This window comes from Streptomyces sp. NPDC079167 (genome assembly GCF_040686735.1).
Lineage (GTDB): Bacteria > Actinomycetota > Actinomycetes > Streptomycetales > Streptomycetaceae > Streptomyces.
On sequence record NZ_JBFBLO010000021.1, the window covers coordinates 1 to 57,671 of the forward strand.

At 72.2% G+C, this 57,671-nt stretch carries 42 protein-coding genes (1 of these 42 running past the window's edge); 20 read left to right on the forward strand and 22 right to left on the reverse strand.

The window, feature by feature from the left end; all coding sequences use genetic code 11:
- Positions 1–149: 149 nt before the first annotated feature.
- Together AB0P41_RS31075 and AB0P41_RS31080 are read right to left on the reverse strand one after the other, a co-directional pair.
- Positions 150–959, reverse strand: a complete 810-nt coding sequence (locus AB0P41_RS31075) for an ABC transporter ATP-binding protein (RefSeq protein ID WP_356708766.1) — start codon at positions 957–959, stop codon at positions 150–152.
- Positions 952–1,896 carry an ABC transporter permease gene (locus tag AB0P41_RS31080; protein WP_356708764.1) on the reverse strand — a complete coding sequence of 315 codons (945 nt, stop codon included), beginning with the start codon at positions 1,894–1,896 and terminating at the stop codon, positions 952–954. The genes AB0P41_RS31075 and AB0P41_RS31080 overlap by 8 nt, the downstream gene beginning before the upstream one ends.
- Positions 1,897–2,037: 141 nt before the next feature.
- Between AB0P41_RS31080 and AB0P41_RS31085 the strand changes: the two genes are divergently transcribed.
- Positions 2,038–2,643, forward strand: a complete 606-nt coding sequence (locus tag AB0P41_RS31085) for a TetR/AcrR family transcriptional regulator (protein WP_356708762.1) — start codon at positions 2,038–2,040, stop codon at positions 2,641–2,643.
- Here AB0P41_RS31085 and AB0P41_RS31090 read toward each other — a convergent pair.
- Positions 2,633–6,073, reverse strand: coding sequence for a CDP-glycerol glycerophosphotransferase family protein (locus tag AB0P41_RS31090; RefSeq protein WP_365935474.1), 3,441 nt, complete (start codon positions 6,071–6,073; stop codon positions 2,633–2,635). The two genes, AB0P41_RS31085 and AB0P41_RS31090, sit on opposite strands and share 11 nt — an antisense overlap.
- 100 nt (positions 6,074–6,173) lie before the next feature.
- Between AB0P41_RS31090 and AB0P41_RS31095 the strand changes: the two genes are divergently transcribed.
- The 6 genes from AB0P41_RS31095 to AB0P41_RS31120 all read left to right on the forward strand — a co-directional run bounded on the left by AB0P41_RS31095 (position 6,174) and on the right by AB0P41_RS31120 (position 17,442).
- Positions 6,174–8,183, forward strand: a complete 2,010-nt coding sequence (locus AB0P41_RS31095; protein WP_365935475.1) for a CDP-glycerol glycerophosphotransferase family protein — start codon at positions 6,174–6,176, stop codon at positions 8,181–8,183.
- Positions 8,184–8,274: 91 nt separating this feature from the next.
- On the forward strand, positions 8,275–9,009 hold the full coding sequence (locus AB0P41_RS31100; protein ID WP_356708757.1) for a methyltransferase domain-containing protein: 735 nt from the start codon (positions 8,275–8,277) through the stop codon (positions 9,007–9,009).
- 11 nt (positions 9,010–9,020) lie between these two features.
- Entirely contained in the window at positions 9,021–9,893 is an 873-nt protein-coding gene (locus AB0P41_RS31105) for a TylF/MycF/NovP-related O-methyltransferase (RefSeq protein WP_365935477.1), read from the forward strand.
- 99 nt (positions 9,894–9,992) lie between these two features.
- Entirely contained in the window at positions 9,993–13,445 is a 3,453-nt protein-coding gene (locus tag AB0P41_RS31110; protein ID WP_365935479.1) for a CDP-glycerol glycerophosphotransferase family protein, read from the forward strand.
- Entirely contained in the window at positions 13,442–16,297 is a 2,856-nt protein-coding gene (locus AB0P41_RS31115; protein WP_365935481.1) for a CDP-glycerol glycerophosphotransferase family protein, read from the forward strand. Before AB0P41_RS31110 ends, AB0P41_RS31115 begins: the two co-directional genes overlap by 4 nt.
- Positions 16,294–17,442, forward strand: coding sequence for a glycosyltransferase (locus tag AB0P41_RS31120; RefSeq protein ID WP_365935483.1), 1,149 nt, complete (start codon positions 16,294–16,296; stop codon positions 17,440–17,442). The genes AB0P41_RS31115 and AB0P41_RS31120 overlap by 4 nt, the downstream gene beginning before the upstream one ends.
- Positions 17,443–17,483: 41 nt before the next feature.
- On the opposite strand, the gene AB0P41_RS31125 is transcribed toward AB0P41_RS31120, so the two are convergent.
- The 5 genes from AB0P41_RS31125 to AB0P41_RS31145 all read right to left on the reverse strand — a co-directional run bounded on the left by AB0P41_RS31125 (position 17,484) and on the right by AB0P41_RS31145 (position 24,512).
- The gene (locus tag AB0P41_RS31125; RefSeq protein ID WP_365935485.1) at positions 17,484–19,718 is read right to left on the reverse strand and encodes a bifunctional glycosyltransferase family 2 protein/CDP-glycerol:glycerophosphate glycerophosphotransferase; all 2,235 of its coding nucleotides are present in this window, start codon (positions 19,716–19,718) and stop codon (positions 17,484–17,486) included.
- Positions 19,719–19,898: 180 nt separating this feature from the next.
- Entirely contained in the window at positions 19,899–20,813 is a 915-nt protein-coding gene (locus AB0P41_RS31130) for a carbohydrate ABC transporter permease (RefSeq protein WP_365935486.1), read from the reverse strand.
- Positions 20,814–20,913: 100 nt separating this feature from the next.
- Positions 20,914–22,287 (reverse strand): sugar ABC transporter permease, encoded by a 1,374-nt coding sequence (locus AB0P41_RS31135; protein ID WP_365935488.1) that lies wholly within the window; start codon positions 22,285–22,287, stop codon positions 20,914–20,916.
- Positions 22,288–22,291: 4 nt separating this feature from the next.
- Positions 22,292–23,668, reverse strand: coding sequence for an extracellular solute-binding protein (locus tag AB0P41_RS31140; RefSeq protein WP_365935490.1), 1,377 nt, complete (start codon positions 23,666–23,668; stop codon positions 22,292–22,294).
- Between the two features lie 184 nt (positions 23,669–23,852).
- A complete protein-coding gene (locus tag AB0P41_RS31145) occupies positions 23,853–24,512 on the reverse strand; it encodes a TetR family transcriptional regulator C-terminal domain-containing protein (protein WP_365935492.1) in 660 nt (219 codons plus the stop codon).
- 109 nt (positions 24,513–24,621) lie between these two features.
- Between AB0P41_RS31145 and AB0P41_RS31150 the strand changes: the two genes are divergently transcribed.
- Positions 24,622–24,882, forward strand: coding sequence for a hypothetical protein (locus AB0P41_RS31150; protein ID WP_356708738.1), 261 nt, complete (start codon positions 24,622–24,624; stop codon positions 24,880–24,882).
- A 56-nt stretch (positions 24,883–24,938) separates the two neighbouring features.
- Here the strand turns inward: AB0P41_RS31150 and AB0P41_RS31155 are convergent, their stop codons facing one another.
- Positions 24,939–28,256 carry an FHA domain-containing protein gene (locus AB0P41_RS31155; protein ID WP_365935494.1) on the reverse strand — a complete coding sequence of 1,106 codons (3,318 nt, stop codon included), beginning with the start codon at positions 28,254–28,256 and terminating at the stop codon, positions 24,939–24,941.
- Positions 28,257–28,674: 418 nt separating this feature from the next.
- Between AB0P41_RS31155 and AB0P41_RS31160 the strand changes: the two genes are divergently transcribed.
- The 4 genes from AB0P41_RS31160 (at position 28,675) to AB0P41_RS31175 (ending at position 34,127) form a co-directional block, all read left to right on the forward strand.
- Positions 28,675–30,312 (forward strand): serine/threonine-protein kinase, encoded by a 1,638-nt coding sequence (locus AB0P41_RS31160; RefSeq protein ID WP_356708734.1) that lies wholly within the window; start codon positions 28,675–28,677, stop codon positions 30,310–30,312.
- Between the two features lie 145 nt (positions 30,313–30,457).
- A complete protein-coding gene (locus tag AB0P41_RS31165; RefSeq protein ID WP_356708732.1) occupies positions 30,458–31,696 on the forward strand; it encodes a serine/threonine-protein kinase in 1,239 nt (412 codons plus the stop codon).
- 69 nt (positions 31,697–31,765) lie between these two features.
- Positions 31,766–32,872 carry a peptide chain release factor 2 gene (gene prfB / locus AB0P41_RS31170; RefSeq protein WP_356708730.1) on the forward strand — a complete coding sequence of 369 codons (1,107 nt, stop codon included), beginning with the start codon at positions 31,766–31,768 and terminating at the stop codon, positions 32,870–32,872.
- Positions 32,873–33,230: 358 nt separating this feature from the next.
- Positions 33,231–34,127 (forward strand): LPXTG cell wall anchor domain-containing protein, encoded by an 897-nt coding sequence (locus AB0P41_RS31175; protein ID WP_365935497.1) that lies wholly within the window; start codon positions 33,231–33,233, stop codon positions 34,125–34,127.
- A gap of 96 nt (positions 34,128–34,223) precedes the next feature.
- Here AB0P41_RS31175 and AB0P41_RS31180 read toward each other — a convergent pair whose 3' ends face one another.
- From AB0P41_RS31180 to AB0P41_RS31230, 11 genes are read right to left on the reverse strand one after another with little or no spacing between them, the layout of a single operon-like run.
- Positions 34,224–35,516, reverse strand: a complete 1,293-nt coding sequence (locus tag AB0P41_RS31180; RefSeq protein WP_365935498.1) for an MFS transporter — start codon at positions 35,514–35,516, stop codon at positions 34,224–34,226.
- Positions 35,513–36,823 carry a hydrolase gene (locus AB0P41_RS31185; RefSeq protein ID WP_356708725.1) on the reverse strand — a complete coding sequence of 437 codons (1,311 nt, stop codon included), beginning with the start codon at positions 36,821–36,823 and terminating at the stop codon, positions 35,513–35,515. The genes AB0P41_RS31180 and AB0P41_RS31185 overlap by 4 nt, the downstream gene beginning before the upstream one ends.
- Complete coding sequence (locus AB0P41_RS31190; RefSeq protein WP_356708723.1) at positions 36,823–38,076, reverse strand: ATP-grasp domain-containing protein; 1,254 nt, start codon at positions 38,074–38,076, stop codon at positions 36,823–36,825. The genes AB0P41_RS31185 and AB0P41_RS31190 overlap by 1 nt, the downstream gene beginning before the upstream one ends.
- A 53-nt stretch (positions 38,077–38,129) precedes the next feature.
- Positions 38,130–39,077, reverse strand: coding sequence for a transketolase (locus AB0P41_RS31195; RefSeq protein ID WP_365935501.1), 948 nt, complete (start codon positions 39,075–39,077; stop codon positions 38,130–38,132).
- Positions 39,074–39,904, reverse strand: a complete 831-nt coding sequence (locus AB0P41_RS31200) for a thiamine pyrophosphate-dependent enzyme (protein ID WP_356708719.1) — start codon at positions 39,902–39,904, stop codon at positions 39,074–39,076. Before AB0P41_RS31200 ends, AB0P41_RS31195 begins: the two co-directional genes overlap by 4 nt.
- Positions 39,904–41,757 carry a M20/M25/M40 family metallo-hydrolase gene (locus AB0P41_RS31205; RefSeq protein WP_356708717.1) on the reverse strand — a complete coding sequence of 618 codons (1,854 nt, stop codon included), beginning with the start codon at positions 41,755–41,757 and terminating at the stop codon, positions 39,904–39,906. Before AB0P41_RS31205 ends, AB0P41_RS31200 begins: the two co-directional genes overlap by 1 nt.
- Complete coding sequence (gene argC / locus AB0P41_RS31210) at positions 41,754–42,827, reverse strand: N-acetyl-gamma-glutamyl-phosphate reductase (RefSeq protein WP_356708716.1); 1,074 nt, start codon at positions 42,825–42,827, stop codon at positions 41,754–41,756. Before argC ends, AB0P41_RS31205 begins: the two co-directional genes overlap by 4 nt.
- The gene (locus tag AB0P41_RS31215) at positions 42,820–44,139 is read right to left on the reverse strand and encodes an aminotransferase class I/II-fold pyridoxal phosphate-dependent enzyme (protein WP_365935504.1); all 1,320 of its coding nucleotides are present in this window, start codon (positions 44,137–44,139) and stop codon (positions 42,820–42,822) included. The genes argC and AB0P41_RS31215 overlap by 8 nt, the downstream gene beginning before the upstream one ends.
- On the reverse strand, positions 44,136–44,765 hold the full coding sequence (locus AB0P41_RS31220; RefSeq protein WP_356708714.1) for a DegT/DnrJ/EryC1/StrS family aminotransferase: 630 nt from the start codon (positions 44,763–44,765) through the stop codon (positions 44,136–44,138). The genes AB0P41_RS31215 and AB0P41_RS31220 overlap by 4 nt, the downstream gene beginning before the upstream one ends.
- Before the next feature lie 20 nt (positions 44,766–44,785).
- Complete coding sequence (locus tag AB0P41_RS31225) at positions 44,786–45,667, reverse strand: RimK family alpha-L-glutamate ligase (protein ID WP_356708713.1); 882 nt, start codon at positions 45,665–45,667, stop codon at positions 44,786–44,788.
- Complete coding sequence (locus AB0P41_RS31230) at positions 45,664–45,852, reverse strand: lysine biosynthesis protein LysW (protein WP_356708712.1); 189 nt, start codon at positions 45,850–45,852, stop codon at positions 45,664–45,666. The genes AB0P41_RS31225 and AB0P41_RS31230 overlap by 4 nt, the downstream gene beginning before the upstream one ends.
- 230 nt (positions 45,853–46,082) lie before the next feature.
- Between AB0P41_RS31230 and AB0P41_RS31235 the strand changes: the two genes are divergently transcribed.
- Positions 46,083–46,997, forward strand: a complete 915-nt coding sequence (locus tag AB0P41_RS31235) for a hypothetical protein (RefSeq protein WP_356708710.1) — start codon at positions 46,083–46,085, stop codon at positions 46,995–46,997.
- A gap of 126 nt (positions 46,998–47,123) precedes the next feature.
- Entirely contained in the window at positions 47,124–49,073 is a 1,950-nt protein-coding gene (locus tag AB0P41_RS31240) for a helix-turn-helix domain-containing protein (RefSeq protein WP_356708708.1), read from the forward strand.
- On the opposite strand, the gene AB0P41_RS31245 is transcribed toward AB0P41_RS31240, so the two are convergent.
- Entirely contained in the window at positions 49,049–50,419 is a 1,371-nt protein-coding gene (locus AB0P41_RS31245) for a transposase (protein WP_356708706.1), read from the reverse strand. The two genes, AB0P41_RS31240 and AB0P41_RS31245, sit on opposite strands and share 25 nt — an antisense overlap.
- A 308-nt stretch (positions 50,420–50,727) precedes the next feature.
- On the opposite strand from AB0P41_RS31245, the gene AB0P41_RS31250 reads away from it, so the two are divergent.
- Both AB0P41_RS31250 and AB0P41_RS31255 read left to right on the forward strand, forming a co-directional pair.
- Complete coding sequence (locus AB0P41_RS31250) at positions 50,728–52,263, forward strand: arginine decarboxylase (protein WP_356708704.1); 1,536 nt, start codon at positions 50,728–50,730, stop codon at positions 52,261–52,263.
- Positions 52,264–52,267: 4 nt separating this feature from the next.
- Complete coding sequence (locus AB0P41_RS31255; RefSeq protein ID WP_365935508.1) at positions 52,268–53,827, forward strand: class I adenylate-forming enzyme family protein; 1,560 nt, start codon at positions 52,268–52,270, stop codon at positions 53,825–53,827.
- A 32-nt stretch (positions 53,828–53,859) separates the two neighbouring features.
- Here AB0P41_RS31255 and AB0P41_RS31260 read toward each other — a convergent pair whose 3' ends face one another.
- Complete coding sequence (locus tag AB0P41_RS31260; protein WP_356708701.1) at positions 53,860–54,051, reverse strand: hypothetical protein; 192 nt, start codon at positions 54,049–54,051, stop codon at positions 53,860–53,862.
- A gap of 269 nt (positions 54,052–54,320) precedes the next feature.
- Between AB0P41_RS31260 and ftsE the strand changes: the two genes are divergently transcribed.
- The 4 genes from ftsE to smpB all read left to right on the forward strand — a co-directional run.
- On the forward strand, positions 54,321–55,010 hold the full coding sequence (ftsE, locus tag AB0P41_RS31265; protein WP_031100680.1) for a cell division ATP-binding protein FtsE: 690 nt from the start codon (positions 54,321–54,323) through the stop codon (positions 55,008–55,010).
- Between the two features lie 23 nt (positions 55,011–55,033).
- Positions 55,034–55,954, forward strand: coding sequence for a permease-like cell division protein FtsX (gene ftsX / locus AB0P41_RS31270; RefSeq protein ID WP_356708698.1), 921 nt, complete (start codon positions 55,034–55,036; stop codon positions 55,952–55,954).
- Between the two features lie 68 nt (positions 55,955–56,022).
- On the forward strand, positions 56,023–57,210 hold the full coding sequence (locus AB0P41_RS31275; protein ID WP_356708696.1) for a S41 family peptidase: 1,188 nt from the start codon (positions 56,023–56,025) through the stop codon (positions 57,208–57,210).
- 18 nt (positions 57,211–57,228) lie between these two features.
- Positions 57,229–57,671: the 5' portion of an SsrA-binding protein SmpB gene (gene smpB, locus AB0P41_RS31280; RefSeq protein ID WP_365935511.1), read on the forward strand. It continues 46 nt past the right edge of the window; only the first 443 of its 489 coding nucleotides appear in the window; the start codon lies at positions 57,229–57,231; its stop codon lies off the right edge, out of view.

A 57,671-nucleotide genomic window follows, 5' to 3' on the forward strand; every position in this document is an offset into this window, starting at 1 on the left:
TTCTCCGACGACGTCGCGGGAGAGTGGGGCGGCGTCGACCGGGCGTCCCGGCACGGCATCGAGGTGGTGCCCGCCGACTACTACATGAACGCCACAGGCCTCATCGGCCCGTCCGGCGGACGGCTTCACGGCTTCACGGCTTCACAACGTCATTTCCCGGGCTGCGCGGGCCGCTTGGACTTCGCGGGCCCCGTGAACTCCTCGTACGCGGCCACGACCTCCTTGGCCGGCCCGTCCATCCGCAGGGTGCCCGCCTCCAGCCAGATCGCCCGGTCGCAGGTATCGGTGATCGACCTGTTGCTGTGGCTCACGAGGAAGACCGTGCCGGCCTCCTCGCGGAGCTCCATGATCCGGTCCTTGCTGCGCCGCTGGAACTTCGCGTCTCCGGTGGACAGCGCCTCGTCGATCAGCAGCACGTCGTGGCTCTTGGCGGCCGCGATGGAGAAGCGGAGCCTGGCGCCCATGCCGGAGGAGTAGGTCCGCATGGGCAGGGTGATGAAGTCGCCCTTCTCGTTGATGCCGGAGAAGTCGACGATGTCCTGGTAGCGCTCGCGGATCTGTTCGCGCGTCATGCCCATGGCCAGGCCGCCGAGCACGACGTTGCGCTCCCCGGTCAGGTCGCTCATCAGGGCGGCGTTCACGCCGAGCAGTGAGGGCTGGCCCTGGGTGTGGACCCGCCCCTTGGACGCGGGCAGCAGCCCCGCGATCGCCTTGAGGAGCGTCGACTTCCCGGATCCGTTGGAGCCGATCAGGCCGATGGCCTCGCCCTTGTACGCGGCGAAGCTGACGCCCTTCACCGCGTGCACCTGGCGGGCGCCCCGAGGCTGCCGGCGCGACACGATCCTGTTGAGTGCGGAGGTGGCGCTGCCCTTTCCGGTACGGGCGCCGTTCACCGTGTAGGTGATGTGGACGTCGTCGACGACGACGGTGGGCACACGGGTGCCGGGGATGTCAGCCACGTCCGTACCTCTCCTCGGCCTTCCAGAAGTACACGAAACCGCCGATGCCGCAGACGAGCGCCCAGGCCGTCGCCAGGGCCCACACGTGCGGGGGCAGCTGGGCGCCGGTGAAGCTGTCGATCAGGGCGTAGCGCATCAGGTCGATGTAGATGGCCGCCGGGTTGCACTCCAGCGCCAGCAGGACGAGCCGCGGCACCCGGTCGGCGGTGAGCAGGGTGTCGAGGCTCCACATGACGCCCGAGGCGTACATCCAGGTGCGGAGGATGAAGGGGGTCAGCTGGGCGATGTCGGGGGTCTTGGCGGCCAGCCGGGCCATGACCATCGAGATGCCGGTGTTGAAGAGGGCCTGCAGGGTGAGCGCGGGGATCGCGAGCAGCCAGGACGGCCGCGGGTACTGGCCGAACACGAGAAGGATCAGGAAGAGCGCGCCGAGCGAGAAGAGCAACTGCTGGAGCTGCTGGATGGCCAGCGCGATCGGCAGCGAGGCACGCGGGAAGTGCAGGGCCCGGACGAGTCCGGTGTTGCCGCTGATGGCCCGGGTGCCGGCTGTGATGGAGCTGGCCGTGAAGGTCCAGATGAAGACGCCCGTGACGAGGAACGGCACGTAGTCGGGGACTCCGTGCTTGGTGTTCATCAGGACGCCGAAGATGAAGTAGTAGACCGTCGCGTTGAGCAGCGGGGTCATGATCTGCCAGATCTGACCGAGCTTCGCCTGGCTGTACTGGGCGGTCAGCTTGGCCGTGGCGAAGGCCGTGATGAAGTGCCTCCGCCCCCAGAGCTGCCGGACGTACGCGCCGAGCGTGGGCCGCGCCCCGCTGACGTTCAGCCCGTGCCGGGCCGCGAGAGCGGCCAGCTCGCCGGGTTCGTACACGGGGAGGAGGGGGGCTGGGGATGCGGTGTCCACCGGGGCCGGCGGGGCTGCTGTCTGGCTCACCACGGTCGCTTTCGACGGGGGGCGGGGGAACAGGGCGGACGGATGCGGCTCGATGGGACGGCACCGTATCGTCGCAACGCTGAGAGTAGGACGTTTGTACGTCGCAACGCAACCGTTTCGTCGTTACGGTCTATCATTCGGGCCATGACCACCCAACGGCGAACCGGGCGCCGCACCCCGGCAGGTGCCGCGGTGCTGCGGGAGGACGTGACGGACGCGATCCGCGGCGCCGTCTTCGAGGAACTGGCCGCCGTGGGCTTCGCACGGATGTCGATCGAGGGCATCGCCCGGCGCGCGGGGGTGGGCAAGACCGCCGTCTACCGCCGCTGGAAGTCCAAGCTGCATCTCGTCCTGGACCTGGTCGCGGCCGTCGCCGCGCAGGGCATGCCGGCGCCCGCGACGGGTTCGCTGTACGGGGATGTGCGCGCCGTGCTGGAACTGGCCGCGTACGCGCTGCGCCACCCCGTCGCCTCGCAGGTCATCCCCGACCTGCTGGTCGAGGCGGCCCGCAACCCGGAGATCTCCGACGCCATCAAGGCGGCCCTGCTGGACCAGCAGCAAGGGGTGGCCGCCGTGGTCGTACGGGCGGCGGTGGCACGCGGCGAACTGCCCGAGGGCAGCGACCCCGACCGGGCGCTGGACCTCATCGTCGGCCCGCTCTACTGGCGCCTCGTCGTGGTCCGGGGCGACCTGCCCAAGGGGTACCTCGACGACCTCGCGGCCTCGGCGGTCCGGGCGCTCAGGGCCTGACGGGGCGCGCCCCGGCCTCCCGGGGCCTGACGAGGCGCGGTGAGCCGGAGGAGTCCTCGTCGAGCAGACGGTCCGCGACGCGGCGGGCGGCGTCGCCGTCCGCGGGCCCGCAGTAGTCGCGCCGGAAGCTTTCGTACGCCTCCGCGTGGACGTCCGCCGAAGTGGCTGTGGCCCCCAGCGCCTGAGCCACCTCCCGGGTGGTGACGAGCAGCGGCCCGGGGGCCCGGGTCTCGAAGTCCAGGCAGAAGCCGCGCACGGTGTCCCGGTAGTGCTCCAGGTCGTAGGTGTGGAAGAGCATCGGACGGCCGGTGTGCGCGAAGCCGAAGGCCAGGCCCGAGTAGTCGGTGACCAGCACGTCGGCGATCAGCAGGAGCTCGGTGGAGTCGGGGTGCGTGGACACGTCACGCAGGGCGGGGTGCGCCGGGACGCTGCCCGTCACCCGGGGGTGTCTGCGCACCAGCACGGTGGTGCGGCCGTCCAGCGACCGCGCCAGAGCGGCCAGGTCGAGCGCCGGATCCCAGCGGTACAGGGGGGAGGAGGCGGCGGGGACAGCGGCCGGGGCGTGGGCGAGGTGGTCGCGGTACGTCGGCGCGTACAGCACCACGCGGTGGCCGTCCGGGATGCCCAGCCGCCGGCGTACCCGCTCGGCCGTCCTGTCCCGGCCGGGCGCGAACAGCAGGTCGTCGGCCGGGGAGCCGGCCTCCAGCACCTCGCCGCCGTAGGCCAGGGCGCGGCGGAGGTGCGGGGTGGCGAAGGCGCTGGGGGAGACCAGGACCGACCACTGGGCGGAGCGGTGCTCCAGCGTGGCGAGGTGATGGTGGTCGGCGTACAGGGTGCCGGTGAGATCCAGGCCGAACCGGCCGAGCGGGGCGTCGGGCCAGATCTGTACGACCGTCTGGCCGGGGCGGCGTTCGAACCACGCGGGCAGCTGACCTGCCGCCACGATCCTGCGGGACCGCGCCAGCGCCTCGTACCAGGCGGTGCTGTGCGCCACGACGGGGGCGGCGGTGGACGGGACGCGAGGCGCGGCGCCCGGGGAGCCGTCGGTGACCCACAGGTGCTCGGCACCGGTGCTCCGGCGTACGAGCTCGGCGTGCACGGCGCGCGCGGAGGCCTCTCCGGTGTAGAGCACGACGTCCCGGAGCGGCAGCCGGCGCTGCGCCGGGTGGTGCGCCGTCCGCAGAAGCCTCTGGCCGTACGCGCTCCGTTCCGCGTCCGCGAGCGCCGGCGCGCAGTGCACGGTCAGCCGGTCACCGTGGCGGCGGTCGAGGCGGAAGCGGGCGCCCGGGGTGCTCACCGCGCTCACCGCGCTCACCGGCAGGAGTGCGGCGAGCGCCGGCCCCACGCGCACGGGCCGGCCGCCCAGGAACACCTCCCAGTCACCTTCGCGGGGAGGGGCCGCGAGCACGGCGGCGAAGCGGTCATCGTCCCCTCGGACGGGGACGGCCACCGTCTCCCCGAGGGCGCCGTGCCGCAGTTCGAGGGCGCCGGTCCCGGTCCCCTCGATGCGCAGCCCACCGTCCGGGGCGGGCCCGGCGCGGTCCACACGCGGCTCCCCGGACAGCTCCACCACCAGGTGACCGGCCGGATCCGCGAGGGCGGGCGGCGGCAGGTCCGGGGCCGCGGCGAGCGGCACGCGGACGCCGTCGGTCAGGAGCGCCGCCCGCCACCGGGCCCCGCCCCCCGGGGCGGGCTCATGGGGCCCGCCGGGGGACGGGGGCGTCTCCGCCGCGAGGGCCGCGAGCGGGATCAGGGCGCTGAAGTCTCCCCCGTCGCCGCACCGCACCGCGCAGACGTGCTCCGCGCCCCCCTCGCGGGTCAGGACGAGGGCCGTCGGCCGGGCGTCCCCGTACAGCCTGCCGGTCAGCTCCAGGGTGTCCGGCCCGCCGTCGTGGCCGGTGGCCACCGCGGGCAGCCGGGACACGGCCAGCTCCAGCCGGCCGTCCCGGTAGCCGAGCACCGCGCGCCGCCCGCCGCCCAGGTCGTGGACCAGCGGCTGCGCGGCCGCCGCCTCCACGGCCCGCACCGCTGCCCGCCGCACGACGCCGTGACCGGCCACCACCACGCCCACCAGCCAGTTGCCCGGCCCCAGCCGCCCCGGGTCGAGGACCATGTCGAAGCCCGCGTGGTCGTAACTGTGCAGCTCCTGGCCCGAGTCGGCGGTCGCGCGGTCCGTCCGGACCGAGCGCACCGGGACGGCACGCGGCCGTCCGCCCCCCGCATCCCGCACCAGGCCCGCCTTCAGCGAGTGCCGGGCAGCCCGGGCCGGGAGGTTGCGGATGTACGCGTACCCGTGCAGCCGCAGCCTGCCGTCCTGGTCCCACGACGACTCCACCAGCCGGGCCACGGCGGGCAGGTCACCCCGGCCGAGGCGCGCCGAGGCCCTGCCGCCGGCCCCCGGGTGCACGGCGCGCCGCCTTCCCGGCGGGCCCGCGACGGTGAACGTGCCCGTTCCGTTGGCCCGTTCGGACTCCAGGACCGCCAGGAGTTCGCCGACGCGGCGCTCCCGCACCAGCTGCCAGCGGATACGCGCCTCGGCGGGCAGCCCGGCCAGGGCCGCGTCTCCCGCCCGGTCGAGGAAGGCGCCCGCGTCCGCCATGAACGCGGAGCGGTAGGCGGGCCCGCCCATCGGCAGTCCCTCCAGGAAGTACACGAAGTCGTCGCGCAGGCAGGAGGCGTCGTAGCGCAGCCGCTGTACGGGGTCGCGGTCCGCGAGGAAGGCGCTGACCTGTTCGCAGGCGGCGATCCGGTCCCGTACCCCCCGGACGTCCGTACGCCGCCGGGTGATCGAACCCTCCCGCACCCGCCAGTGGTAGACGTGTTCGCGCAGCACGTCCACCGCCCCGGCGAGGTAGTGCGCCGGGATCATCACCGGGGTGTCCTCGTAGAGCTTGCCCACCGGGAAGGTGAAGGCGTGCCGGTCCCAGAAGGAGCGCCGGAACACCTTGTTCCAGGCGACGCGGTCGGCCAGCAGCCGGGCATCGCGGGTGATGTGGGTGCGGAGGTGGTCGGCGGTCAGCCAGCGGTACTGCCAGGCCTGCCGGCTTCCCCGCTCGGTGAGCCGCCACACATTGCCCGTCGCCATATCCGAGCCGGTCGACTCCAGGGACGCCAGCATCCGTTCGTACGCGTCGGGGACGAGGACGTCGTCGCTGTCGGCGAACGCCAGGTAGGGCACTTCGCCGGTGGTGCGGGCGACCCCCGTGTTACGGGCGGCGCTCAGGCCCGCGTTGGGCTGGTGGACGCAGCGGAAGCGGCTGTCCCGGGCGGCGAAGTCCTTTGCGATACGGCGGCTCCCGTCCGTCGAGCCGTCGTCGACGAGCACCACCTCGATGTCCTTCAGGGTCTGCCCGGCCAGTGAGACGAGGCACTCCTCCAGATAGTCCTCGACGTTGTGCACGGGGACGACGACGCTGAGGAGTGGCTTCATGTACGGCTCAACCCGGGGGAGCGCCCCGGGTCACGCCACTGACCCGAACGGGTGACAGCCCCTGGGGCCGGCCGGACGGTCACCATTACGCTCGGCTGCCATGCTGCTCACCGTCGTCGTGTCCGCCCATCGCGTTCAGGGATACCTGAGGGCGGCCCTGGAGTCCGTGACCGGGCAGCCGCCGGCGGAGGGCGGGCAGGCGGACCTGGAGCTGGTCGTGGTCTGCGCGGCCGGGAGCGGGCTGGACCTCGCCATCGCACGGGAGTTCGCCGGCCGTGACCCCCGGGTGCGCGTGCTCGTCCACGACGGCCCCTGGGACACGGGTGCGGCCCGCGACACCGGTGCGGAGGCGGCGCGCGGTGCCCATCTGCTCTTCCTCGACGGTGACGACCTGCTCCTCCCCGGAGCGTTCGCGGAGATCTCCGCACGACTGACGGAGGACCGGCCCGACGTGCTGGCCCTGGGCCACGACCGGGTCGACTGGTGGGGCACGGCGGCGCCGGGAGACACCCTCCCGGCCGCCCGGAAGCAGCTCTTCCGCCGCGCCTTCTGGAACGACCACGGGCTCCGCTTCGCCGAAGGCCCGTACGGGGACGTCGTGCCCGTCCACCGGGCGCGCCTCCTCGCCTCCGACGCGGGCACCCTCGCCTCGCTCGACCGTGTCTGCGTGCGCCACCGGGTGCGCCGGACCGGCACGTTCGCCACGACGCCGGGCCGCGCGCACTTCGCGGTCATCGACGCCTACGAGCGGCTGGCCGCCGAGACCGGGGACGACCCGCGGATCCCGGCCGCGCGCACCGCGCACCTGACCGCCGTGCTCGACGACCCCGGCCGGATCGCGCCGGGCGACCGCGCCGCCTTCTTCCGGGCGGCCGGGCTCCCCGGCCGGTACGCCGCCCACCGGAGCAGGGCGGCGGTCCGCGCCGTGCGCGCCCGGGCGGGGGCCGCCGCGCGCGCGGGCAGGAAGTCGCTGCGCGCCCGCGTGATGAGGGCGCTCTACCGCGCCGATCTGCACCGGCCGCTGGACCCCTGCCTCGCCGTCTACGGTGCCTACTGGAACAGGGGCGTCGCCTGCAATCCGGCCGCCGTCTACGCCAAGGCCCGCGAGCTGGTCCCGCACATCCGCGGCGTCTGGGTCGTCTCCTCCCGCCACCGCGACCGGATGCCGACCGGAGTGCCGTACGTCATCGAGGGGTCCCGCGCCTACTGGCGGACGATGGCCACCGCGACGTACCTCGTCAACAACTCCAGCTTCCCCGGCGGCTTCACCAAACGGCCCGGCCAGGTCTACCTCCAGACGCACCACGGGACCCCGCTGAAGACGATGGGCCTGGACCAGCTCCCGTACCCCGCGCTCACCAAGGGCGTCAGCTTCGAGCGGATCGTCGCGCACACCGACCAGTGGGACTTCAGCCTCTCCGCCAACCCGCACAGCACCGAGGTCTGGGACCGGGTCTACCCCTCCTCGTACGAACAACTCCCGTACGGGTACCCGCGCAACGACGTCCTGTGCGACGCCACCGCCGAGCAGACCCGCAAGATCCGCGCGGAGCTCGGTATCGCGCCCGGAACGACCGTGCTGCTGTACGCGCCGACCCACCGTGACTACCGGGAGGGTTTCCTGCCGCTGCTCGACCTGGAGCGTCTCGCGCGTGACCTGGGGCCCGGCTGGGTGCTGCTGGTGCGCGCCCACTACTTCTACGGGCGGTCGGCCGGGACAGCGGCGGGCGGCCGGGTCGTCGACGTCACCGGCCATCCCGTCGTGGAAGAACTCTTCCTGGCCGCCGACGCGTTGATCAGTGACTACTCGTCCCTGATGTTCGACTACGCCTGCCTGGACCGCCCGATCATCACCTACGTGCCCGACTGGGAGGTCTACCGGGCCGCGCGCGGCACCTACGTCGACCTGCTGTCCGGCCGCCCGGGCGACACCCCCGGGGCGGTCGCCACCACGCAGGACGAGCTGCGCGAGGTGCTGGTGGGCGGAGCATGGAGGTCCCGGGACGCCGACGCGCTGCGCGCCGCGTTCCGCCGCCGTTTCTGCCCGTACGACGACGGCCACGCGGCGGAGCGCGTGGTGCGCAGGGTCTTCCCGGTCGGTTCGAACTGAACACCGGCGTCACCCGTACGGGGCGCTCCCTCCGTGCCCCACCGTCGTTGTGCTCAACAGCGCGCGCACACGGCAACGTTGGGAGAACCTCATGCACCGGTCCGCCTACGAGCAGATGCAGCTCTGCATCGAGGAGTACCTGCCAAGGACCCGCAGGCACCGCGTCGTGGACCTCGGTTCCCGGATCTCCGGCAAGCAGACCCGGACCCACCGCGGGCTCCTGGCCGGCCACGACATCGACTACTTCGGGGTCGACGTCCTCGACGGCCCCAACGTCGACGCGGTCATGAAGCAGCCCTACCGGATCCCCGCGAAGTCGCGCAGCGCCGATGTGGTGCTGTCGGGCCAGGCGTTCGAGCACATCCCGTTCTTCTGGGTGTCGATGATGGAGATCGCGCGGGTGCTCAGGCCCGGCGGCTACGCCTTCATCACCGCGCCCTCGCGCGGCCACGCCCACGACGCGCAGGACTGCTGGCGCTACTACCCCGACGGCTTCCGTGCGATGGCGGCCCACTCCCGCCTCGAACTCCGCGAGGCGTACACGGACTTCCCGCCCGCCAAGGGCATCTGGCACGACTACGCGTCCATCGACACCACGGCCGCCTACTGGGGCGACTCCGTGGGTGTCTTCCGCCGCCCGCTGCCCCACCGCCGGCCGGTGACCCGGCTGAAGAACAGCCTGGCGGACCTCGCCGTGCGGGAGACGGCCGTGTGGTGGGCCAACCGGGCCGGCGGCGTGGACCGAGTGCCGCTGCCGCGCCCGCTGGACGGACGGGCGCGGTGCGGACGTCCGGACAACCGTACGGTCCCATCAACCACAGGTTGACGAAAGGTGACATGAGCCGCAAAACGCGCGTACTGTCCGGCCCCATGGCTTGGCGCAACGCCGTCAACGGCGTCCTTCAGCAACTCACCGGATACCAGCTCAGGCGCGCGACCCTGCCCGCTCCCCGCCCGGCCCCCGCCGACCCGCCGGCGGCGGCGGCGGCGGCGAAGAAGCCTGCCGCGGTGAAGCCGACGGCGGCGAAGAAGCCGCAGTTCCCCGCGGACTACGACGACGAGGCGAAGGACGTCATCCGCGCGGTCAAGCCGTACACGATGACCTCCCCGGAGCGGCTCAACGCCTTCGTCCTCGCGACGCGGCACGTCGTCAAGCACGGCATCCCGGGGGACATCGTCGAGTGCGGGGTGTGGCGCGGCGGTTCCATGCAGGCCTGCGCCAGGACGCTGCTGTCCCTCGGTGAGACGGAGCGCGACCTCTATCTCTTCGACACGTACGAGGGCATGACGCCGCCCACCGCGGAGGACCTGCGGCGGGACGGCAGGCCGGCCCAGGAGCTGCTGGACGCGCAGGGCAAGGACCGGCCCATCTGGGCCGTGGCCTCCCTGGAGGACGTACGGGCCGGCTTCGAGCAGGTCCCGTACCCGAAGGACCGTGTCCACTACGTACGGGGCAAGGTCGAGGACACCGTCCCGGAGCAGGCGCCGGAGCAGATCTCCATCCTCCGCCTGGACACCGACTGGTACGCGTCGACGAAGCACGAGCTCACCCATCTGTACGGGCGTCTGGTGAGCGGCGGGGTGCTGCTGATCGACGACTACGGCTACTGGCAGGGATCACGCCAGGCAGTGGACGAATTCCTGGAGGAGACCGGGGAGCGGCTTCTGCTGCTGCGCATGGACGAGGGACGCATCGCCGTCAAGCCTTAGGTGGAGCGCCCCGTTGCGAGCCCCGTGCCTCCCCGGCACGGGGCTCGTTCCATACAGAGGAAGTCCGTTCGTCCGTCCGGAAGGATCGTGCGCAGCGTCATGGCACCCCGTCTCACCGTCGTCGTCCCGCTCTTCAACGTCGAGGAGTACCTCGGCGCCTGCCTGGACTCGCTCGCCGGGCAGACCATGGCGGACCTGGAAGTCGTCATGGTCGACGACGGTTCGACGGACGGCAGCGCCGACGTGGCTCTGCGGTTCGCCCGGCAGGACTCCCGTTTCCGGCTGATCCGGCAGAAGAACGCGGGGCTGGGGGCCGCGCGTAACGCGGGCGCGGGACAGGCCCACCCGGACGCGGACTTCCTGACGTTCGTCGACAGCGACGACGTCGTGCCGCCGGGCGCCTACGCCAGGATGCTCGGGGAACTGGACGCCTCCGGCTCGGACTTCGCGACGGGCAACGTGCTCAGGCTCCGGGCGAACGGGGTGCTCGAACAGTCCCCCATGTTCCGCAGGCCGATGGAGAGGGCCCGCCGGGCCACCCATGTCACCCGGGACTGGGTCCTGCTCGGCGACCGCATCGCGTGCAACAAGGTGTTCCGCAGGTCCTTCTGGGACCAGCACGCCTTCGCCTTCCCGACCGGCGTCCTGTACGAGGACATCGCCGTGGTCCTGCCGGCCCACTTCCTGGCCCGGAGCGTCGACGTCGTGGAGGCCCCGGTCTACCACTGGCGGGACCGCGACGGCTCGATCACGACCCGGCGCGCGGTGGCCCGGGGAATCCGCGACCGGGTCACCGCGGTGTCCACGGTCAGCCGGTTCCTGGCCGACCGGGGGATGACGGAGGCGAAGCGGCGCTACGACGAACACGCGCTCTCCGGTGACCTGTGGCTGTTCATCGAGGCCCTCCCGGACGGGGACGAGAGCTTCCACGAGGCCTTCCTCACCCACGCCAACGCCTTCGCCTCGACGGTCGAACCCGCGGTCCTGGACGCGCTGCCCCTGCATCTGCGCGTCAAGTGGCAGCTCATCCGGGAGCGCAGGACGGCGGAACTGCTCGCGCTCCTGGCCCACGAGTCCACCGACCGCGACACCTTCCACGTCCGGGGCCGGCTGAGGCCCAGGGCCCAGTACCCCGGAGTCGACGCCCCTCTCCCGCGCAAGGTCACCGCTCTGTCCGCCGAGGACCTCCCCGTGCACGCGCATCTCACCGAGGCCGTGTGGAGGGACGGGCTGCTGCACCTCAAGGGGTACGCGTACGTCCGCAACGCCCCCGGGGGGTCGGCCGGGGCCGGCTGGCTGAGGTCGGGCCGCCGGCTGATCCCCCTGAGGCTGCGCCGGACGGCGACGGACGAGGCGACGGCCGGTTCGGGCCGCTCGCTGCACCGCTACGAACGGTCCGGCTTCGAGACCGTCGTCGACCCGCGCCGGCTCGTCACCCGGGGCACGGCACGCGGAACCCGCACGGTCTGGAAGCTGGAATCCGTCGTCGTCGGCGCGGGGCGCCCGCGCCGCGGCCCGATGCGGCTGCTCGGCAACCCCGCCGCGCCCGCCGTGCGTTACCTCGACGAGCGCACCCGGGTCGTCCCGCTCCTCTCCGGGAACAAGCTGGAGCTGCGCGCCGAGCGGGTGGACGCCGTGCTCGCCGGACACCGGCCGACGGACGCCGGGGACGGGATCCGGATCGCGGTGCGGCTGCCGGGCCCGGACGCGCCGACGGCTCTGCGGATCCAGGAGTGGCGTACGAAGGAGACCCGTGAGTTCCCCCTGGTGACCGACGAGGACACCGACGGCCGTACGGTCCTCGCCGAGGTGCCGCTGGTGGCGTTCGGGGGCTCCGACGGCGACTGGGGTGTCCAGCTGGTCTGCGGGGCGCGGCGGCTCACCGTCGCGGCCCGTCCGGAGACCGACGCGGGCCGGTACCCGCTGCCCGGCGGCCGCGAGGTCTACGCCGCCACCAACCCCTCCGGGGACCTGGTGCTCAGCGACCGGGACGTGCGGCCCGTCGTCACGGGCGTGTCCTGGACGGACGACGCGGGTCTGGTCCTGGAGGGGTCCTTCCCGGCGGTGCGCTACCGTCCGGTCGAGCTCGTCCTGCGGCACAGCGGCCACCAGGAGGAGAACGCCTTCGCCGTGGAACGCACGGGTTCAGGTTTCCGTACGGAGCTGTCCCCGGGAGCGGTCGACGGGGCAGGCGGCCCGCTGCCGCTCGCCGAGGGCAGGTGGTACCCGTTCCTCCGGTCGCGGGGCGAGAGGGACCCCGAGCGCTATCTGCCGCTGTGCGTGGTGCACCAGCTGCACGCGGAACTGCCGCTCGGGCGCGCGTCGGCAGGACGCCGCTTCACCCTGGAGCGGCGCTTCCACGACCGGCTCTCCCTGCGGTCGGGCAGCGTCCTGCCACCGGAGGACCGGGGGGCGTACGGGCAGCGGCGACTGCGCGAGTGGTACGGCGGCCTGCTCGGACGGGAGCTGCGCGACACCGTGCTGTACTCCAGTTTCGACGGCCGCCAGTACTCCGACTCACCGCGCGCGATCCACGAGGAGCTGGTCCGGCGCGCCACCGGCGTCGAGCACCTCTGGGTGGTGCGGGACCAGCAGGCCGTCGTGCCCGCCGGTGTCCGTGCCGTGGCCCTGCACAGCGCCGAGTGGCACGAGGCCCTGGCCCGCAGCCGGTGGATCGTCACCAACACCCAGCTGCCCGAGTGGTTCGAGCGGGCGGAGGGGCAGTTCGTCGTCCAGACCTGGCACGGCACCCCGCTCAAGCGCATCGGCCGTGACCTGGCGGGCACCGCCTTCGCGGACACCGCGTACATGGAGTCCATGCCCCGCCGGGCCGCCCAGTGGAGCGTCCTCGTCTCGCCGAACCGCTTCTCCACACCGGTCCTGCGCCGTGCGTTCGGGCACACGGGCGAGGTGCTGGAGTGCGGCTACCCGCGCAACGACCTGCTGTACGCCTCCGACCGTGCGAAGGTCGCCGCCGCGGTCCGGCAGTCGCTCGCCGTCCCCGAGGGCAAGCGCGTCGTCCTGTACGCCCCCACCTGGCGCGAGGACCGGCCGAAGCAGAGCGGGCTGTACGGACTCGACCTCCAACTCGACCTCGAACACGCGCGGAAGGCGCTCGGGGACGACCACGTCCTGCTGGTGCGCCGCCACTACCTGGTCGGCGGAAGCATCCCCGAGAACGACTTCGTGCGCGACGTGTCACGCCATCCCGACGTCGCCGAGCTGATGCTGATCAGCGATGTGCTGGTCACGGACTACTCCTCCCTGATGTTCGACTTCGCGCAGACGGGCCGCCCGATGCTGTTCCACACCTACGACCTGGAGCACTACCGCGACACCCTGCGGGGCTTCTGCTTCGACTTCGAGAACCGGGCGCCCGGCCCGCTGATCACCGACTCGGCCGCCGTCGTGGAGGCGCTGCGCGACCCGGAGGCCGCGACGGCGGGCCACCGGGAGGCTTACGCCGGCTTCCGCGAGTCGTTCTGCGATCTCGACGACGGGACGGCGGCCGCCCGGGTCGTGGACCGGATGCTGAAGGGGGCACAGGCATGAGTGCGCCCGACTTCAGCTGTGTGATCACCGCCGCGGAGGGCGGGGAGGACGCGCTGACGGCATCCGTGGAGTCCGTGCTCGGCCAGAGCCTGCGCGCCGTCGAGGCCCTCGTCGTCCTCCCGGCCGGAGCACCCGCCGCCGTGCGGAGTGCGGCCGGTTCGCTCGCCGGGCGCGCCCCGGACCGCGTCCGCGTGCTCGACCCCGGTACGGACTCCGTCGCCTCGCTGCGCAACGCCGGCCTGGACGCGGCGCGCGGCACGTACGTCCTCGTGCTCGACGTCGGCGAGCGCCTCCAGTTCCACGCCTGCCGCAACCTCTGGGAGGCCGGTGCGCGGACCCGTGCCGACCTGGTCGCCGGGCGCTGGGCCCGGCTCACCGGAGAGGGTACGAAGGAACGTGAACCCTCCTGGCAGCACCCGCTGTTCCTCCGCTCCCGTACGGTGGCCCGGTTCTCCGAGGCACCCGAACTGTCCGTCCACGACGCCTTGGTGACCGGCTTCTGCGTGCGGCGCGCGGCGCTGGAGCGGCACGCGCTGCGCTACGACGAGGACCTCACCCACAGCGGGATCCTGTTCGGCCCCCTGGTGGCGTCGGTGGTCGGCCGGATCGCCCTCGTGCGCCGCAGGATCGTCTCCGGGCGGGCCGTGCCCGACGCCGGCCGGGACCTCGCCGGGCTCGTGGAGGCGCACCGGCGTGTCTGTCACGTGCTGGTGGCCCAGGGGCTGGCGGAACTGCGCGAGCAGCGGGACCGCGCCTTCCTGCTGGACCACCTCGTGCCGCTGGTGCGGGCCTTCCCCGAACTGCCGGCCGCGGCACGCGAACGCGTCGCGGCGACGGCGGCCCGGGTGCTGCCCGGCACCGTCCCCGGGCCGGTGCTGCTCACCCTCCCGCCCGTCGAGCGCGTCGGCGTGCGGCTGCTGGAGCGGGGGGACGAGGACGGGGTGCTCACCGCTGCGTACGCGCTGCGCAGGAGGGGCACCGTGGCCGCGCCCCTCTCCATGGCCGACGACGGGCGGGTGTACTGGCCGGGCGGCCCCGACCCCGTGCTGGACGTCACCGAACTCGGCCATCAGTACCGCACGTTCGGCGAGCTGAAGCTGATGAACAGGCTCACCCGCTACGAGGCCGAAGGACGCCGGGTGCTGATCGAGGGCCGGCTCGTGCTGCCCGCGCACACCGGACCCGACCCGGAGGGACCCCTCACGGCCCATCTGGAGTTCCGCGTACGCGACGGCTCCCGCGCCTTCCGTGTCCCGGTCGACGGGCTGCGGCCGGACCCCACCGGGATCAGCTGGTCCGTCCGGGCCGACCTGACGCGCCTGCTGCGCCCCTACGGCCCCCGCGACACGGTGTGGGACGCGCGGATGGTGCTGGAGGACGGCAGGACCCGCTCGGTGAGCGACCTCTTCGCTGCCCACGACCTCGTCGGCCCGTCGGACCGTTCGCCCGCCGCGCCCCGGCTGGGCAGGACGACCGGGGACACCTGGCAGCCGTACATCACGCTCCGGGACCATCTGGCGCTGCGGCTCGAAGCCCGTAACCGGCCCGCCCGCACGGCCCGCCGACTGGTCCACTACGCCACCCACTTCCGCCCCGCCCGCCGGGCCAGGCTCCTGCTGCGGGCTCTGCGCAAGCGCCGGGACAGGCTGCACGCCAGGGGCTTCAAGGTCTCCGTCTACCGCTCCTGGCTGCTCCGGCTGCCCGTGCGCAGGGGCTCCGTGGTCTTCGAGAGCCACATGGGCACCTGCTACGGCGACAGCCCCCGGGCCGTCCACGAGGAGGTGCGCGCCCGGGGGCTCCCGCTGCGCTGCGTCTGGTCGTACGCCGACTCCCCGGCCGGGTTCCCGGCGGACGCCCGGCTGGTCCGGCGCTGGTCCTGGCGCTATCTGTGGGCCCTGGCACGGGCGGAGTACTGGGTCGACAACCAGGGGTTCCCCCAGCACCTCGACAAGCCCTCCGGCACGGTCTACCTCCAGACCTGGCACGGATCGGCGTACAAGCGCATGGGGTTCGACGAGACCCGGGTGCGCATGCAGAACGCCCCGCAGCGCGAGCGGCTCCAGCAGGCCGTGCACCGGTTCGACCACTTCCTCGTACGGTCCGAGCACGACGAGCGGACACTGGCGCGCGCCTACCGGCTGCCCGCGAGCACGCTGCTGCGCACCGGCTACCCGCGCAACGACGCGCTGGTCGCCGCGCGGGCCCGGGACGAGGCCCAGGGAAGGCTGCCGCGCCCGGCGCTGGCGGCGGAACTCGGACTGCCCGACCACCGCAAGGTGGTGCTGTACGCGCCGACCTTCCGGGGCGGGCCGGGCACGCGCAGGCGGCAGCGGCTGCTCCTGGACGCGGCGCGCTTCGCGGAGCGGTTCGGCGACACGTACACGCTGCTGGTGCGGGCGCACTACCTGGAGGCGGCGAGCCTGCCCGCCTGCCCGCCCGGGACGGTCGTGGACGTCTCGCGCCACCACGACGTCAGCGAACTCCTCGCGCTCGCCGACGTCCTGGTCACGGACTACTCGTCGATCATGTTCGACTACGCCCTCCTGGACCGTCCGATCGTCCTCTTCGCCCCCGATCTCGCCACCTACGCCGCCGAGCGGGGGAGCTACTTCGACCTGCGGGAGAAGGCGCCGGGCCCGGTGACGGCGACCGAGGAGGAGCTGTTCGCCGTGCTGGCCCGGCTGAAGACCGCGGACACCGGCTTCCAGGAACAGCGCGCCGCCTTCGCCGAGGAGTTCGGAGCGTACGACCGGGGGGACGCGGCCCGGTCGGTCGTCGACACCGTGTTCGCCCGGCATCTCGTCGCGTCCCGTCCGTCCCGTACCGCTCGCACCGGGGAGGCCCGTCGATGAACCGCAGCCGTGACGTCTTCATCGTCTCCAACAGCACCGACGAGCTCGGGGGTGTGACCGGCTGGATGCACCGGACCGCCCACCTGTTCCAGGAGGCCGGCCACCGGGTGCACACCATCGGCATCCACGCCGCCGAGCGGAAGATGGCCCTGCCCGACCCGCCGGCCTACCCGGTGACCGCCCTGTACCCGGCGCATCCGCCGACGCCCTGGGCGCCCAAGGGGGTACGGGACCGCTTCCGGTTCGCCGCCCGGCGAGCGGAGGCCGGCCGGGCGGCCCGGAAGCGGCTGGCGGTCGACCAGCTCTCGGAGATCTTCCGGGCGGCGCGTCCCGGGGGCGTGGTGATCGTCAGCCAGGTCTGGGCGATGGAGTGGGTCGGCGAGGCGGACACCGGCGGGATGCGGGTCATCGGGATGAGCCACGAGTCCTACGACTACTCGCGGGCGAGCCACCGCTACCGCTGGATCAAGAACCACTACCCGCCGCTCGACCGTTGGCTCGTCCTCACGGAGGAGGACGCGGACAAGTGGGCGGGCGACGGGATGAACAACGTGGGTTTCATGCCCAACGCCCTGGCCGCGCTGCCCGATGTGCCCTCCCCGCGCCGCGAGAAGTCGGTCGCGAGCATCGGACGGCTCACCGACCAGAAGGGCATCGACATGCTCCTGGACACCTGGGCGCTGGTGGCACCGCAGCGCCCGGACTGGCGGCTGGACGTGTACGGGGCGGGCGAGGACGAGGCCGACCTGAGGGCGCGGTGCACCGCCCTGGGGCTCGACGCCTCGGTCGGATGGCGGGGGCGCACCGACGACGTCCCCGGGGCGCTCGCCGCGTCCTCCGTCTTCGTCCAGTCCTCACGCGGCGAGGGCTTCCCGCTGGCGCTCCTGGAGGCCATGGCGAGCGGGGTGCCGTGCGCGGCGTTCGACTGCGCGCCGGGCGTACGGGAGATCGTGCGCGACGGCGAGGACGGGCTGCTCGCGCCCGCGGGGGACATCGGGGCCCTCGCGGACCGGCTGCTCAGGCTCACCGGCAACCCCCGGATGCGGGACGCGATGGGGGACCGGGCGCGGGCCGACGTCCAGCGGTTCTCCGAGGCCGAGATCATGGGGCGCTGGGAAGAGCTGTTCGCGTTGCTGGAGCGCTGAGGTCCCCGGGGCGCCCCTGAGGCGCCCCGGAGGCCCGGGCGTCACCCGTTGCTGTACTCCCGTACGGTCACCTGCCGGGGGACCTCCACGGTCCCGCACCCCGGCTGCGGGGCGGGCAGCGGCAGGCCCGAGGTGTCGTCGAGGAAGACCCGGCGCACCACCCGCTCCGCCGCGTGCCCGTCGTCGTACGGGCAGAACCTGGCCCGGAACGCCGCCCGGCGCTGCGCGGAGCGGGGCCCGCGCCAGTGGTCGGTGGCGAAGATCTCGTGCAGCTCCTCCTGGTCACGGGCGACCGCGCCGGGCGGGAAGGCCGCCGGATCGAAGTACGTGCCGCGGGCCGCCTCGTACGCCTGCGCGTCCTCCAGGTGCAGGACGACCGGCCGGTCCAGGTTGACGTAGTCGAACATCAGCGACGAGTAGTCCGTGATCAGCCCGTCGGAGGCGAGACAGAGCTCCTCGACGGACGGGTGGGCGCTGACGTCGATGATCCGCGGGTGCCGGTGGTGACCGGAGGCGGCCCGGGCCGTCGTGTCCAGGTAGTGGGAGCGGGCCAGGATGACGAAGTGCGGCCCCAGGACGCGGACCAGCTGTTCCAGGTCCAGGGAGTGCCGCTGGGCACGCCGGTAGTCCCGGTGGGTCGGCGCGTACAGCAGGGCGGTTCTGCCCTCCGGGACGCCCAGCCGCTCGCGCAGCCGTGCGGTCTCCTCGGGGCCGGTGCGGCGGAAGACGTCGTTGCGTGGGCTGCCGTACTCCAGCGTGGTGTAGCCCGAGGGGTAGGTGCGCTCCCAGACGAGGGTGGAGTGCTGGTTGGCCGAGAGCGAGTAGTCCCACTTGTCGACGTTGCGCAGGAGCTGGCCGAAGTCCATGGAGCCGGCCGCCGCCGGACGGTGCACGAGGTCGGTGCCCATGGTCTTCAGCGGGGTCCCGTGGTGGGTCTGGAGCAGCACCTGACCGCGTCTCTTCACGAGCCGGCGGTCGAAGTTGACGTTGTTCACGAGGTACTTGGAGCGGGCCAGCGCCGTCCAGTACGCGGCCGTCCCGGGGTGCAGCACGCGGGTGGCCTCCGGCACCGTGTGCGCGTCCTCCGGACGGCAGATCCAGGACGTGCGCAGCCCCGGCACGAGGGCCCTGGCCGTGGCCTCCAGCGCGGCGGGACTGCAGGTGTACCCGCGGTGCCAGTACGCGGCGAACACGGCGTCCCCGCTCCGGACGGGCAGCCGCAGCTGGACGCGGTAGTGCAGCTGGAGCACCGCCGCGCGGACCGCCCGGCGCGTCGCCGAGGCCGCACGCCCGAGCCTGCCGTGCACCCGCTGTGCGGCCCACAGGGCGCGGTACGTGCGGTGGGCGCCCAGCCGGAACAGCGCGTGCCGCAGACGGGTGCGGCGGGACACGGGGGCGCCGGGGGTCCGGTAGCGGCGGCAGTGGGCGCGGGCACGGCGGAAGAACCGGGCCCGGCTGCCGCGCGGCAGCCGGCCCCTGGAGGTGAAGAGCGTCGAGAAGTGGTCGAGCATCCGGCGGAACATCACCGGGCGCCAGACGGCGAGTTCGGGGCGGGCGTCGATGAAGGCGAAGACCCGGTCGTACTGGTCGAAGACGTCGAAGTGGCGGAGGGTGGTGGTGGAGAGGATGTTGCCCCGGCGCCGCTGGCGGTACCGCACGCAGACGCTGTCCAGCACGGCGATCGACCCGGCGGCCATCAGCACCGGGTAGGTCCAGGGGGTGTCCTCGTAGTAGCCGGGCGGGAAGGTGAAGCCCTCGGCCTCGACGAACTCGCGGCGGTACGCCTTGTTCCAGACGACCATCAGGACCTTGAGCAGCTCCGGCCGCTCCGTGAGCCGGAAGGAGGCGGGGCCGGTCTCGGCGAGGTGGTGGGCGAAGGTGTTGCGTACGCTCTCGCCCGACCAGTACGTGCGGGCGTAGTCGTAGACCAGGACGTCGGGGCCGCCGGTGGCGTCCAGGCGGTCGGCGATGGCCTGGAGCGCCTCGGGGGCGAAGGTGTCGTCGCCGTCGAGGAAGAGCAGGTAGTCCCCGGTCGCCCTGGCGACCCCGGCGTTGCGGGCCGGTCCGAGACCGGAGTTGCACGGCAGGTGGACGGCGCTGACCCGGGGGTCGCGTACGGCGTACTCGTCGGCGATCGGGCCGCAGGCGTCCGGCGAACAGTCGTCGACCACGATGATCTCGTAGTCCTTGAAGGACTGGTCCAGCACGGAGTCGAGGCACGCGTGCAGATACGCCTGGACCCGGTACGCGGGCACGATGACACTGAACCGGGGCACAACACATCCAGGGGTCGCTCGCGGGAGGGCAGGTGGCCCGCAAACGGCCGATGGGGTGACGTGGTTACGTGGAATATGGCATTCGGGGGAAGTACGAGGTAGGGCGGCCCGATCACGAGTGAACGGGCCGCCCTGGTGTTGACGAACGTCTGTGCTGAAGCGCCGTTTCGCGGCCTCGCGCTACTTGACGGCGCCCGCCATCACACCGGAGACGAACTGCCGCTGGAAGGCGAAGAACACCGCCAGCGGGATCACCATGGACACGAAGGCGCCGGGCGCCAGCACGTCGATGTTGTTGCCGAACTGCCGGACCTGCTGCTGGAGGGCCACGGTGATCGGCGGGGACTCCGAGTCCGCGAAGATCAGCGCGACCAGCATGTCGTTCCACACCCAGAGGAACTGGAAGATCCCGAGCGAGGCGATCGCGGGGCCGCCGAGCGGCATCACGACCCGGGTGAACAGCCGGATCTCGCCCGCGCCGTCCAGCCGCGCGGCCTCCAGCAGTTCGCGCGGGATCTCGGCGAAGAAGTTCCGCAGCAGGAAGATGGCGAACGGCAGGCCGAACGCCGTGTGGAACATGATCACGCCGAAGGTCGTCTCGAAGATCCCGATGGTGCCGAAGAGCTCGGAGACCGGGATCAGGGCGACCTGCACGGGGACCACCAGCAGCCCCACGACCACCAGGAACCACCAGTCGCGGCCGGGGAACTCCATCCAGGCGAAGGCGTATCCGGCGAGCGATCCGATGACGACCACCAGGAAGGTGGACGGGACGGTGATCATGACCGTGCTGAAGAGGGAGCCGGTGATCGTCGCGTTGTCCAGCAGGCGCTGGTAGTTGTCGAAGGTGAGCTCGGAGGGTGCGGTGAAGACCTTCCACCAGCCGCTCGCGGCGATGTCCTCGGGGCCACGCAGCGAGGAGAGCAGCAGCCCGATGGTCGGCATCAGCCAGAACAGGCCCACCAGGACGAGGAAGACCCGCATGACACCACCGCCCGCCCGGGCGGCGATCCGCGCGCCGAGGGACTGCTTGGCCTCTGTGGCCGACCCGGTCCGGGAGCCCTTCTTGGCTCGTACTGCCTCGGTCGTCGTCACCGGCGCCCCTCCTTCCGCATGCGGCGGATGTAGCTGTGTCTTCCCGGGGGGCGACCCCCGGACCCCCGGCAGGAGGCTGGTGTCGGGCAGGGCTGAGTCGTCACCGGCGCCCCTCCTTCCGCATGCGGCGGATGTTGAACAGCATCACCGGGATCACCAGCAGCAGCAGGAGTACGGCGATGGCGCTGCCGACCCCGAGGTCCGCGTCCGTGCCGAACGAGGAGCGGTACAGCTGGAGCGCCAGGACGTTCGCGTCGTCCTGGGAGGAGCCGGGCGCGATGATGAAGACCAGGTCGAAGATCTTCAGGACGTTGATCATCAAGGTGACCAGGACCACCGCGAGCACGGGCGCCAGCATCGGCACCGTGATCCGGCGGAACACCTGCCACTCGTTCGCGCCGTCCACCCGCGCCGCTTCGAGGAGTTCGCGTGGCAGCCCCGCCAGGCCGGCGGCGATCAGCACCATCGCGAATCCGGCCCACATCCACACGTAGCTGCCGATGATCCCCGGCGTCACGAGGGACGGCCCGAGCCAGTCCACACCGTTGTACGGCTCACGGAAGTTGTCCGCCGGCAGCCGGAGCAGGGACCCGTCCGCCGAGGCGGGCAGGGTGAACACCCCGTCCGCGCCGGCCGTCGCCGAGGCGACGACCTTGCCGTCCTTCACCGCCTCGACGGTGATGCCCTTGAGACCGAGCTCCTTCGGGTCGACGACGTTGGGTCTGCCGCCGCCGCCCTTGGTGAAGTCGAGCCACGCCGTCCCGGTGACGCCCTCACCCGACGCGGCGGCCGCCTTCGCGGGCACCGCGTCGCCCGGCATCTTCGCCGGGACCACGCCGACCAGCGGCAGGCTCACCGGCTCACCGGCACGCACCGGCTCCTTCGTGACGAAGGAACCGCCGCCCCCGGCCTTCAGCGGATGGACGGGCAGCGGATGCGCCTTCGGGAAGCCCGAGGACTGCGCGAAGGTGTCGTGGACCCCCACCGCCACGGCGTTGGCGACACCGCGTTCCGGGGCCTGCTCGTACACCAGGCGGAAGATGATGCCGGCGGCCAGCATGGAGATCGCCATCGGCATGAAGACGATCAGCTTGAACGCCGTGCCCCACCGGATCCGCTCGGTGAGCACCGCGAAGATCAGCCCCAGCACGGTGGCGACCGTCGGCGCGAACACGACCCAGACCGCGTTGTTCTTGACCGCCGTCCGGATGGTGTCGTCGGTGAACAGGGCCCTGTAGTTGTCCAGGCCCGCGAAGCCGGTGCCGGACTGGTCGAGGAACGAGCGGTAGACGGAGTACACGATCGGATAGACGACGAGGGAGCCGAGCAGCACCAGGGCCGGCAGCAGGAAGGCCGCCGCGACGGCCTTCCTGGTGCCGGTCACGCTTCCGCGCGGCCGCTTGCCCGAGCCCGTGTCAGGACGCTTGTCGGCGGGGGGCGCGCTGTCCGCGCCCCCCGCTGTCGCTGTGGTCATGCCGTCAGCTCGTGAACGCCTTGGCCGCGTCGGACTCCAGTTTCGCCTGGGTCCCCGCGATGTCCTTCGGGTTCTTCAGGAAGTCCTGGAGCGTCTTCCACTCACCCTTGCCGGGCGTCCCGCCGAACGACTGCGGGGCCTGGTCGGACATGTCGAACCGGACGTCGTCACCGGCGTCGATCAGCGCCTCGGCCATCGTGCGCTGCACGTCGTTCGGGTACGCGGCGGTGTCCAGCGACTTGTTGGGCGAGATGAACCCGCCCGCCTCGGCCCAGATCTTCGCCGAGTCCTTGGAGGCCAGCCAGGTCAGCAGCGCCTGGGCGCCCTTGCTGTCCTTGAGCGCCACGGCCGCGTCGCCGCCCGTCACCACCGGGGAGTCCGCGCCGACCGCCGGGAACGGGAACACCTTGGCGTCCGTGCCGATCTTCGCGTCGGTCTGCGCGATGTTGATGGAGACGAAGTCGCCCTCGAAGACCATCGCGCCCTTGGGCTGGTCACCGCCGGTGAACGTCTGGGTGACGGATGCCGGGAACTCGGTCTGCAGCGCGCCGTCGGCGCCGCCGGAGATCAGGCTCGGCTTGCCGAAGAGCTCGGCGAGCGTGGTCAGGGCGTCCTTGACGGACGGGTCCGTCCACTTGATCTCGTGCTTGGCCAACTGGTCGTACTTCTCCGGGCCGGCCTGCGAGAGGTAGACGTTCTCGAACCAGTCGGTGAGCGTCCAGCCGTCCGCGCCGCCGACCGAGACCGGGGTGACACCGGAGGCGGAGACCGTCTCGGCCGTGGCCAGGAAGTCCTTCCAGGTCTTCGGCTCGCTCGCGCCCGCGTTCTCGAACGCCTTGGCGTTGTACCAGATCAGCGACTTGTTGGCGGCCTTGAAGTAGACGCCGTACTGGGTGCCGTCGACCGCGCCGAGGTCCTGCCAGACCTTCGAGTAGTTCTGGCCGAGCTGGGCCCGTGCCTCGGCGCCGACCGGCTTGGCCCACTTCTTGGCCACGGCCTGCTGGATCGCGCCCACCTGCGGGATCATCGCGACGTCCGGGGGCTGGCCGCCCGCGATCTTCGTTCCGAGGAAGTTGACGATCGGGTCCTGTGCCGGGACGAAGGTGACCGTGGCACCCGTCCGCTTCTCGAACTCGTCGAGGACCTTGGTGAAGTTGGCCTGCTCGGGTCCGGTCCAGACCGCGGCGACCGATATCTTCTCGCCGTCCAGCTTCGGGAGGTTGACGCTCGACGGGCTGTCCTCGCTCTTGCTCGAACTCTTGCCCGAGCCCTTGCCCGTCTTGTCCTTGCCGTCGCCGTCCCCGCCGCATCCGGCGAGGGCCAGCGCCCCGATCGCGGTGAACACCATTGCGGCCCTACGCATTCGAAGGGTTCTGCGCATCCCTGCCCCGTCTCTCCTGCGCGCGCATGAGCACCGACCGGCACCAACGGTGGGACTCTGCGGTGCCGTTCACGTCTCACATCGTGCGGTTCACGTCGTCCGTGCGCACAGTCCTATGCCCGGCACCCCGGTGCCGCAATACCGCCGCCCGGGCCAACTACGTGATCGTGATGGGCTCGTGACGTCACGTCATGAGCGGGCCGGTGCCGGCCCGGGGCCGGGTGGCCCGTGGCCGGGGGCCGGCCGGGTCCTCCAGCACATAGTCGATGCCGCGCCGGAGAGCGGTCAGGGCGGCGTCCGGGGAGTGGTGGCCCGTCAGGACGTGGACCGTGAGGCCGTCGGCCAGGGCGAGGAGCGTCTGGGCCTCGTGGTCAGGGTCGAGGTGCGGGCGGATCTCCCCGGTGCTCTGGCCGTAGCGGAGGAGCCACGCGACGAGGTCGTGGAGCTTGGCGTAGGTGTCGCGCAGAACCGTGGCCAGTTTCCCGCCGGCGGGGGCTCGGGTGGCGAAGGCCAGCCAGACCCGGGCCTGCGTCGCCGATTCCTCGTCCAGCAGGGCGATCTCGGTCAGGGTGTGGGTCAGCAGGGTCGCCGCCGCCCGGGGTGCGGAGGCGGCGGCGATACGGGCGCCGGCGCGTTCGGTGACGTGGTGCGAGATGTGCTCCAGCGCGAAGAGCAGCATGTCCTCCTTGGTGCGGAAACACCTCTGCACGGCGCCCATGGACACCTCGGCCTGGGCGGCGACGTCGCGGAGACTGACGGCCTCCATGCCGGAGCGTGCGATCAGGGTGCAGACCGCCTCGGCGATCCGCCGGCGCCGCTCCTCGTAGTCGACCTGCTTGGGCACGATTCGCTCCTCCATGTTCTGATGCACTTGCATCGTATCCGATGGTGCCGCACGATGTGATGCGTTCGCATCGGAACGAATTTCGCACGCACAGGAGGGACAGCGCGTCATGGTGAAGCAGCGCAAGGATGTGGACGGCGACTCAGGTCGGGGGCTGCTGTGGCTGTTCGGTGCCGTCCTCGTCATCCAGGGTTTCGGCTCGGCGGTCACCGAGGCGGGGTGGGAGACGAGCTTCGGTGTCGCGGCCCTCCTCCGGGCGGCGGACCTGCCTGAGTGGTCCACCCTCGTGATCGGTTTCGCGGGCCTGGTCCTTTGGGGAGCGGCGGCGCGAGGCCACTACGGGAGGAAGCGTGCGGCCCGCCGTGCATGAGGGTCTCCCTGCCGGCCGCTCGTGGCCGGCAGGGAGACGGTGCTCACGGGATCAGCTCACGGAATCAGTGGAGGGAGCGGCTCCGCGTTCACCGAGCGGGCCGCCCTCTCCAGGGCGCTGGCCAGCAGGGCCAGGTCGGTGGGGCCGTTGCCGAGCTCGCGGACCGGCCGGCGGGTCGGCGGGTCCCCCATCCGCTCCCACTCCAGCGGTACGACCGTGGGGCGCAGGGTCGCCGTGCGCGGGATGCGGCCGGTGACCCGGCCGCCCTGGAACGGCGTCACCCGGCCGTCCGGATGCCCCAGCCGCCCCCGGCCGGGGGCGGCCTCGTCCGGGGACGGGGGGACGACGGGCGGGTCGAGCACGATGCGCAGCCGGGCCCCCCGGGCGAGCTCCGTGTCCTCGGTGCGGTCCGGGCGGGCGGAGGTGGCGACCAGGTGGACGCCGAGCCGCCCGCCGTCCCTGGCCACGGCCTCCAGGACCCGGACGACGGACCCGGCGGAGGGGCGGCCCGGACTGCCCAGCGCCGGTGCCACCAGGGCGTCGAAGTCGTCGGCGAGGACGACCAGCCGGGGGAGGGGGGAGGGCCCGGGGTCCGCCGGGCGGGCCGAGGCGGGCCGCAGCCGCAGCGTGCCGGTGGCGGGCGATTCCAGGTCACCGCGCTGTTCGCCGGAGTTGGCGGCGCGACGGCCGGTGAGCCCTTGCGACTCCTCGTACCGCGCGTGCCATTCGGTGAAGTCCAGCGTGCCGAGCAGTTCCGCCCGGCGCTTCAGCTCGCCGCCCAGCGCCTGGGCGAACTCCCGCATCCGTACGGGGTCGGAGGCCACCAGGTGCGTGAAGACGTGCGGGAGCTCCGTGCAGGGGCGCAGTCCCTCGCTCCGCTCCCCGCGCTCGCCGCCCGCCCCGTCGATGAGGAGGATGCCGAGCCGGTCGGGGCGGGCGGCGGAGGCCAGCGACGCGGCGGCGGCGCGCAGCAGCTCCGTACGCCCGCTGCCCGCGGGCCCCTCGATCAGCAGATGCGGTCCCTCGTCGGCCAGGTCGACGGAGAGCGGGCCCCTGGGGCCGGCGCCGAGGACGATCACGGGCCGTCCCGCGTAACCGGAGGACAGGGGCGCGGGGCCGGTCTCCGGGGAGCCGCTGTCGCGTCGCTGCGCGCCGATCCGGGGGGAGGCGCCGCTCCCGGCCGGGGTGTAGGCGGAGCGGCCCGAGCCCGAACGCGTCGGCCCGCTGCTCCGGAACGGGGTGTGCCCGGAGTCGGGGGACTCGCGCTGCGCGCCCACCCGTGGCCCGGTGCTCAGGGTGCGGCCCGAGTTCGTCGTGTCCAGGTCCGTGGAGCCCGGCGCGGGCGTACGCACCGTCGCGCCCGGCTGCTCCTCGGCCGTGGAGGCCCAGCGGGCCATCAGGGAGGCCGGGGTGGCCCTGGCGAGGCCCAGTTCGTCCAGCAGGCGCGCGGAGGGCGGCAGGGCCGCCGCTATCGGCCGGCCGGGGAGGGCGGCGGCGCCCTCGTCGCGCAGCGGGGCCAGGGCGCGCCCGAACCGCTCGGCCCAGGCCGCCGACACGGCGTCCACCGCGGCGACCGTGCCATGGCCGGCGGCCTGGCCGCCGGCTGTGCGCAGGAGCCGCAGCGCGGTCGCGACATCGCCGCTGAGCATGGCCACCGCACCGCATTCGCGGAAGGCGATCGAGGCCCGGCACGCGGTGTCGTAGGTCGCGGCGACCGGGGAGGTGGGGGAGGCGGCCGGGGTCTCCGCCAGGCAGATCAGATGGATTCCGGCGGCGGCTCCGGCGCCGGCCAGACCGGCGGTGGTCTCGCGCAGGGCCGCGGAGCCGGGATCGCCGTCCACGATCACCACGGTGCGGGGCCCGGTGTGGAGCCGGGCCGCCTCGGCCACGGAGGTCCGGTCGGCGCTGGCCCAGCCGGGTCCGAGCGGGCCCTCCTCCATGCGGCGCACCAGCTCGGCCGCGCGTGCGCCCGCCTGCTCACGGTCGTACGCGAGGAGGAGACGGCAGTCCTGGCCGTGCATGGGGCGCAGATGGGGCAGCCAGCCGAGCCAGGACCACTCGCGCCGGCGCTCCTCCAGGCTCCGGGTCCGGTCCGTGCTGATCAGCACGATCTCCAGGTCGAAGGGGGAGTGCAGCGCGGCGAGCTGCGCCACCGTCGAGCGGGCGAGGCCGGAGAGCCGGGCCCGGGGGCCCGCGAGCCCTAGGGAGCCGGCCTCGCGCAGACCGACCGTGACCGGCACGGCGGGCAGATCGGCCCGCTCCGTCGTCCCGAGCCGCACGACCAGGGCCTCGGGATGCGCGGTGTCGCGCTCCCACAGACGGGGACCGGGGCCGAGCGCCGTGAGGAGCACGGTCGCGGGGTCCGGCCAGGTCCCGGCGGGGGCTGAGGGGGAGTGCGGGGGTACGGAGGGGGCGTGCGGGGCGGACACGGGCTCGGGGCCGGCCGCCGGTGAGTCACCGGACGGTGTGCCGTGCGCCTGCTCGCCCTTGCCGCTCGTGAGCCGCCGGGCCCAGGCGCCTATGCCGCGCCTGGGGGCCTCCCCGGGGGCGAGAGCGGAGCCGCGGCCGTGGGTGACCTGCGCGGAGGGCTCGCCCTGGTGGGCGCCGTGGCCGGACGGGTCGTCGTCGTACACCGCGTGCCCGGTGGTGGGGGAGCCGTAGGCGTGGCTGTGTCCGCCGGCCGGGGCCGCGTCCGGCTCCCCGGACGCTCCCGGGGCGCCCGCGTCCGGGCGGGCCACCCGCAGATGGCCCTCGCCGTCCGGTGTCGTCGTCAGCGTGGGCGTGCGGTCGCCGGGGGTGAGCCGGAGCGTCGACTCACCGAGCCGCAGCAGGGCGCCCGGGACGAGCCGGACCGGGCGGTCGTGGATGTCCGTGCCGTCCAGCGAGGTGCCGTTGGTGGAACCCAGGTCGGCGACGGAGACGCGCCCGTCGTCCGCGACCGTGACCGCGCAGTGCAGCCGTGACACGTCGGGGTCGTCGAGGGGCACGTCCGCGTCGGCGGAGCGGCCGATGCGGATCTGCCCGCCGTGCAGCAGATGGACCCCGCCGGCGTCAGGGCCCGCGATCACGTGCAGCCGGGCCGGGACGGCGTCGTCGGCCGCCTCGTCCTCGCCCGGCACCTGGAGGGAGAGCACCGTGCCGTCCACCAGGGGTGGCTCGCCGAGTGCGCAGCGCTGCGGGTCGAGCCGGTCGCGCCCGGCGTACAGCACGGGTGCGCCGCCGCCCAGGGAGTTCTCCGGGCCGGACACCGCGGTGGCCAGGGCGGAGGCGACGGCCGCGAGAGCCGTCCCCGCGGGGGCGGTCACGAGCACGTCGCAGGCGCGCGCCGGGGTCTGGCCGCTGCGCGGCGCGAGGACGGTCAGCCGGATCTGCATCGCCGTCAGCGGTCCCTTCTGCGCGGGGTGCCCGGCAGGGGAAATGCCCTGTGATTCCCCCCACCCGGCACGGACGCGTCGTCCGGTACAGGTCGTCACGGAACGTGAGGCTCCCGACCCCATAGTTCTGTGCTGCAGGCATCCTCGCACCTGCCACTGACAACACGCCCGGGAGTGACCGCTTAGTGATCTTGAATGGCTGAGTGTGGGTGTAAAAGTGCCTGCTTGGTCCTGCCGGGGAGGTGCTGCACACTCGTTCGGCAACCAACTCTTCCGTGTGGGCGTCTTCCCCTGACACAGCGGCAACACGACCGGAGGACGACCGACCGGTGCCCCGTACGGCGGCATTAGAGTGGGCCGGAACATCCGGCGGGCCCCGGGGGACCGCGAGCACAACGATCAGCAGGGAGCGCGTGACGTGCGGCCAGTCGGCAGCAAGTACCTGCTCGAGGAGCCGCTCGGACGCGGCGCCACGGGCACCGTCTGGCGAGCCCGCCAGCGGGAGACCGCGGGCGCCGAGGCGGCCGTCGCCGGGCAGCCCGGCGAGACCGTCGCGATCAAGGTGCTCAAGGAGGAGCTCGCCAACGACGCGGATGTCGTCATGCGGTTCCTGCGCGAGCGCTCCGTGCTGCTGCGGCTCACCCACGAGAACATCGTGCGCACCAGGGACCTCGTCGTCGAGGGCGATCTCCTCGCCCTCGTGATGGACCTGGTCGACGGCCCCGACCTGCACCGGTACCTCCGGGAGAACGGCCCGCTCACCCCGGTCGCCGCCTCGCTGCTCACCGCCCAGATCGCGGACGCGCTGGCCGCGAGCCACGCCGACGGCGTCGTGCACCGCGACCTGAAGCCCGCCAACGTGCTGCTCGACGAGCGCGACGGCGGCATGAAGCCGATGCTCACGGACTTCGGCATCGCGCGCCTCGCGGACTCCCCGGGGCTGACCCGGACCCATGAGTTCGTCGGTACGCCCGCCTATGTGGCGCCCGAGTCCGCCGAGGGCCGCCCGCAGACCTCCGCCGTGGACATCTACGGCGCGGGCATCCTGCTGTACGAGCTGGTCACCGGCCGTCCCCCCTTCGCCGGCGGCACCGCGCTCGAGGTCCTGCACCGGCACCTCAGCGAGGAGCCCCAGCGCCCCGGCAACGTCCCGGAACCGCTGTGGACGGTCATCGAGCGCTGCCTGCGCAAGGACCCGGACCAGCGGCCCAGCGCCGTGAACCTCGCCCGGGCGCTGCGCACGGTCGGCGCCGGCATCGGCGTGCACGCGAACTCCGCGCAGATCGCGGCCGCCGAGGGCGTCGGCGCCCTGCTCGCCCCCGACCCCGCACCCGCCGCCGTCCCGGAGACCCCGGGCGCCGCCGACCCGACCCAGGTGCTGCCGAGCAACGCGGGCTCGTACGACCCGTCGGCCGCGACCAGCGTGATGCAGCAGACCCCGGGCGGGGGCGGCCAGGCGGACCCGACCGCGGTGCTGCCGCCCGTGCCGCCGCGCCCCGACGGTCCGCCCGGGCCCGACGAGCCGCACCCGTGGCAGTCCCAGCTCCGGGCCGCCCGGGACCGCAACGAGCAGACACAGGTCCAGTACCTCGACCCCAGCCAGGACCCGCTGCGCCGCCGGCCCCAGCGTCAGCAGCCGCCGCAGGACAGGCAGCCCCAGCGTCAGCAGCAGCCGCAGCGCGCCCAGCAGTACCCGCCGCAGCAGCAGCCCCAGCGCTACCAGCCGCAACCCCAGCAGCAGCGGCCCCCGCAGCCGCAGCGGCAGCAGTACGCGCCCCCGCAGCAGCCCCCGCCCCAGGCGCCGGCCCCGCGCCCGCCCCGGCAGCGCGGCGCCAACCCGATGCGCATCCCCGGCCTCGGCTGTCTCAAGGGGTGTCTGTTCTCGGTGGTGCTGCTGATCGTCGCCGCCTGGCTCATCTGGGAGCTGACCCCGCTCCAGGACTGGGTGGCCCAGGGCAAGAGCTTCTGGGACGCCATAGGGGACGGCATCAACAACGTCACCGACTGGTTCCAGGACCTCGGCGGGAACAGCTCCGGCGGCACGACCGGCCAGTAACACCCCTGCTCTGTGTCTTTGTCGACTTCTGCGGGCCCAATTCGCCCGCAGAAGTGAAGGTTGGCGCCATCCAGGGCACGCAGGACCCCGTTCGCCGCGTAACTTTGTCGACCGGGGGTCAACGCCAGCCGCTGAGGGAGCAGTCTTGGCACGGAATATCGGCAGCCGGTACACCGCCCACCAGATCCTGGGGCGCGGCAGCGCCGGCACGGTGTGGCTCGGTGAGGGGCCCGAGGGCCCGGTCGCCATCAAGTTGCTCCGCGAGGACCTCGCGTCCGACCAGGAGCTCGTGGGCCGCTTCGTGCAGGAGCGCACCGCCCTGCTCGGGCTCGGACATCCGCACGTCGTCGCCGTCCGCGACCTCGTGGTGGACGGAACCGACCTCGCGCTGGTGATGGATCTGGTGCGGGGCACCGATCTGCGCACGCGCCTGGACCGGGAGCGCCGCCTCGCGCCCGAGGCCGCCGCGTCGATCATCGCGGACGTCGCCGACGGTCTCGCCGCCGCGCACCGCGCCGGCGTGGTCCACCGCGACGTCAAGCCGGAGAACATCCTGCTCGACATGGAGGGACCGGCCGGCCCGGGCGGCGCGCACCCCGCGCTGCTCACCGACTTCGGTGTCGCCAAGCTCATCGACACCCCGCGCCGCACCAAGGCCACCAAGATCATCGGTACGCCGGACTACCTGGCCCCCGAGATCGTCGAGGGCCTCCCGCCGCGCGCCGCCGTGGACATCTACGCCCTCGCCACCGTGCTCTACGAGCTGCTCGCCGGCTTCACCCCCTTCGGCGGCGGCCACCCCGGGGCCGTCCTGCGCCGTCATGTGACCGAGACGGTCGTCCCGCTGCCGGGCATCCCCGAGGAGCTCTGGCAGCTCCTCGTCCAGTGCCTCGCCAAGGCCCCGGCGTCCCGGCTGCGCGCCTCCGAGCTCGCGACCCGGCTGCGCGAGCTGCTGCCGCTGCTGTCCGGGATACCCCCGCTCGACGTCGACGAGCCGGACAACGAGACCGAGCCGCAGGCATACGACGAACAGCAGTACACGCCGGCCCCCGAGGAGCCCCGCCGCCGCGGCGCGGTCCCGCTGGTGCCCGGCTCCTCCCCGGACTCCAACCGGGACACCCACACGAGCATGCGCGTGCCCGCGCCCGACGAGCTCTCCGGCGGTCCCCTCGGCACGGCCCGCGCGCCACGCGCCCCCGGCCGGCCGCGCCCCGGATCGGCCCGGAACAAGTCGGCGGCCGTCCGCAAGCGCAGGATCACCCTGGGTGTCGCCGCCGTCGCCGTGTGTGCGGCGATAGGGGTGGGCGGGTGGTTCGCCACGAGTGGCGACGACCCGGGCGCGGCCCCCGAGGACACGCGGAATTCAGCTCCCACGGCACCCTGAGAGCCGTCCGGGAGGGGCCGGGCTCCGGGGGAGGGACATGTTCACCCGTCCAGCCGTTACGCTGGACCCGTGGCAGTCGTCGATATTTCCGAAGAGCTGAAGTCCCTCTCCTCGACCATGGGGTCGATCGAGGCCGTCCTGGACCTGGATGCGCTGAAGGCCGACATCGCCGTGCTCGAGGAGCAGGCGGCGGCGCCGTCCCTCTGGGACGACCCGGAGGCGGCGCAGAAGATCACCAGCAAGCTTTCGCACCTCCAGGCCGAGGTCCGCAAGACCGAGGCCCTGCGCAGCCGCATCGACGACCTCGAGGTGCTCTTCGAGCTCGCCGAGGACGAGGGTGACGCCGACGCGCTCGCGGAGGCGGAGACCGAGCTGCAGTCCGTCCGCAAGGCCTTGGACGAGATGGAGGTCCGCACACTCCTCTCCGGCGAGTACGACGCGCGGGATGCCCTGGTCACCATCCGCGCCGAGGCCGGTGGCGTCGACGCCGCCGACTTCGCCGAGAAGCTCCAGCGCATGTATCTCCGCTGGGCCGAGCGGCACAACTACAAGACCGAGGTCTACGAGACGGCCTACGCCGAGGAGGCCGGCATCAAGTCGACCACCTTCGCGGTGGAGGTCCCGTACGCCTACGGCACGCTCTCCGTCGAGCAGGGCACCCACCGCCTCGTCCGGATCTCGCCGTTCGACAACCAGGGCCGCCGCCAGACGTCCTTCGCGGGTGTCGAGGTGCTGCCCGTGGTCGAGAAGACGGACCACGTCGAGATCGACGAGTCCGAGCTCCGCGTCGACGTGTACCGCTCCTCGGGCCCCGGTGGCCAGGGCGTCAACACCACGGACTCCGCGGTGCGCCTGACCCACCTGCCGACCGGCATCGTCGTCTCCTGTCAGAACGAGCGCTCGCAGATCCAGAACAAGGCGTCCGCGATGAACGTCCTCCAGGCGAAGCTCCTTGAGCGCCGCCGCCAGGAGGAGCAGGCGAAGATGAACGCGCTGAAGGGCGACGGCGGCAACTCCTGGGGCAACCAGATGCGTTCCTACGTCCTCCACCCGTACCAGATGGTCAAGGACCTGCGTACGGAGTTCGAGATGGGCAACCCGGAAGCGGTCTTCGGCGGCGAGATCGACGGCTTCATCGAGGCGGGCATCCGCTGGCGCAAGCAGAACGAGAAGTAGCAGCGGCCGTAAGGCCGTCGGGCCCGGACAGGTCTCCTGTCCGGGCCCTTCCTTGTGCTGACCCCGCCGGGAGCGCAGGGGAGTTGAGGGGAAGCTGTGGTGAATGAGTCACAGTCGTGATTCCGAATACCCGTCAAGTGCCCCCATAGTGGACCGTATGCGCCCGGAACGGCCTTGACGTAGTCCTTAACTCTGGACAGGGTGCTAGGGCAGCACGCGTATGTCTGGGACAGGTGTGAACGGGGGCGGGCGGGATGACCACGGTACGGCGTGGCCCTGCAGAGAGAGTGACCCCGCAGGGCCGTGGACCGCATAGGGCTGCTCCATCGACGAGATCAGCTACTGGGGGTAGCAACATATGACCAAGAAGACGCGAATCCGCGTCGCGCGGATAGCCGCAGGCGCGGTTATCGCCGCGGGTGCCTCGCTGACCGCAGCGGGCGCAGCGCAGGCCACGGGCCTTGTCGAGATCGGCAACGAGAACGCTGCCAGCGAGAACGAGGTCAGCGCAACGAGCGGTGACCTGCTCGGCGGCCTGCTCGGTGGCGTTGACGGCGGTACCGAGGGTGGCACCGACGGCGGTGCTGACGGCGGTACCGAGGGCGGCACCGATGGTGGTGCTGACGGCGGCACCGACGGTGGTGCCGACGGCGGCCTGCTCGGCGGCGTCGACGGCGGTGCCGATGGTGGTGCTGACGGTGGCGCTATCGGCGGTGGCGCTGATGGCGGTGCCGACGGTGGTGCTGACGGCGGTGCTATCGGCGGTGGTGCCGACGGTGGTACCGATGGTGGTGCTGACGGCGGTGCTATCGGCGGTGGCGCTGACGGCGGTGCCGACGGTGGTACCGATGGTGGTGCTGACGGCGGCGCAATCGGCGGTGGCGCTGACGGTGGCACCGATGGTGGTGCTGACGGCGGTGCCGATGGCGGTGCGACCGGCGGCAACACGGGCGGCAACTCCGGTGGCAACACGGGTGGCAACTCCGGTGGCAACACCGGCGGCGACACCGGTGGCGACACCGGTGCGCCCACGGCTGAGCCGTCGGACCCGTCCTACCCGGACGCCGGTGACAACACCGACACCGACAGCATCGGCAACCAGCCGGTCGAGCAGGGCAAGGGCAAGGACGAGCTCGCCGAGACCGGTGCGGCCGAGACCACGTTCCTGCTGATCGGTGCCGCGACGATGATCGCCGGTGGCATCGGCTTCCGCATCCTGCCGCGTCTGGCCGGCGGCGGTCGTACGGCCGCCTAGCAGCGGACGGCGTACACGCACGCACAGAGGGGCCCGGTCCGCGTTCGCGGGCCGGGTCCCTCTGCGTGGGGGGTGTGTGGGGGAGTGGACGGGCCGTCAGGCCGTGGTGTCCGCCGCCTCCCTGCTCTCCGCGGCGGCGGGTGACGGTGACGCCTCGGCCTTCGCGGACGCCGGCGTGGTCTCCGCCGAGGCGCTCTCCCTCTTCGCGGAGGAGAAGCTGACGGCGGCACAGAGGACCGCGATCGCACCGACGACGTACCAGTTGAGCCCCGGGATGTCGGCGGAGTGCGAGAGGTCGTAGAGCGCGCCGGCGGCGAGGGTGCCGACCATGTTGCCGAAGCTGCGGAAGAAGTGCATGGCGCCCATCGCCTGCGCGAGGCGGTCCGCCGGCATCCGGTTGGCGACCCAGAGGTCGAAGGACGGTGTGAACAGGATGTCGCCGAAGACCACGACCAGGCAGCCCACGACCACCCACACCGAGGTCTGCCCGGCGCCGAACAGGGCGTACGCCGCCGCCATCGCGAGGAACGCGACACCCATGACCTGACCGGGCCGCAGGCGCTTCGACATGTAGCGGAACGCCGGGTACTGGAGCACCAGGAGCGCCAGGCCGGTGATCCAGAACGGGGTGGAGACCGGCAGGTCGGCGGCGAACTCCTCCATGTGCAGCGGCATGCCGACCAGGAAGCTGATCGACAGGATCCAGAAGACGCTGGAGAGCAGGAAGTAGCTGCCGCCGCCGCCCAGTTGCAGGCCCTTGAGGATCGCCACGTTGACCAGCGGGGTGTCCTTGGCCGCCGGGCCGGCCTGTTCGCCCGCGTCGGCCGGGATGAACGAGGCCGCCGCCGCGCAGTAGCCGGCGAACAGGACGAACACCACCACGAACAGGACCGTCATCGAGGAGCCGAGGAACAGACCGCCGATCACGGCACCCGCGATGACACCGAGCTGGCAGGACATCTGGAACGAGGAGAAGGCCTTGGGCCGGTCCGCCTGCGGCAGCGTGCCGAGGATGTTCTTCAGCCCCGGGAAGGAGATCCCCGAGCCGAAACCGACGAAGAAGGCCAGCAGGCTGTAGAACGGCACCCCGTCCGCGAAGCCCATTCCGCCGAGCGCGACGGCCTCCACGGCGATGCCCGCGATGATGCTCGCGCGGGTCCCGAAGCGGGCCGCGACGCCCTCGTAGAAGAAGGTCGCGCTCAGCCGGCCCACGTACGTCAGGAACATCACGAACCCGGCCCAGAAGCCGCTGTACTCCACGCCGAGCGTCGAGATCAGATGCGGGAACCAGATGTAGTTGCCGATGTGGGCGAGCGCGATGCCGGAGTTGACGCCCAACAGCACCTTGCGGGTCTGCGGGCTCAGGACATGGCGTTCCTGGCTGCTCATGCGGTGACCTTTCCTCGGGTGGGGGTGGCGCGCAGGTCCTTGATGGCCGCCACGACCGCAGCACGGTCCACGGCCACGCCCCGCACGTACGTGGCCCGGGGAAGCTGCGACAGGGGCTGACCGGCCGCGGCCGGGTCGATCAGGTTGAACGTGGCCGGGCGGCCCTCCGCGATGAGGTCCGTGCCGGGCTCGCGCCCGGACAGTTCGTCGAAGAAGCCACGGGCCGTGGTCGTCGCCGTACGCAGCAGCGCCTCGCGCAGACCGGGCTTGCCCAGGTCGTCGCCGGCCAGCAGGTCCAGCTCGCCCTTGAGCGCGTCGCCGTGGAACGCGCCGGTGTTGCCGCAGTCGGTGCCGATCAGCAGCGCGCCGCGTTCCAGTGCCGCCAGGCTGTTGTCCCGCATGTTGACCAGTGCCGCGGTCCGGGTGTCCTGGACCTCGTACTGGATCCCGAACGGCTCCTCGATCTTCGAGACGTAGTCGAGGTTGGCGAGGTCCTGGGTCTCGCGGAACCCGGGCCGCTCGTACTCGCGCAGGAAGTCCTCGCGCTCCATGATCATGGGGCGCAGGCCGCTGAGCGTGGACACGAACCGGGCGCCTTCGAGCGCCTGCCAGTCCGCGGCCGAGAGCATGAGGTCCCGGACCGGGTGGGCGAAGATGCGGAAGCCGAAGGCGTAGGCCTGCATCACCTCGTCGCGGGTGTTGCAGTCGATGACCGTCTTCAGGCCCTGCTCGGCGGCGAGCCGGGGCACGTGCGCCAGGAGGTTGCCCGGGAGCCGGGAGAAACGCTTGGTGCTCTCCGGCTGTTCGGCGCCCTCGGTGTACATGACCTTCAGGAAGGTCGCGCCGCGTGCCTTGTTGGCCGCGAGCACCGTGGCCAGGTCCTCCTGGACGCTCAGCATGAAGACGGGGGCCGGGAATTCGACGCCGTGACCGTAGTGGCCGTCGATGTCCTTGGTCGCCGTGGCCGCGTAACCGCAGTGGGCGACCTCGGGCCAGGGGAGGGGTGACTCCTGTCTGCCCTTCTCCCAGCCCTCCTTGACCAGCGGGAAGCCGAACATGTCCACGACGTGCGTGACCCCGTGGTAGAGGTACTGCATCGCGGAGATGCGCGGGTCGTCGAGCGAGTCGTCGAAGTTGGCCGGGAGCGCCAGGTGGGCGTGGGCCTCGGTGAAGCCGGGCCACAGCTCCGGGGTCTCCGCGTCGTTCACGTCGCGTTCGGCGACGGCCCGGACGGAGGAGAAGTGACCGTCGTCGACGGTGACGTCGTACAGGGTGGCCGGATCGAGTTCCGGGATCGCGACGCGCATCAGCGGGCCACCTGGACCTTGATGGTGAAGTCGATGTCGTCGAGTGCGGCCCGGACGCGGCCCGTGGCCTCGTCGCGGTCCTTGCCGGTGTAGATGAGGTGGCCGAGCCAGTCGAAGTTGCTCTTGGAGAGCCGGGACACGGTGCGGCCGGGCTTGGCGTAGGCCAGCGCCTCCTCGAAGCCCGGGGTTCCCTTGAGCTTGTCGAAGCCGATGGAGACGAGCTCCCCGTCGACGGGCGAGCCGAACCAGTGGCCGCCCGCGATGACATCCCCCGGGACGGGCAGTTCGGGCGTCTCGCCGAGTGCCTGGCGGATGACCTCCAGGTAGGGGTTGACGCCGCTGGAGAGCTCCATCAGCTGCGGCACGATGCCACCGGTGAGCCGGCCGTTGACCTCGCAGAGGACGGGGCCGTCGGCTGCGAGGAAGTACTCGGCGTGGATGAAGCCGAAGTCGACACCGAGGCCCTTGAGCACCTGCTCGTTCATCGCGAACAGCTCGTCCTGCAGCGGGTGACCGCTGAAGTAGGTGAGACCCATCTCGATGAAGTACGGGAAGCCGCTCAGGTTGCGGTCGGTGATCCCCAGGTTGACGATCTCGCCGCCCTGCAGCACGCACGCCTCGACCGAGACGAGCTCGCCCTCGATGAACTCCTCGACGACGATCTCCGGGATGCGGGTGACGCCGCGGCCGTAGTCGTCCACCTTCGCGAGCTCGGCCAGGTAGTCGGTGAGCTCCTGGTCGTCGCGGAGGAGGAGCACGTGCAGGCTGGCGGTGCCGTCCGACGGCTTCACCACGCAGGGGAAGCCGATCTCGTGGACGGCCGCCGCCATGTCCTTCGGGTCGGAGACGGCGACGAAGCGCGGCTGGCGTACGTCGGTGTTCTCCAGCGTGAGGCGGGTGCGGTGCTTGTGGCGGGCGTTGAGGGCGCCCTCCACGCTCATCCCGGGCAGGCCGAGCGAGCGGGCCACCGAAGCGGCGTGGACCGTGTGGTACTCGCTGTAGGTCATGACACCGTGGACCGGCTTCTGCGCGTTGATCTCCTTGGCGAGCCGCTCCAGCTCGTCGATGGAGAAGGCCTCGGTGCTCTTGACGACGTCGCACTTGTCGTGCGCGAAGGCCGCCTCGGCCAGCGGCGAGGCGCCGAGGTAGAAGTCGGGATCGGCGGAGACGAAGGTGACGTCGTGGCCCAGCTCCAGGGCGTTGGCGATGCCGGCGATGCCGTTGGGGTTGCATTCGACCATGAGGATGTGCATGGGAAATCCTTAGTTTCGAAGGGGTATCGGAGAGTTGCGCGGTCTTCGGGGGCCTAGTGATCAGGCCCGCGCAGCTCGGCCACGGCGGAGAGGACGGCGGGCAGGTCGAGTCCGAGCCGGGCCATCACCTCGTGGTGGTCGCCGCCCTCGGCCGGCCAGGAGTGGCCCGCGTTCACACCCACGACCTCGCACCGGGGCAGCAGCAGCGCCAGCGCCTCGGCGACGCCGCCCTCGCGCCGGTGCTCCTCGACGACCACGAACCGGCTGTGCTTCCCGGCCAGTTCGGCGGCCGCCCGGGTCAGGTTGGCGTGGTCCAGGTACACGAGGTGGGCGTGAGCGAGCTCCGGGTGCCGTTCCCGTGCTTCCAGGGCGAGGCGGGTGCCCTCCTCGCCCACGGAGACCAGGCAGGGCTCGCCGCTCGTGCCGGTGGAGTCCCAGGCGACCGGCGGGAGTTCGCCGTCCTGGCCGGGCAGCGAGGTGTAGGCCGCGTTCCGTCCGGTGCGGATGTAGTGCGGCTTCCCCGACCGGGCCGCGGCGCGTACGACCGCCCGCATCTCGGCCTCGCCGTACGGCGCCGCGATGGTCACGCCGGGCACGCTGCGCAGGACGGCCAGGTCCTCCAGGCAGTGGTGCGTCGTGCCGAACCAGGCCCCGGAGACACCGGCGTACGGTGCGACGACGGTGACCCCAGCGTTCAGATAGCCCAGCGTCAGCTTGAGGCTCTCCGCCGCCCTGAGCGCCGCGAACGGCGCGAAGGTGGAGAGGAACGGACGGTAGCCGCCGACCGCCAGTCCGGCGGCCATGTCGACCATGGCGCCCTCGGCGATGCCCAGGTTGAAGAAACGGTCGGGGTGGGCCCGCTGGAACGGGTGGTTCTTGCCACCGAGGTCCGCCTCCAGACAGACCACCCACGGGTCCTCCGCGGCGATCCTGGTGAGCTCGTCGCGGTAGGCGTCACGGCCCGGGAGCGCCGCGCGGGGCTCCGTGATCGTCGCCGTCATCGGATCGCTCGCTTCCACTTGGCGGCGCGGGCCGCGTCGATGGTGACGTAGTGGGAGGCGGCCTTGCCCTCCACGGCGGGCACGCCCTTGCCCTTCACCGTGCCGGCGACGACCGCGAGGGGCCGGGTGGCGCCCGAACGGTCGCCGGACAGCACCTCGGTGAGGGCGGTGAGATCGTGCCCGTCCACCTCGGCCGTCTCGAATCCGAAGGCGGCGAAGCGCTCGGCGAGCCGCGGCAGGGGCGAGACGTCCGCGACCATGCCGTCGTTCTGGCCGCCGTTGCGGTCGACGACCAGCACGAAGTTGCCCAGCCGCTGGGCGGCCGCGACCTGGCAGGTCTCCCAGACGAGGCCTTCCTGCAGTTCGCCGTCGCCCGTCACGGCGATGCCGAGGCCCGGCTTCCCGCCGAGCCTGCGGGACATCGCCCAGCCGGCCGCGTACGGCACACCGTGTCCGAGGCTCCCGGTCGGGAACCGCACACCGGGGACCTTGGGCCCGGGATGGCCGGTGTACGGGTGCCCGGCCATGCCGTACAGCGGCGCCGGGTTCTCGGGCAGGATGCCGTTGACGTACAGCGCCGCGTACAGCCCCGCGGCGGCGTGGCCCTTGCTGAGGACCACCTCGGTGCCGTCCCCGGCCGAGGCCCGGTGCAGCGCCGCGATCAGGATGTCCAGCACGGACAGGCTGCCGCCGAGATGGCAGCCGCGCGGACTCGCCGCCATGTCGACGACGAGCCTGCGGGCCTCCAGCGCCCGCTCGGCCAGCAGGGTCTGCCCGGCGGCGAGGGCGCTGTCGGCAGGTTCCAGGACATCGGTCAGCACGGTCATCACCGGCTCCCTTCCGGCAGGGCGAACCAGCGGGCAACGGCGTCGGCCAGGAGCGACCGCGCGGTGCGGTACTCCTCGGCGCCGATGCGCTCCTCGTCGGTGTGGTCGAGCGCGGAGTCGCCGGGGCCGTACGCGACCATCGGCACCCCGCGCCAGGTGGTGGCGAGGGTGTTCATGTCGGAGGTGCCCTTCTTGACCACGAACCTCGGCCGGATGCCGGCCTGTCCGAAGGCGCGGGAGAAGACCTTCACCAGGGAGCTCGTGCGGCCCCCGCTGTGGCCGGGGGTGGCCCGCTCCACCGCGATCTCCAGGGCGTCGCCGCCGTGCGAGAGGGCGGCGGTACGCAGGGCGTCCAGGTCGGCGCCCGGCGGGACCCGGAAGTTGAGCACGCCGACGGCACGGTGCCGCTCCCGGCCGGTCTCGCAGCGGATGTCGATGACGGCGCTGAGGGCGTCCGGAGCCTGCTCCAGCACCGAGGCCCTGATGGACTCGACGGCGCGGATCAGTGTGTCGGGGGCGGAGACTGCGTCCATGCCGGCCGAGTGACCGCTGTCGACCCAGGCCGTGACCCGCAGCTTGAACAGGCCGTAGTAGCCGAGCGTCAGCTTGTCGCTGCCACTGGGCTCGCCGATGACGACGGCGTCGGCCGGATAGTGGTCGCGGGCGTGGAAGGCGCCTTTGGAGGAGGAGATCTCCTCCTCGACCGCGCCCACCACCCGCAGCCTGCCGTCGGCGGGGACCTCGGCGGTGGCCAGCACCTCCAGGAAGGCCGCCAGGCTGCCCTTGGCGTCCACGCTGCCGCGTCCGTGCAGTTCGCCCTCGCGCCACTCGGCGGGCCAGTGGTGCGGGACGGTGTCCAGATGGCCGAGCAGGAGCAGGCCCCGGTCCCCGGCGCCCTTGGTGGCCACCAGGTTCCCGGCGGCGTCGATCTTGGCGTCGATGCCCCGCTCGGTGCACCAGTCGACGAGGTAGGCGGCCAGTTCGTGCTCGTCCCCGGAGACCGAGGGCACCCCGACCGCACGGCCGAGCAGTGTCAGGTCCGTCTCCGGGGCGCTGCCGCGCCAGAAGCGGGTCCAGCCGGCCGGGTCGGCCAGTGTGTGCGGGCCGGTGATGGCGATGTCGGCGCTGCCGCCCTCCAGTGCCATCTCGGCGGCGCGCACCTTCTGCCGCATCCTGCCGCCCGCGTACCGGGCGGCTTCGCCCTGGTGCGCGTGGGGCAGCGTCGAGGCCGGGTCCGAGGGGTCGGTGAGCAGCCCCGCGGTGCCGGTGACCAGACGCAGGTGGTCGGCGCCCAGCGCGTTGGACAGGGCGGCGGCGAGCACGTCGGCGTCCACGTTCAGCGGGGCGCCGCCGTCCCGGTCACGTACCGGTGCGGAGAGGCACACCACGTCGTACGCCTCCAGCAGAGCCTTCAGCCGGGCGGTGTCCGCCTCGACCGGTACGCCTGCCCGGTGGTCGCGGACCACCCGGGTGCGGCCCTCGGGGCTCACCGTCTTCAGCGGCCGGTTGGCGCGGCCGGTGACCAGGCCGCCGCGTGCGGCGACCGCGGTGAACACGTCGAGACCGAGTGCGCGCAGACCGTCCTCGACGGCGGGCAGGGTGACCCGCTCGTAGGCGTCGACCAGGTGCGTCATCTCGGTGGGCGGGCAGTAGCGCACCGCGTCGCCGTTGGCGAGCCGCAGTTCGGGCATCGGCCGGCCGAGGGCGGCGTAGTGCTGCTCGATGCCGACTGCGCCCCCCGCGACCAGCAGCAGACGGGCGCCGCGGGCGACGAGTGCGGCCAGTTCGGTGTGGATGGTGCCGCGGTCGAGGGTGGCGCTGCCGACCTTGACCACGTACAGGGGGCGGGTCACGGCGCCACCGCCGCGCAGCTGAGACCGGTCCACTCGGTGTAGCCGAGGGCCAGGTTCATCGCCTGGACGGCCTGGCCGGCCGCGCCCTTGATGAGATTGTCGATGGCGGAGATGGACACGCACTGGTTCCCCTCGACGGAGACCGCGACCTCGGCGATGTTCGAGCCGACGACGGCCTTGAGCATCGGGAAGTCCTGCGGGGCCTTCGGCGACGGCCGTACCCGTACGAACGCCTTGCCGGTGTAGGCCTTGGCGTAGGCGCGCTTGACGTCGAGCGGGCTGACGCCGTCCTTGAGCCGGCTGTACGCCGAGATCAGGATGCCGCGCGGCACGTCCAGGCTGTGCGTGGAGAAGCGCAGCTCGGGTGCCGTACCGGTGAAGTGCTTCAACGCCTGGGTGATCTCCGGCAGATGACGGTGCCCGTGCAGCTTGTGGACCCGGAAGTTGCCGGAGCGCTCCGCCGGCTGCTCGGAGCCGCCGCGGCCGCCGCCGGTGGAGCCGGTCTTCGCGTCGACCACCACGTCCTGTTCGGCGAGGCCCTGGGCGAAGAGGGGGTACAGCGCGTAGACCGTCGCGACGGCCATGCAGCCGGGCAGGTTGATGAACCTGCCCTCCGGCAGGGACTCCGACAGGTCCGGTACGAAGTAGTCGAAGGCGTCGGCCGGCGGATGGGCCACCGAGGCCGGGTAGTGCTTCGCCAGCTCCTGCGGGTTGTCCAGCCGGAAGTCCCCGGCCAGGTTGAGCACGTACTTCGCGCGGTCAGCGATCTGCGGGAGCCGCTCGGGCAGCGCGCCGGTGGGCAGGCAGGTGATCGCCACGTCCACCTCGCCCAGCTGGGCCAGCGGGCGCAGCTTGATGCCGGCGAGCCGCGGATGGTTGCGCAGCCACGGGTGGACGGTGCCCACCTGCTTGCCCGCGCCGCGCTCGGCGGACAGGAACGCGAGTTCCACATGGGGGTGGTTGAGGAGCAGCCGGATGACTTCGCCGCCGGTGTAGCCGCTCGCGCCGATGACGGCGACGCGGATCTTCCCGTCGGAGAACGTGCTCTGGAAGGTCGTCTGCTCAGCCAAGGCGGGCCGCCTTCTCATAGGGGCGGCGGTAGTCGCCGGCCTCGACGAGCTTGCGGATGGCGTCCGGGCGCCGGGCGACCTTGGTGAAGGCGTCCGCGTAGCGCAGCGCCCGCTCGTACTCGACCGGTGAGCGCAGCTCGCGGCAGAGGACCAGGGTCGAGTCGAGCATGGCGAGGGTCGCCGGGAAGTCCTCGGGCCGGTGGTCGCGTACGGCACCGGGGTTGAGGGTGAACGGGTAGCCGTTGCCGAAGCCCGCACGGTGCACGAACGGCAGGTGGCAGGGGATCGGGGTGTTCTGCCACTCGCGGGCCGGTACGCCCTCGGCGACGAGCAGTTCGTGCACCGCCTCCTTGACCGCCCACACCGGGAGGTCGTCGAGACCGACGGCCTCGGGCACCAGGGTGATCCGGTACATGTTGTAGGCGTGGACATGGCCCTCGGGGACGTACGGCGCCCGGAAGAACCCGGTGGCGTCGATGGTCTCCGCGATCAGGCGCGCGTTACGGGCCCGTACCTCGTCGTAGTAGGGCAGGCGCTCCAGCTGGCTGTGGCCGAACGCCGCGGCGACCCACGACATCTCGTAGTCGATGCCGTTGCGCAGGGTGTAGTCGGACGCGCGCCGGTGGGCCTCCTCGGTGGCGAAGAAGGCGATGCCGCCCTCGCCGCCGAGCGGGAAGTTCTTGTCGGCCATCAGGCTCTGGCCGGCGGCGTCGCCGAAGGAACCGGCGATACGGCCGCCGATGCGGGCCGAGTGGGCGTGCGAGGCGTCCTCGACGAGCGCGATGCCGTGCTTGTCCGCGAGGGCGCGCAGCGCGGGCACGTCGGCCGGCAGGCCGTGCACGTGTACGGGCATGATGGCGCGGGTCCGGTCCGTGACCGCAGCCGCCGCTGCCGCGGGGTCCATGCAGTAGGTCCGCGGGTCGATGTCGACGAACACCGGGACGGCGTGGGCGGCGACGACGGCCTGCGCGGTGGCGATGAAGGTGAACGCCGGGACGATGACCTCGTCGCCGGGTTGCACGCCGGCGCCCACGAGGGCCAGGTGCAGGCTGGAGGTGCCGCTCGCGGTGGGCAGCGCGTACTCGGCGCCCACATAGGCGCGGTAGGCCTCGGCGAAGTCGGCGACGACCTTCTCGGGCGCTCTCCGCTGGGAGAGCATCAGGTTGAAGACGTCCTCCTTGGTGATGACCGGGAAGAGCGTGCGGCGCAGCTCCTTGGGGATCAGCGCCTCGCCGCCGAGGGCGGCCAGCTCCGAGGTCAGTTCCTCCGCGGAGGGCAGCGGAAGCGGGGCGGAGGGAAAGTCGGTGATCATGACGGGGCTCCGGTGGTGAGGGGACGCACGGCCTGTGTGAGGGCCATGCGGGCGCAGGCCGCTACGAGCGGGCTCAGCCGGTAGTTGAACTGCACGCCGGGGATCAGGTCCGCCTCGGACTCCTCCTGCGTCCACATCGTGCGCAGGTCGTAGGCGCCGAAGATCTTGAGCCGCTCGGCGCGTGCCCAGACGGTGCGGTCGTCGGTCAGTACGGCGGCGGCTGGGCCGAAGCCGAGACCGGTGAGGTCGACGACCAGGGCCGGCGCCCGCAGGGCGCGAGCCTGCTCGTCGAGCAGATGGGCCCGGTCCGCGTCCAGCGAGATGTGCTCGAACGCGGCCGGCCCCGGCTCCTGCGCCACGCCGACGCCGAGCCAGTGCAGGAACGCGGCGTCCTTGGGGGACAGGTCGGGCACGCTGACGGTGTCTCCGTGCCCGATGCCCTGACCGGCGAGCGCCGCGTGCACGGCCGCGCTGCGGCTGTTGACGAGCACGGCGTGGGCGCGCCCGGTCCGCTTGGTCAGCAGGCGTTCCAGGCCGGGCAGTTCGCGATCGCTCTTCTCGATGCTCATGACCACACCGGAGGTCATCACCCGGGTGAGCACGGTGGCTGTGTCGAACAGTTCCATGAGATCTGTCTTCCTTCGTGTCACGCGGCCGCGGGGAGCGTGGTGTCGCTGCACAGTTCCGCGATGTACGCGGCCAGATGGCCTGCCACGTTCACGCCGTGTACGGCGGACGAACGGGCGAAGTCGGGATTCGCGTTCACCTCGAGGACCAGGAGCTCGCCGGTGGAGAGGTCCTCGATGAGATCGATTCCGTAGAAACCCTCGCCCAGTGCGTCGACGACCTGCGCACAGAGCTTCTCGATCGGGCCGGTGATCTCCAGTCGTTCGATCCGGGCGCCCAGGTGCGTGTTGGTGCGCCAGTTGTCCGAGACCCGCTGGATGGCGACCACGGGGGTGCGCCCCACCACCACGACCCGGAGGTCGTGGCCGGGCTTGTCGACGTACTGCTGCACCAGGACGGGGAACAGCTTGCCGCCGGCGTCCGCCGACTCGCGTCCGCCGACCCACGCCTCGAGGCAGTCCGTGTCGGTCACCTTGGTGACTCCGCGCCCCCAGGAACCGCTGACGGGCTTGATGACGGCCGGCAGGCCGAGCTCCGTCACGGTCGTGCGCACCTGGTCGTAGCTGAAGGTGTGGCGGGAGACCGGGTGCGGAATGCCGTGCCGGGCGAACAGCAGGGCCTGCAGGCCCTTGTCGTTGCAGGTCTCGATGGTGGCGGCGCGGTTGAGGGCCGTCACGCCGGTGAATTCGAGTCGGCGGGCGACCCCGACCGCCTCGCGGTGGGACAGGTTGCGGATCACCGCGAAGGCGGGCGGGGGACTCACCCCCGACACCACCTCGGCGAGGTCCTCCGCCAGCAGCGGCCGGACGTTCAGTCCCTCTTCGCGCAGTGCGTTGAGGAGGAGCTTCTCGTCCGGCCGCAGCATGGTGACCGAGAGCAGTACCTCGGGGGCGTCGATCACTCGCCCCAGTCCTCTTCGACCTCGGGGGCCAGGGCGACGCGTACGACGGCGTCGTCCTTCTCGACGATCTCGTGCTCCTGCCCGCAGGCGCCGCACGCGGTTATCTCGCCCCGCTCCCAGTCGTCCTGGATGTCGAAGTCCGTGTCGCATACGAGGCACTGCGGTACGGAAATGGTTGCAGGCATTGCGGTCCTCTCGTCTCGTCGGGCACCGGGCCGGTGACCGCAACGAACATCCCGTGCCCGTGACGAGGCGGCAAAGGGCGAAAAGGAATTCCGTCAACTGCCCCGGAATAAGTCACCTGTGCGCCGTGGGACTGACGGAGAACGGCGGACCTGACGGACGGAAGGAGGACTTGACGGAGAGCCGGGGCGCGGCTGTCGCGTGGGTGCGGGCTCCTCTAATCTCGGCTCCCATGATCAGCCCATTGGCAGCCGCGCTGTTGCGGCAACTGGCCGCCGAAGGCGTGGCCGGCTGGCTGGCGGAAGACGCGTCGGCACCCTTCGCACCGGCCCGGCTGCGCAGGTTCGCCGCGGACGGCAGCTTCAGCGGTCTCCTCTCCGCATCCGGGTCCGCCGACGCCGTACGCCAGGCCTGCGACGCGCTCCTGTGGGTGTACGAGGCGGCGGACGGCGACGCCGGACTGGTCTCCGCCGCCGTGGACCGTGCCACGAGCCGCGCGGTGGACAGGCCCAACCTGCTGGTGCGTATCGCGCCCGACGGTCCCGGCCTCCGGGCGGTCACCGCGACGGTCGCCGCCGGGCTCGGTGTCGACGTGTCGCCCGTCCGGTCGCTGGAGGGCTGCGTCGACGCCATGGACGCGTACTTCAGCGGACTCGAACTGGCGCTCGCCGCGGGGCTGAGTCTGCGCCGGCTGGCCGCCGTCATCTCGGTGCCGGTGGGGGAGATCGACGCGGAGGTCGATGCCCGGCTGGCCCGGCTGGCGTCACCGGAGGCCCTGCGGCATCGGGGCACGGCGGCCCTGGCGGTCGCCAGGCTGGCGTTCCGGACGCGGGAGGAGCGGCTGGGCGACGAGTGGTGGCGGGTGCTCAGGGCCGCCGGTGCGCGGCCGCCCCGCCTGGTGTGGACCGCGCCTCTGCCGCACCGGCTGACCGCACTGGTGGGCTGGCGTACCGCGCAGGCGGTGTCCGTGGACGTGCTGGAGCAGGCCGTGGCCCACGGGGCGCCGAACGGTGACACGCTGCTGAAGGCCGACGAGGCGGGGCGGGCCGCCCTCGCGGCCCTCGGCGAGGTGGGCGTCGACATGACGGAGGTCTTCGGGGTCCTCGGCGCCCCGGACGGTGACCCGGCCTCCCTCGACCCGCTCTGACCAGGGGCTTGACTTCCGCCCTGGGGTGGTTGACCGATCCCGCTCGCAGGTTTTAGGTTCACGGAAGGATGTTCGTGGTCCTACGCTCCGGAGACCCCGGGGCGGCCCTGGGGGAGGGAACGACCATTGCCGAGCGAGGACCATTCCGTACGTGAGGGTCTGTTCAGGCTGTTCGAGTTACTGGCGACGGAAGCACCCCCGGAGCGCTTCGAGGAAGTGATCCGCACCGCGCTGCCCGACCCCGCGGACACCGCGTCGGCCGCGCTGCTCGACCGCGCGAAGGGCCTCGCCCTGGACATCCACAGTCTCTTCGCCCGCCGGCATCAGCGCGAGGCCGGGCTCGCCGCACTGGTCGACACCGCGAGGGAACTGACCCTGCCCTACGAGCTGGACGTGCTGCTCAAGGTCATCACCCGCCGCGCCCGGCTGCTGCTCAACCTCGACATGTCGTGGATCAGCTTCCACGATCCTGCCGAGGACTGCTCGTACGTCCGGGCCGCCGACGGGCACGCCTCCGCGATCACCGTGGGCTTCCGGATCCCCGGGACCGGCGGTCCCGGCAACCCGTCCAGGTCGCAGTCCATCCCCTTCTGGTCACCCGACTACCTGGACGACGACGGCTTCCCGCACTCCGGGGCGATCGACGACGTGGTGCGTGCCGAGGGGCTGCGGGCTCTGATGTCGGTGCCGCTGCACGACGGCGACCACGTCTTCGGGGCGCTGTACGTCGCCGACCGGAAGGTGCGCCACTTCGCGCCCGACGAGATCACCCAGATGTCCTCGCTCGGGGACCTGGTCTCCGTGGCCATCAAGAAGGCCCGGCTGCTCGCCCAGGCCAGGGACGAGATATCCGAGCTGGAGCTCGACTCCTCCCGTGCCATGGACTTCTTCTCGGCGGCCCGCCATCTCCGCGAGACGCAGAGCCGTCTGATCGACCTCGTGCTGCGCGGCCGTGACCTGCACGAGCTGACGGCCGCCGCGGCCGGGGCGCTCGACGGCACCCTGCTCGTCCGTGATGTGGCAGGGCGGGACCTGGCGGCCACCGGCGCGGTCACCGCCCTCGACGAGGACGAGCTGCTCAGGACGGTCCTCGACGCGCACACCGAGCGGGCCCCGATCCGGTCGGCCGAGGGCGTCTGGTGCTGCCCCGCGGCCGCGGGTGACGAGATCCTCGCCACCCTCGTCTTCGAACCACGGGAGGCGGCCACCGACATCACCGCCCAGCTGCTGAGGATCGTCGCCCAGGCCACCGCCGTGCAGCTGCAGGTGCAGCGCAGCGCCGCAGCCGCCGAAGGGCACATGCGCGACCAGCTCTTCCACGAGCTGCTCAGCTCCTCGCGCTACACACCGGAGCAGCTCGCCGAGCGGGCCCGGAGGCTCGCCGTCGACCTGACGGAACCCCATGTCGCGGTGGTGGCGCGCCCGGAGGGCGGCGCGCAGGGCAAGGCCGTCGTATGGGCGTCCTCGTACGCCTACCGGCTCTCCGGGCTGAAGACCACGGACGGCGGCTGCATCGTCCTGCTGCTCCCGGGCACCGACCCGGGGGCGGCGGCGCGCGCGGTGTCGGGCGAGCTGTCCTCGGTGCTCGGTCATCCGGTGACGGCAGGGGCGGCCGGGCCGATCACCAGCGCCGTGACGATCGTCCAGACGTACCAGGAGGCGCGGCGCTGCCTGGACGCGCTGACCGCACTGGGAGGTGAGGGCGCCACCGCGTCGCCGCAGGAGCTGGGCTTCCTCGGCATGCTCCTGTCCGAACAGCCGGACACCGTCGCCTTCATCGCGTTCACCATCGGGCCCGTGCTGGACTACGACACCCAGCAGTGCACCGAACTGGTGCGCACCCTCGAGGCCTACTTCGCCGCGGGGAGCAGCCCCACCCGCGCGGCCGAGAGCCTGCATGTGCACCCCAACACCGTCTCGCGGCGGCTGGAGCGCATCACCGACCTCCTGGGCGCGGGCTGGCAGGAGCCCGTACGCGCCCTGGAGGTCCAGCTCGCCCTACGGCTGCACCGCGCCCGGCACACGCTCCGCAAGGGCGGCCCCGTGCCGCCTCACGCCGAGGCGCCCGCGACATAGGGGCTGGGCACCCGTCCCGGCCGGACCGTGCGGACCTGCCCCGGCACGGGGGAGACGGAAGGCACCAGCGTCGGCCCCGTGGAGTGCAGACGGTCCCGTGAGCGGACCTGGTGGGGCATCGTGACCGGGGTGTGCGCGGCGACCGGGAAGGGCGCCCGCAGGACGTTGTCGCCCCAGCCCGTCCCGCCCAGCAGCGCCGCCGCGTGGGCGACGGAGGCCAGGGTGATGTGCCGGTGCCAGCCGCGGAAGGACCGGCCCTCGAAGTCCCGCAGCCCGACCCGCTCCCCGACCTCGGTGAAGTCCCGCGAGACCCGGCGGGCGAGCCTGCTCATCCGCAGGAGCGCGGGCACGGGGGCCTGCGTCATGTCGGTGAGCAGCAGCTCCCCGGCCGGCCGCAGCGGATCGTTCCACACCCCGAGCAGCAGCAGGCTGCGCTGCCCCCGCCCCGGCACGACGCCCCGGGCGAACGGCGCGCGCTGCGCGAACGCCACCGGTACGGCGACGACCAGCGCACCCGACCCGTCCCGGCGCACCGCGTGACGCAGGCCCTTGACCGCCTCGACGATCTGCTGGGCGGACACCGCGCCGGCGCCGTAGCCGGGGAGCGCCGGATCGGCCACGGCCAGCCGGCTCGACGGCCCGATCCTCGCCAGTACGGGGACGCCGGAGTCGCCGAACTCCCGCATCAGCATGGGGAGGTCGTGCCCGCAGGCGTTCAGCAGCAGCGGCCGGCGCGGCACCGGCCAGCGGTTCATCGTCTCCAGGACCGTCGCGACCGCGCACTCGTCCGGTGACTCCGCGACGGTCTCGGCGGGAATGTCCGCGCGCCGCCGCCTCGGACTGTCCTGCAGCCAGCACTCCGGCAGATGCAGCCGCCAGTTGACCGGGACGCTCATCTCCTCCGAGGCGAACCACAGGCCGAAGGCCCGCTGTCCCGGCGCCTCCCCGCTCGCGGGCGGACCCGCGGTCACCCCCACCGACTGGTCACCCGCCTTGGGGATGGACATCTGCTGCAGCACCCACGCCTGGGGCGGCACGGTCCGCTGCACATAGCAGGCCAGCGCCTCCCGGACCGGCGCCCAGTCCCAGGTTGAGCTGGAGATGAAGTGCTGGAGGCTCTGCTCGGCGGCCGAACCGCCCACGAGGGAAGCGATGTTACGCATGGTCTTGCGCCCGCCCACGGTCAGCAGCCCGCGCAGGTACTGCTCCCCCTTCGCGCGCTGGTCCCTCCTCCGCAGCGAGGCGGAGAACACCGCGGCGGCGAGTTCGGAGACCACATCGGACGGCTCGGCGCCGTCCGGGAATCCGGCGAACACATCCTTGGTCTGTTCCAGGTCTCCACTCATACGTCAACGGTGGCCCCCGCGAGGGGTGGTGGACGAGGTGTGCCGGGCACCAGATCGCTCCCGGCGATGGTGGGCGGACCACCACCACCCCCGCTTTCCGTGGCCCCGGACCCCCGATGCGCGGCGCCACCGTGTGTGGCGCGACCACCACCGCCACCCCCGACGTGACGGAGCAAGTGACGGAACACCTGACGAAGTCACCCGCATCTGACGGGGCCGGTCGGCTGCCCTGTCGCTCCCGTGCCCGGCTGCCGAGAGTGGATCCACGGCACCCTCGCGGGTGATCCCTCACCTCCTGGAGCACTGCCATGCCAGAAGCCGGCAGCGGTACCGCTGTACGTCCGGGGCCCGGGGCCCTGCCCGCCTCGGCGAGCGGTGCACCGCTCGCCGAGGCGGTGCTCTCCGTCGCCCGCCGGGACATCGCCTCGTTCCACGCCCTTCCCCTCTCGCACGGGGGTTCCATCAGGAACTCCAAGATCCGTGATGTCTACGAGGCACTGTTCGGGCAGGCGCAACTCGCCTCGGAAGTGTCGTACAGCGGCACGATGCTCGATTCGTTCTTCCGTCCGCGCGGACCGCTGCGCGCCGCGCAGCAGCTCGCGGCGGCGAGCTTCGGCGCGGACTCCACCGTCTTCCTCTCCGCCGGGACCAGCACCGCCAACCGGGTCGCGCTCGGCGCCCTGGTGCCGCCCGGCGGCCGGGTGCTCGCGGACCGCAGCTGCCACCAGTCCGTGCACTTCGCGCTCGGCGACATGAACGCCACGACGGAGTACGCGCCGATGCGCCGCTGCTGCGCCGACTGCCCGCGGACCTTCGCCGATCTGCGGCAGCTGCTCGACATGTTCGCCCTCGCCGTCGCCGAAGGCGTGCCGTACGACACGGTCGTGCTGTCCGCCGTCTCCTACGACGGGGTCCGCTACGACATGCCGGCGCTGCTCGCCGCCCTGGCCGAACTGCACCCCGCCGTGTCCGTCCTGGTCGACGAGGCGTGGGGCGCCGTCCACCGCTACCACCCGCGGCTCCAGCCGCTGACCGCCCTGGAGGCGGTGAGGCGGCTGCGCGAGACCGATCCCGGGCTGCCGATGACGGTCGCGGTCACCCACTCCGCGCACAAGTCCATGTCGGCGCTGAGGCAGGGCTCGTACCTGCATCTGATGGGCGACGGCGAGATGCAGGAGCGGATCGCGCAGGCGCTGTTCCAGTTCCACACCACCTCGCCGAGCTGGCCCGTGCTGGCCAGCCTCGACCTGGCCAGGCTGCAGGCCGAGGCGGAGGGCGAGGCGCTGCTGGACCGCTCGCTGAACCTGGCCAGGACCCTGCGCACCGAGATCCGGACGGACCCCCGGCTCTCGGCCTACCGCACGCTCGGACCCGAGGGACACCTGGGCGATCCGGGTCTGCTCGTCCACGACGACCCGACCCGCGTCCTGGTGGACATAGGCGCGCTGGGCATCACCGCGGCGGAGTTCCGCCGCATCCTGTTCGACGAGTACGCCCTGTACGTCGCGCGGGAGAGCGGCGACGCCGTCGTCTTCCACGTCCACATCGGCGTCGACGAAGGGATACTCCTGCGGCTGCTGGACGCCCTGCGCACCGTCCAGCGCACCTACCGGGCCGCTTCCGAGGCCCTGGCGGGCGATGTCGCCGAGCACTTCATCATCGCGTACCCGCCGGGCATCCCGATCACCGTGCCCGGCGAGAAGCTCTCGGACCGGACCCGCGGCGAGCTCGACGCGCTGCGCACCAGCGGGGTCGAGATCTACACGTTGCGCCAGGGACGCACAGCGGCGGCCGCCCCCCTCGGCGGAACGGCGGACACGGCGGCCACAGCGGATACGGAGTGAACAGATGCTCAAACTCGCGGACATTCGCAGGAACGCCGCCCGGCGCCCTGACGACACAGCCGTCGTCGACGGCCCGGACCGGCTGACCTGGCGGCAGTTCGAGGAACGGACGGCCCGCGTGACGGCCGGACTGCACGCGGCCCTGCCGCCCCGCCGCCCCGCCCGGGCGGCGTTCCTCGCCGAGAACAGCTGGCAGCTGGTCGTCGTCATGGCCGCCTGTGCGAGCCTCGGCGTCCCCTGCGTCGGCCTCGACCACACCGCCTCCCCCGAGGCGACCGCGCGCGCCCTGGAGCAGCTGCGGCCCACCGTGCTGATCAGCACCACCAGGTGCCGGCCGCTCCTGGAGAGCGCGGGCGTGCCCGGCCTCGGCCATGACGACGTGCTCACGGTCCACCTGGACGGCTCGACCGTCGGAGCACCGACGTACGCCTCGCTCGCCGCCGCCGGCCCACGCGAAGTGAAGCCGGTGGAGCAGCCGTTCGCGACGTACTGCTTCACCTCGGGCACGAGCGGCACGCCGAAGATGGTGATCCGGAACTTCTCCTTCGAGGAACGCCGGCTCGCCGCCCTGGTCGACCAGTTCGCCTTCGGCCCGGACGACGTGCACCTGGTGACGGTCCCGCTGTACCACTCCTCGGGGCCCGGCTGGGCGCGGGTCTTCCTGGCGCTCGGCGGCAGAATCGTGCTGTGCCCGGACGGGGACGGGGCGGACATGGCCCGGCTGATCCGGGCGGAGGGCGTCACCACCAGCCTGATGGTCCCGCCGGTCCTCGCGTCCCTGGTCTCGCACCCCGCGTCCGAGGACCTGGCCGCCACCTCCCGGCTGCGGTTCGTGCTCTCGGGCGGACGGCAGCTCAACCGGTGGCTGATCGGCACGGCCTGGGAGCGCCTCGGGCCGGTGCTGCACCTGTACTACGGCACGACCGAGACCGGCGTGAACACCCTGATCACCCCGGACGAGCTGCACACCGTCCCCGGCAGGGCCGGGCGGGCCTGGGAGGGCAGCACCCTCGCGGTGGTCGACGCCCAGGGGCATCTGCTCCCTCCGGGCGTACGGGGCCGCGTCGCCATCGCGAGCTACCAGCTCATGGACGACTACGCCAACGCGCAGCCCGTCTTCCTGGACCTCGACCCGGGCGACGGCGACGGGCCACGGCGTTTCCTGCTCACCGGCGACAGCGGGGTGCTCGACGCGGAAGGCCACCTCGAACTCACCGGCCGTACGGACGGTGTCTCCAAGGTGGACGAGACGGCGCCCCTGGACGTGAACGTCTTCGGTCTCGAGTACGACCTGATGGACCTGCCCTGCGTGCGGGACACGGTGGTGCTCCGTGTCGACCTGCCGACGCTGGGTGACGCGCTGGTGGTGCCCTTCGTGCCGGTCACCGCGGAGCGTGAGCCGGGGGGCCGCCGGGCCGTCCGGGCCGCCTGCGCGGCCCGGGTGCCGTGCCTGCCCGCCCATGTGCTGCCTGTCGCGTCCATCCCGTACAGCCCGACGGGCAAGGTGAGGGCGGCCGAACTGCTCGAACAGGTGCTCCCACGGGTGCTCGCGGGAGAGGCGTGAGAAGGGGTGCGTGACCGGGGGTGACCTCCTGGCTACACGGCCTGGTGCACGAGCAGCGCCAGGGCGGCCGTGAGGACCACCATCAGGGCGATCAGCATCGCGGGGTTCAGCCCCGCGAACGGACCGCTCTCCTGCATGCGCTCCCGGCTCGCCCGGCAGACGCGGCAGCGGCCCTCACTCACGGGAGCCGCGCAGTTCGCGCACACCAGTCGGTCGTAGGTCATGCGCTTTCCTCCTCCCGCGCGGCGGAGCCGCACAAGCCTTCTCTCCGCACAACGCTCCGGGACACCCGGGCGTTCCCCCTACCACTGTGCCAGGTCGCGGGGGTTTCGGCGCGGCCCCGCGGGGTCAGGTGCGGTCCAGGTCCGGCACGCCCCGGTTCGTACGCCGTCACGTTCCGTACATAACGCCCATTGCCGGACGCCGACTGCACGCGTCAGTCCGGTTCGCGTATGGTCACGCTCACCTACTCCCGGCCGACCGTGGTGCATCCGTGATCCGATTCGACAACGTCTCCAAGACCTACCCGAAGCAGAGCCGTCCAGCTCTCCGGGACGTCTCACTCGACATCGAGAAGGGCGAGTTCGTCTTCCTGGTGGGCTCCTCCGGCTCCGGCAAGTCCACCTTCATGCGGCTCATCCTCCGCGAGGAGCGCGCCAGTCAGGGCATGGTCCATGTGCTCGGCAAGGACCTCGCGCGACTGTCCAACTGGAAGGTGCCGCAGATGCGCCGCCAGCTGGGCACGGTCTTCCAGGACTTCCGGCTCCTCCCCAACAAGACCGTCGCCGAGAACGTCGCCTTCGCGCAGGAGGTCATCGGCAAGCCGCGCGGCGAGATCCGCAAGGCCGTGCCGCAGGTTCTCGACCTCGTCGGTCTCGGGGGCAAGGAGGACCGGATGCCCGGACAGCTCTCCGGTGGTGAGCAGCAACGTGTCGCGATCGCGCGGGCGTTCGTCAACCGCCCCATGCTGCTGATCGCGGACGAGCCGACCGGCAACCTCGACCCGCAGACCTCCGTGGGCATCATGAAGCTGCTGGACCGGATCAACCGGACCGGCACCACCGTGATCATGGCGACCCACGACCAGAACATCGTCGACCAGATGCGCAAGCGCGTCATCGAGCTCGAGCAGGGCCGTCTCGTCCGTGACCAGGCGCGTGGCGTCTACGGCTACCAGCACTGAGCATCGAGTACTGAAAGGACGCCATGCGCGCCCAGTTCGTCCTGTCGGAGATCGGCGTCGGTCTTCGTCGTAACCTCACGATGACCTTCGCGGTCGTGATCTCCGTCGCCCTCTCGCTCGCCCTGTTCGGCGGTGCGCTGTTGATGCGCGAGCAGGTCAGCTCGATGAAGACCTACTGGTACGACAAGGTCAACGTCTCGATCTTCCTCTGCAACAAGAACGACGCCAAGGACGTGCCCAAGTGCGCCAAGGGCGCCGTCACGGCCGAGCAGAAGAAGGAGATCAAGGCGGACCTGGAGAAGATGGAGGCCGTCGAGAAGCCGGTCCTCTTCGAGACGGTCGACCAGGCGTACAAGCACTACCAGGAGCAGTTCGGCGACTCGCCGATGGCCGGCAACATCACGCCGGACCAGATGCAGGAGTCGTTCCGCGTCAAGCTGAAGGATCCGCAGAAGTACAAGGTGGTCGCGACGGCGTTCGCGGGCCGTGACGGTGTGCAGTCCGTCCAGGACCAGCGGAGCATCCTGGACAACCTCTTCGGGCTGATGAACGGCATGAACGTGGCCGCGATCTTCCTGATGGGGCTGATGCTGGTCATTGCGCTGATGCTCATCGTGAACACCGTCCGCGTCTCGGCGTTCAGCCGGAGACGGGAGACGGGCATCATGCGGCTGGTGGGGGCGTCGGGCTTCTACATCCAGATGCCGTTCATCATGGAGGCCGCCTTCGCCGGCCTGATCGGCGGACTGCTCGCCTGCGTGATTCTCATAGCGGCGCGCTACTTCCTGATCGACGGCGGACTCGCGCTCCAGGAGAAGCTGAATCTGATCGACTTCATCGGCTGGGAAGCCGTTCTCACGAAGCTTCCGCTGGTTCTCGCGATCGGGTTGCTGATGCCCGCAGTTGCCGCTCTCTTCGCGTTGCGCAAGTACCTCAAGGTGTGACGAGCGCCCCGTCCCGCATGCGGCCAACGAACCGTGTGCGGCCGGGGCGTTGTCCTACACTCGGCCACATGCCGGGCCTTACGTACCATTTGAAACCCCGCGGGCTCTGCCGCGGGGCGGCCCTGACGCTGGTTTTCGCGAGCGTGCTGGCCACCGCCGCGGCCACCGGGTCCCTGCCCCGTGAGGTGGGCGCGGACACGGACGTGGAGACCCGTGCGGTGTCGTCCACCGTCGGTTCCGTGGACCGTGAGGAGATCGCCGACGCGGTCGCCGACGCGGAGGCCGACGGCGAGTCCGGTACGGACGCCGCCGAGGAGGTCGTCAGCCGCAGCGGGGACCGCTGGGGCGCGGTCTACGACGAGCGGGAGTACGAGGAGTTCGAGCAGGCCCTCGACGGCTCGTACACCGGGGTGGGGATCTCCGCCCGCCGCTCGGCACGCGGCGAGGTCACCGTGAGCGGGGTCCGGGCCGGCGGCCCGGCCCAGCGGGCAGGGGTCCGCAAGGGCGACCTGCTGCGCACCGTGGACGGCCGTCCGGTCGAGAAGCGCCCCGTCGCCGAGGTGGTCGCCCTGCTGCGCGGGGACCGGACGAAGGCGGCGGAAGGCTCCTCCGTGGTCCTGGGGCTGAGCCGGGGCGGGCACTCCTGGGCCACGACCCTGCGCAGGGCCAGGCTCAGCACCGATCCGGTGAGCGTCCGGCGCCTCGGCCAGGACCCCTCCGCCGCTGTCCTGATCAAGGTCGCCGCGTTCACCAAGGGCACCGGCGCCGCTGTCCGCGACGCCGTGGACGAGGCGCCCGGGGACGCCGGGATCCTCCTGGACCTCCGGGCCAACGCGGGTGGTCTGGTCAGTGAGGCCGTCACCGCGTCCTCCGCCTTCCTGGACGGCGGGCTCGTCGCCACCTATGACGTGCACGGCGAGCAGCACGCCCTGTACGCCGAGCCCGGCGGTGACACCGGCCGGCCCGTGGTCGTCCTGGTGGACGGCGGCACGATGAGCGCCGCCGAGCTGCTGACCGGGGCGCTGCAGGACCGGGGGAGGGCCGTGGCCGTCGGAACACGCACCTTCGGCAAGGGATCCGTGCAGCTGCCCAGCGAGCTTCCGGGCGGTTCGGTGGCCGAGCTGACCGTCGGGCACTACCGCACCCCGGCGGGCCGCACCGTCGAGGGGAGCGGCATCACACCGGACGTGCGGGCGGGCCGGGAGGCCCAGCAGCGGGGCGAAACGGTATTGAGTGGCCTCGGGGGTGGGTCGTAGTGCGAAAATGACCGCACTATGGCCAAGGAAAAAGACACCGGGCGCAAGATGATTGCGCAGAACAAGAAGGCGCGGCACGACTACCACGTCCTCGACACCTACGAGTGCGGTCTCGTGCTCATGGGCACGGAGGTCAAGTCGCTGCGGATGGGCAGGGCGTCGCTGGTCGACGGCTTCGTCCAGATCGACAACGGGGAGGCGTGGCTGCACAACATCCACGTCCCGGAGTACGTGCAGGGCACCTGGACCAACCACTCGGCCAAGCGCAAGCGCAAGCTGCTCCTGCACCGGGCCGAGATCGACAAGCTGTCGTCCAAGTCGCAGGAGACGGGCCACACGATCGTGCCGCTCGCGCTGTACTTCAAGGACAGCCGCGTCAAGGTCGAGATCGCGCTCGCGAAGGGCAAGAAGGAGTACGACAAGCGTCAGACACTGCGTGAGAAGCAGGACACGCAGGAGAC

Bases quoted from the DNA above. Each gene is read 5' to 3' on its own strand.
- AB0P41_RS31085 (WP_356708762.1), top strand. From the start codon at position 2,038: ATGACCACCCAACGGCGAACCGGGCGCCGCACCCCGGCAGGTGCCGCG.
- AB0P41_RS31090 (WP_365935474.1), bottom strand. From the start codon at position 6,073: ATGAAGCCACTCCTCAGCGTCGTCGTCCCCGTGCACAACGTCGAGGAC.
- AB0P41_RS31095 (WP_365935475.1), top strand. From the start codon at position 6,174: ATGCTGCTCACCGTCGTCGTGTCCGCCCATCGCGTTCAGGGATACCTG.
- AB0P41_RS31100 (WP_356708757.1), top strand. From the start codon at position 8,275: ATGCACCGGTCCGCCTACGAGCAGATGCAGCTCTGCATCGAGGAGTAC.
- AB0P41_RS31105 (WP_365935477.1), top strand. From the start codon at position 9,021: ATGAGCCGCAAAACGCGCGTACTGTCCGGCCCCATGGCTTGGCGCAAC.
- AB0P41_RS31110 (WP_365935479.1), top strand. From the start codon at position 9,993: ATGGCACCCCGTCTCACCGTCGTCGTCCCGCTCTTCAACGTCGAGGAG.
- AB0P41_RS31115 (WP_365935481.1), top strand. From the start codon at position 13,442: ATGAGTGCGCCCGACTTCAGCTGTGTGATCACCGCCGCGGAGGGCGGG.
- AB0P41_RS31120 (WP_365935483.1), top strand. From the start codon at position 16,294: ATGAACCGCAGCCGTGACGTCTTCATCGTCTCCAACAGCACCGACGAG.
- AB0P41_RS31135 (WP_365935488.1), bottom strand. From the start codon at position 22,287: ATGACCACAGCGACAGCGGGGGGCGCGGACAGCGCGCCCCCCGCCGAC.
- AB0P41_RS31140 (WP_365935490.1), bottom strand. From the start codon at position 23,668: ATGCGCAGAACCCTTCGAATGCGTAGGGCCGCAATGGTGTTCACCGCG.
- AB0P41_RS31150 (WP_356708738.1), top strand. From the start codon at position 24,622: ATGGTGAAGCAGCGCAAGGATGTGGACGGCGACTCAGGTCGGGGGCTG.
- AB0P41_RS31155 (WP_365935494.1), bottom strand. From the start codon at position 28,256: ATGCAGATCCGGCTGACCGTCCTCGCGCCGCGCAGCGGCCAGACCCCG.
- AB0P41_RS31175 (WP_365935497.1), top strand. From the start codon at position 33,231: ATGACCAAGAAGACGCGAATCCGCGTCGCGCGGATAGCCGCAGGCGCG.
- AB0P41_RS31180 (WP_365935498.1), bottom strand. From the start codon at position 35,516: ATGAGCAGCCAGGAACGCCATGTCCTGAGCCCGCAGACCCGCAAGGTG.
- AB0P41_RS31185 (WP_356708725.1), bottom strand. From the start codon at position 36,823: ATGCGCGTCGCGATCCCGGAACTCGATCCGGCCACCCTGTACGACGTC.
- AB0P41_RS31190 (WP_356708723.1), bottom strand. From the start codon at position 38,076: ATGCACATCCTCATGGTCGAATGCAACCCCAACGGCATCGCCGGCATC.
- AB0P41_RS31195 (WP_365935501.1), bottom strand. From the start codon at position 39,077: ATGACGGCGACGATCACGGAGCCCCGCGCGGCGCTCCCGGGCCGTGAC.
- AB0P41_RS31200 (WP_356708719.1), bottom strand. From the start codon at position 39,904: ATGACCGTGCTGACCGATGTCCTGGAACCTGCCGACAGCGCCCTCGCC.
- AB0P41_RS31215 (WP_365935504.1), bottom strand. From the start codon at position 44,139: ATGATCACCGACTTTCCCTCCGCCCCGCTTCCGCTGCCCTCCGCGGAG.
- AB0P41_RS31220 (WP_356708714.1), bottom strand. From the start codon at position 44,765: ATGGAACTGTTCGACACAGCCACCGTGCTCACCCGGGTGATGACCTCC.
- AB0P41_RS31230 (WP_356708712.1), bottom strand. From the start codon at position 45,852: ATGCCTGCAACCATTTCCGTACCGCAGTGCCTCGTATGCGACACGGAC.
- AB0P41_RS31235 (WP_356708710.1), top strand. From the start codon at position 46,083: ATGATCAGCCCATTGGCAGCCGCGCTGTTGCGGCAACTGGCCGCCGAA.
- AB0P41_RS31245 (WP_356708706.1), bottom strand. From the start codon at position 50,419: ATGAGTGGAGACCTGGAACAGACCAAGGATGTGTTCGCCGGATTCCCG.
- AB0P41_RS31250 (WP_356708704.1), top strand. From the start codon at position 50,728: ATGCCAGAAGCCGGCAGCGGTACCGCTGTACGTCCGGGGCCCGGGGCC.
- AB0P41_RS31255 (WP_365935508.1), top strand. From the start codon at position 52,268: ATGCTCAAACTCGCGGACATTCGCAGGAACGCCGCCCGGCGCCCTGAC.
- AB0P41_RS31260 (WP_356708701.1), bottom strand. From the start codon at position 54,051: ATGACCTACGACCGACTGGTGTGCGCGAACTGCGCGGCTCCCGTGAGT.
- ftsX (WP_356708698.1), top strand. From the start codon at position 55,034: ATGCGCGCCCAGTTCGTCCTGTCGGAGATCGGCGTCGGTCTTCGTCGT.
- AB0P41_RS31275 (WP_356708696.1), top strand. From the start codon at position 56,023: ATGCCGGGCCTTACGTACCATTTGAAACCCCGCGGGCTCTGCCGCGGG.